Origin of the sequence: Staphylococcus sp. HMSC063A07 (assembly GCF_001836955.1) — a bacterium.
Taxonomy (GTDB): Bacteria; Bacillota; Bacilli; order Staphylococcales; family Staphylococcaceae; genus Staphylococcus; species Staphylococcus lugdunensis.
Genome location: NZ_KV830924.1, coordinates 67,651 through 125,321 on the forward strand (window position 1 = coordinate 67,651; position 57,671 = coordinate 125,321).

A 57,671-nucleotide genomic window follows, 5' to 3' on the forward strand; every position below is an offset into this window, starting at 1 on the left:
TTCCACTAGAAGAAGTTGATTTAAGACAAGATGTTCACATGAATGAAATAAAACACCATTAATTTATAAAAGTAATTGACTTAATCATATAATGTTGTTATGATTGTATACGTTGAATACGAAACGTACCAAGTAGAAACACCCGTTTCTCACCTGTAGCGACGCATCAAGCTGTTGGCAGGTTAACATGACAGGCATTATTATGTCAGATTAAAGAGCGGGTATGCTATACCTGCTCTTTTTTGCTTGGAAAATTTCGTAAAATTTTGGGAGGTGTCAATCATAGCAAAAGATCAAACTCAAATTAATGAGAAAATTCGTGCTAAAGAATTACGTTTAATCGGACAAGATGGTGAGCAAATTGGAGTGAAATCTAAACGTGAAGCGTTAGAAATGGCTGAACGCGTAGAATTAGATTTGGTTGTAGTAGCTCCAAATGCTAAACCGCCTGTTGCAAGAATAATGGATTATGGTAAGTATAAATTCGAGCAACAGAAGAAAGAAAAAGAAATGAAGAAAAAACAAAAAGTCATCAATGTTAAAGAAATTCGTCTAAGTCCAACTATTGAGGAACATGATTTCCAAACGAAGTTGAAAAATGGACGTAAGTTCTTAACCAAAGGTGACAAATGTAAGGTTTCAATTCGCTTCAGAGGCCGTGCAATTACACATAAAGAAATTGGTCAACGTGTTCTTGAAAAATTTGCTGACGAGTGTAAAGATATTGCCACTGTTGAACAAAAACCTAAAATGGATGGGCGTCAAATGTTTATCATGTTAGCGCCAGTCAACGAAAAATAATTTAACGATTAGTAGGAGGAAATGGATCATGCCTAAAATGAAAACTCACCGTGGAGCAGCTAAACGTGTTAAAAGAACTGGTTCAGGACAATTAAAACGTTCTAGAGCGTTTACTTCACATTTATTTGCAAATAAAAATACAAAACAAAAACGTCACTTACGTAAAGCAAGATTAGTTTCTAAAAGCGACTTAAAACGCGTAAAACAATTACTTGCATACAAAAAGTAACAACCAATAATGAACATATAGAGTGATTTACTAAGGAGGAATTTAATATGCCACGAGTTAAAGGTGGAACAGTAACAAGAGCGCGTCGTAAAAAAACGATTAAATTAGCTAAAGGTTACTTTGGTTCAAAACATACATTATATAAAGTAGCAAAACAACAAGTTATGAAATCAGGTCAATATGCATTCCGTGACCGTCGTCAACGTAAACGTGATTTCCGTAAATTATGGATCACACGTATCAATGCTGCAGCACGTCAACATGACATGAGTTATTCTCGTTTGATGAACGGCTTAAAAAAAGCTGACATCGATATTAACCGAAAAATGCTTTCTGAAATCGCAATTTCAGACGAAAAAGCTTTTGGCGAATTAGTTTCTAAAGCAAAAGAAGCTTTAAAATAATATTTCAAAAATCCGGGACATAGAGGTATCGGATTAAAACAAAAACGCTAAATTCTATCATGTTTCAATAGAATTTAGCGTTTTTGTAGTTTTTTATAACTTATAGCATGCAGTATTGATTTCAAGAGAAGGATAGAGAGAATTTTAAATCATCTTTATATTATTATTATGAGACTTATGTCCAAGACTCTACACCATTATTCACTTTTCATTACATTGTCAATCATTTTAATAGTTTGCTAAAATGTGAGATAAGAAATATTTAATAAGGAGAAAAACATGTCTAAATTTGATGAACAAATTATTGTAGTTCCTAGATCAATATTATTTGATAATAATAAAAATGCATTTAATGGTTTTTTAACCAAACATGGTAATCAGGGTGAAGAGATATTTAATAAGTTAGACGCTTATGAAGTAAAACGACGTGGTGATATGGAAGAAGATCCAAGTTATAAACAATTAATATCTTACTGCTTACTCGAAAATGAAAATGGTGAAATATTAGTTTATGAACGTTTATCAGGTGGTGGCGAGCAAAGGTTACACGGACAGAGTTCAATTGGCGTAGGTGGTCATATGAATGACGTCGTAGGCGCCGATAATGTCAATGAAGTACTTCGTGTCAATGCACAAAGAGAATTAGAGGAAGAAGTTGGTTTATCATCAGACAAATCGCAGAATATGCAATATATTGGTTTTATTAATGATGATAATAATGAAGTTGGTCGTGTACACATTGGTGTTGTCTTTAAAATTACAGTCAATTCCAATGATGTTGAGGCTAAGGAGACAGACACGTTAAGAATTAAATGGATGGAACAAGGTAAAATAGATAATTATGACGATTTTGAAACTTGGAGTGCTTTAATTCTACAAGATTTGTATTAATTGAGGTGTAAATAAGATGTCCGATGTTATACCTTTTCCTAGATCACAACTAAAGCTAACAAACGAAATTATTGATGCTCATAAAAATAAAAATCATACGTTAGTTTATGATTTATTTGAAACATACGAAGCACATTTTGAACTTGATGAAACGCTGTCTTTGATTAAATGTGAGACATTACTACAGCTAAATGCTTTTTTAGAGCTCAGAGAAGAAACGATTATTTTATTAAAGAAGGGCTTACAAAAGTATGATGAATTAATGATATATTACATTCAAAGTTTAAATGGCTTGGGACAATACTTTGAAGCAGTGGAAGTTATTGATCAAATTATTGATGAAGTAAAACTTCATGAAACAAGGATGGCACTTCATCCTATGCGTGAATTTGCTAAAGCACAATTATTAGAAGATAAACAACGTGTGACGGATATGCTTGGTCGCTTTGAATCATTATCGCGACGTGAGCAATCTCAACTGATATTACAACTTATTGATAATGGCCATTATGAATTTAAAGATTCAATTGCTAACATTATTCATTATTATCAAATACCACCACATGTGCTTAGTGTAATGATCGAGTATCTAAGATTTGCGCAATATTCAAAAGAAATTTCTATTCGAAAATATAGTCAAACATTTACAGTCCAACCTAATTTATTACTAGGTTTTGAGCATACATCTATGAAGACACAAGTGATTCCTGAAGTAATGAAAAAACTGGAAGACAATGAATTTAATCTTTTAAATGAAGCAAGACATATTATGAATAATCACACCATTTTACTTTATCCACTTGATATATATGATTTGTATAATAAGCAACAGTGGATAGATGGCTATGTTACTTATTTTAAATCTATGTTTGATTTAAGCCACAACGAAGACAATATGAGTATATTGTGTTTTATTCAGCAATTAGATAAAGATGTGTAGGCTAATCGCTTTTAAATTGAAGATGTATCAGTTAATATAAATTTGTTGTGAAACTACACAAATATGGCTAAACACCAGAATATCAATGTTTGTCTCCATAATTGTCGTATGATATAATGATGGAGTTGAAAAATTAAAAAAGTAAGCATGGAGGTATTTATACATGACAGCAACTTGGGAAAAAAAGGAAGGTAACGAAGGATTATTGACAGTTACAGTTCCTGCAGAAAAAGTAAACAAAGCGTTAGATAAAGCTTTTAAAAAAGTAGTTAAACAAATTAATGTACCTGGTTTCCGTAAAGGAAAAGTACCACGTCCAATCTTTGAACAACGTTTTGGTGTGGAAGCATTATATCAAGATGCAGTAGATATTTTATTACCAGAAGCATATGGTGAAGCCATTGAAGAAACAGGTATCAAACCAGTTGATCAACCTGAAGTAAACGTAACTCAAATTGAAAAAGGCAAAGACTTTGAATTTGAAGCAACTGTTACAGTTGAACCAGAAGTTGAATTAGGTGACTATAAAGGTTTAGAAATTGAAAAGCAAGAAACAGAATTAACAGATGAAGAATTACAAGAGTCTATTGACCATAGTTTGAGTCATTTAGCTGATATGGTAGTTAAAGAAGACGGCGTAGTTGAAAATGGCGATACTGTAAATATTGACTTCTCTGGTTCAGTAGATGGTGAAGCATTTGAAGGTGGACAAGCTGAAAAATACGATCTAGAAATCGGTTCAGGGTCATTTATTCCAGGATTTGAAGAACAATTAGAAGGCTTAAAAACTGGAGAAGAAAAAGACGTTGTTGTTACTTTCCCAGAAGAATATCATGCTGAAGAATTAGCTGGTAAAGAAGCTACATTCAAAACTAAAATCAATGAAATCAAATTTAAAGAAGTTCCAGAATTGGATGATGAAATTGCGAACGAATTAGATTCTGAGGCAAATTCAGTTGATGAGTATAAAGAAAATCTACGCAAGCGTTTAGCTGAACAAAAAGAGACTAACGCTGAAAACGTAGAAAAAGAAGAAGCAATCAACAAAGCAACAGAAAATGCTAAAATTGATATTCCTCAAGCAATGATTAATACTGAATTAGATCGTATGGTTCAAGAATTTGCACAAAGAATTCAGCAACAAGGATTAGATTTACAAACGTACTTCCAAATTTCTGGTCAAGATGAATCTCAAATGAGAGAACAGATGAAAGGCGATGCAGAACAACGTGTTAAAACAAACTTAACACTTACAGCAATTGCCGATGCTGAAAACATTGAGGTATCTGAAAAAGATATTGATAAAGAATTAGAAAAAATGAGTTCACAATTTAACCTTTCAGTTGAAGATATTAAAAATACATTAGGAAATACAGATATCATCAAAAATGACGTTCGTATTCAAAAAGTGATCGACTTATTACGCGACAACGCAAAATTAGTAGAAGCAAAATCTGAAGACAAAGAATAAACAGCGTCAATGTAACAAATCAAATTGAGATATTTATGTACTCATTATTTCTCAAATTATTATTTTAATAGATAATTGAAGGTAGCAGGTGCATCATTTATGTATCTGCTACTCTACATTTAAGCAGAAGAGTTGTAGAAGTATTAAGTTGCATTGTAAAATGCATTCTAGTATAGTCGTTAGGGAATAGAGGTGTAAAAGGAATGTTTAAATTTAATGAAGACGAAGAAAATTTAAAATGTTCTTTCTGCGGTAAGGATCAAGATCAAGTAAAGAAATTAGTAGCAGGAAGTGGCGTTTATATATGCAATGAGTGTATTGAGTTATGTTCAGAAATTGTTGAAGAAGAGTTAGCACAAACATCTTCGGAAGAATTTACTGAAGTACCTACACCTAAAGAAATCATGGCACATTTAAATGAATATGTTATCGGACAAGAAAAAGCAAAAAAATCATTAGCAGTTGCTGTGTATAATCACTATAAACGTATACAGCAATTAGGTCCAAATGAAGATGAAGTTGAGCTTCAAAAAAGTAACATCGCGTTAATTGGACCAACTGGTAGTGGTAAAACATTGCTCGCACAAACGTTAGCGAAAACATTAAATGTACCATTTGCTATTGCGGATGCAACAAGCTTAACAGAAGCTGGTTATGTGGGCGACGATGTTGAAAATATTTTATTACGCCTTATTCAAGCAGCTGATTTTGATATAGATAAAGCGGAAAAAGGTATTATATATGTCGATGAAATTGATAAGATTGCTCGCAAATCTGAAAACACATCTATCACACGTGATGTCTCAGGTGAAGGAGTACAACAGGCATTGCTAAAAATTTTAGAAGGTACGACTGCAAGTGTACCGCCACAAGGTGGAAGAAAGCATCCAAATCAAGAACTAATTCAAATTGATACGACTAACATACTATTTATTCTTGGTGGTGCTTTTGATGGTATTGAAGAAGTGATTAAACGTCGCCTTGGTGAAAAAGTAATTGGCTTTGCTAGTAATGAAGCTGATAAATATGATGAAGAAGCACTACTTGCACAAATTAGACCAGAAGATTTACAAGCATATGGCTTAATTCCTGAGTTTATTGGGCGTGTGCCAGTTGTAGCAAATTTAGAAACATTAGATGTTAAAGCATTAAAAAATATTTTAACACAACCTAAGAATGCGCTTGTAAAACAATACACTAAAATGCTTGAACTAGATAATGTCGATCTTGAGTTTACGGATGATGCATTGTCTGCAATTAGTGAAAAAGCGATAGAACGGAAAACAGGTGCACGTGGCTTGCGTTCAATTATTGAAGAAGCATTAATCAATATTATGTATGATGTGCCATCAACAGAGAATGTCTTTAAAGTTGTTATTACGTCAGATACAATAAACAATGAAATAGAACCAGAATTATATGACTCAGAAGGACAATTAATTAATAAAAATAAAACTTCAGCTTAAATTAGAAATGAAAGCGAAATGAGAATTTAATTACAATTCCATTTCGCTTTTTATATTATTTCATAATGACAATTTGAGTATGAAAATGATAAAGTAATTTAGGAAAGATTTTTAAATGATAAAGCGAGGATACAATATGAAGATAAATCCCAACAATATTGAGTTATTAATCAGTGCCGTAAAGGAAGAGCAATATCCAGATACTAATCTTTCAGAAATAGCTTTAAGTGGTCGTTCTAATGTTGGAAAATCTACGTTTATCAATAGTATGATTGGTAGAAAAAACATGGCACGCACATCTCAGCAGCCCGGGAAGACTCAAACATTAAACTTTTATAATATTGATCAACAACTCATATTTGTAGATGTACCCGGATATGGCTATGCAAAAGTGAGCAAATCTCAAAGAGAAAAGTTTGGCAAAATGATTGAAGAATATATCACAACTCGTGAAAATTTAAGGCTTGTTATTCAATTGGTTGACTTACGCCATAATCCGACACAAGATGACATATTAATGTACAATTATTTAAAGCATTTTGATATTCCAACGTTAGTTATTTGCACCAAAGAAGATAAAATTCCTAAAGGGAAAGTGCAAAAGCATTTGAAGAATATAAAAGAAAAATTAGATTTAGAAGATGAAGATAATATCATTAGTTATTCTTCAATTAAAAACAGTAGACAACAACAAATATGGAATTTACTTGAACCTTATCTATAAAGATTCACTATATGTTCATCATAAACTATGACAATTTTTTGAAACTAAATTAGAATGTTTCTAAATTATTTAAGCAAGGTACTTAAACACATTATAATATATGTTATACTATGGTTATTGTAAGTATATGGAGGGCGTTAAAATGCATTTTATTGCTATAAGTATAAATCATCGCACTGCCGATGTTGCACTTAGAGAGCAAGTTGCTTTTAGAAATGATGCCTTACGTATTGCACATTTAGATTTATTTGAAACGAAGTCTATTTTGGAAAACGTTATTCTTTCTACGTGCAATCGTACTGAAGTATACGCTATTGTTGATCAAATTCATACGGGTCGCTATTATATTCAACGATTTTTAGCACGTTCATTTGGATTTGAAGTAGATGATATTAAAGCGATGTCAGAAGTTAAAGTGGGGGACGAAGCAGTAGAACATTTATTGCGAGTCACTTCTGGCTTAGATTCAATTGTATTAGGTGAAACACAAATCTTAGGTCAAATTAGAGATGCATTTTTCTTAGCCCAAGATAATCAAACAACTGGTACAATTTTTAATCATTTATTTAAACAGGCGATTACTTTTGCTAAAAAAGCACATAATGAAACAGATATTGCAGATAATGCGGTAAGTGTTTCTTATGCTGCTGTTGAATTAGCTAAAAAGGTATTTGGTAAACTGAAAAGTAAACAAGCAATCATTATTGGTGCAGGGGAAATGAGTGAACTATCTTTACTTAATTTATTAGGTGCTGGATTAACAAATATTACAGTAGTTAATAGAACACATTCAAAAGCACAAGAATTAGCTGAAAAACACAATGTAAGTTATGCAACTTTGAACGAGCTTCCAGAATTATTAATTCAAGCTGACATGGTAATTAGTTCAACAAGTTCGCCTGATTATGTTATTACTAAACAAATGATGGAGTATGTTGTACAATATCGTTCAGTGGCTTCTTTATTGTTACTTGATATCGCAGTACCTAGAGACATAGATCCTCAAGTGTCTGTAACAGATAATATTTTTAGTTATGATGTGGATGACTTAAACGGATTAGTTGATGCTAATTTAAGAGAGCGTCAATTGGCTGCAGATATTATTGCACAGCAGATTCCTTCAGCAATTGATGCCCATAATGATTGGGTTAATATGTTAGGAGTAGTTCCGGTTATTCGAGCGCTTAGAGAAAAAGCTATGGCGATTCAGGCTGAAACGATGGAAAGCATAGATCGCAAATTGCCTGATCTAAGTGAAAGGGAACGTAAAGTTATCTCTAAACACACTAAAAGTATCATCAATCAAATGCTAAAGGATCCTATTAAACAAGCTAAAGAATTAAGTAATGATAAAAACAGTTATGAAAAATTAGAGCTATTTCAAAACATTTTTGATATAGATGAAGAAGATCCATATCAGCAAGTAAAAGAACGCAAGGCACATCAAGAAAGTGAATTAGCAGTGCGTCGTATTTTTAGTTTTGAATAAGCATATTAATATGGTGATGATATGCAAGAAACCCTGTTTATTAGATTTCACGAAGTTATTTTAATCATATATGTTTTAAGTTTATTATGTTATTTTTGGGATTTTGTTAGAAAAACACATAAAGTGAGAACTTTTGGAAATTACACACTAGGGATTGTTTGGATGTTACAAACAATCTCTTTGTCTGTATATATCACTTCGCAACATGAAGTGCCATTAGGTTCTATATTCGATGTTTTTTTCTTTTTGGCTTGGATATTAATCACAATTTCATTAATATTAAATTTAATAAAGAGTATGAGTTTCTCAGTATTTTTCTTGAATTTAATAGGATTAGTGCTGTTAACAATGAGTACATTCCAACCTGATAACTACTCAACCCACGTAGAAAAAAGCGCTGTAATTAATGAGCTTCTTTTAATCCATATTGGGCTTGCGGTACTTAGTTATGCATTTTATGCATTAGCATTTGTCAATGCACTACTTTTTATTATTCAATATCGCAACCTTAAAGAGAAAAATTTTGATCAAAAATATTTTCGCATTGGCAGTGTTGCTTCATTAGAAAATATTGTTTTTTATTCATCATTAGCCGGCTTTGTCCTAATGATAATGAGCATTATTTTAGGAGCACAATGGGGTGTATTTTCAGTTGGTAAAAGTATTTTTATAGATCCTAAAGTGATTTTATCATCAATTATTACTTCACTTTATGCTATTTATTTATTATGCCATGTTAAACGATGGCTAAGTGCGAAGCATCTCATTTATTTTAATATTATTTTGTTTTGCCTATGTATGATAAATCTTTTCTGTACAACACATTTTTCATAGGTTTATATTATGGCTTATGATGCTATTTACTTTGCAGATGTATTTTTAGGAGGATAGTCTATGCGCAAACTGGTTGTGGGATCACGAAGAAGTAAATTAGCTTTGACACAAAGCAAGCAATTTATTGATAAATTAAAAGAAATTAATCCGGATTTAGAAATAGAAATTAAAGAAATTGTGACAAAAGGTGACCAGATTTTAGATAAACAATTATCTAAAGTTGGGGGCAAAGGCTTGTTTGTTAAAGAAATCCAACACGAACTTTTTAATAAAGAAATTGACTTTGCGATACATTCTTTAAAAGATGTTCCAAGTATTCTGCCTGAAGGTTTAACTTTAGGTTGCATTCCCGATAGAGAAAATCCATTTGATGCGTACATTGCAAAAAATCATACGCCACTTGATCAGTTGCCAGATGGTAGTATTATTGGCACTAGTTCTTTACGACGCGGCGCACAAATTTTAGCAAAATATCCTAATCTTGAGATTAAATGGATAAGAGGTAACATAGATACGCGTCTCCATAAATTAGAAACTGAAAATTATGATGCTATTATTTTAGCTGCAGCAGGACTAAAGCGTATGGGTTGGTCAGATGATATTGTCACAACTTATTTAGATAAAGATGTTTTATTACCCGCAATTGGACAAGGTGCATTGGGGATAGAATGTCGTAGTGATGATGTTGAGTTGTTAGCTTTACTTAAGCAAGTGCACAATCAACAAGTAGCTGACTGTGTAACAGCAGAGAGAACATTTCTTGCAGCAATGGACGGCAGTTGTCAAGTTCCAATAGGGGGTTATGCAATGAATAAACCTAATGGAGATATTGAATTTACTGGATTGATTATGACTCCTGATGGAAAAGAACGATATGAGCATACTGAAAGCGGCAATAATCCTATAGAATTAGGTAATAAAGTTAGCGATGTTTTAATTGAACAAGGTGCTTATGAAATAATTAGAAAATTAAACGACCAACAATTGCATTAATACCATAAATATTGAGGTGTAATGAAAAATGAAGCCAGTTGTAGTAATGACGCAAACGAGTAATGTAAAAAGTGATTTGATTGAGATTGTGCATAAACCGTTTATTAAAATCCAATCGCTTGAATTTAACACTCAGCTATTGCACGATAACTATGACTGGATTATTTTTTCTTCTAAAAATGCTGTACAATTATTTTATCCTTTTTTTAATAGCGTTAATATAAAGTATGTAGCAGCGATAGGGGATAAAACAGCACAACTATGCCAAGAACTAGGTATAAAAGTTGATTTTATACCTGATGATTATTCCCAAGAAGGACTTATTTCTAAGTTGAAGTTGCAAAATCAAAAGCTTCTAATACCTAGTAGCGCACAAGCGCGACCTTATTTGCAACGGAAACTATCACAAAATAATAAGGTAGTAAAGATTGACTTGTATACACCTATTGCACATAGGGATAATATCCATGAAGTAATTAAGTTGATATCAAATAACAAAATCGATGCACTTACATTTTCAAGTTCTTCAGCTGTGCATTACTTTTTTGAAGAAGCTAACCTTCCAAACTTTTATGCTTACTACGCAATTGGCCGTCAGACTGCTAACACGATTAGATATTATGGGTACGAACCTAAGATTGCTGATAATCAAACCTTAGAATCATTGATAAATAAAATTATAGAAAGTAGGAATTACAATGAAATTTGATAGACACAGAAGATTGCGTATTTCAGAAACGATGCGCAATTTAGTAAGAGAAAATCACGTAAGAAAAGAAGACTTAATTTATCCTATATTCGTAGTTGAAAAGGACAATGTAAAAAGTGAGATTACTTCTCTACCTGGAGTATATCAAATAAGCTTAAATTTATTAGATGATGAAATTAATGAAGCATATGATTTAGGAATTAGAGCAATTATGTTCTTTGGTGTTCCGAATGCTAAAGATGAAGTTGGTTCAGGTGCTTATGATCTTAATGGTGTTGTTCAACAGGCAACTCGTAAAGCGAAATCATTGCACGAAGATTTATTAATTGTTGCAGATACTTGTTTGTGTGAATACACTGACCATGGTCATTGTGGTGTCATTGATGAACATACACATGATATTGATAATGACAAATCATTGCCATTACTTGTTAAAACAGCTGTTTCTCAAGTTGAAGCTGGTGCAGATATTATTGCACCTAGCAATATGATGGATGGGTTTGTGGCTGAAATACGCCAAGGTTTGGATGACGCAGGCTACTATAATGTACCAATTATGAGTTATGGTATTAAATATGCTTCTAGTTTCTTTGGACCATTTAGAGACGCTGCTGATTCTGCACCATCATTTGGTAATAGAAAGACTTACCAAATGGACCCAGCAAATCGTTTAGAAGCATTAAGAGAATTAGAAAGTGATTTAAAAGAAGGCGCAGATATGATGATTGTTAAACCCGCTTTAAGTTATTTGGATATTGTGCGGGACGTTAAAAATAATACGAATATCCCTGTAGTGGCATACAACGTCAGTGGTGAGTATGCAATGACAAAAGCTGCAGCAATAAATGGTTGGATTGATGAAGAACGTGTTGTAATGGAACAAATGGTATCAATGAAACGTGCCGGTGTAGATATGATTATTACTTATTTTGCAAAAGATATATGTCGTTATTTAGATAAATAGAGGGAGGTAGACTATGAGTTACGAAAAATCAATAGAAGCAATGGCTATAGCTGAAAATTTAATGCCTGGTGGTGTAAATAGTCCTGTTAGAGCTTTTAAATCAGTAGATACGCCTGCAATATTTATGGATCATGCTGAAGGATCCAAAATTTACGATATAGATGGCAATGAATATATTGATTACGTATTGAGTTGGGGGCCGCTGATCTTAGGGCATAAGAACCCACAAGTTATTGAAAAGTTGCATGAAGCTGTTGATAAAGGGACGAGTTTTGGTGCATCAACGCTAAAAGAGAATCAACTTGCTAAACTTGTTATTGAACGGGTACCATCAATTGAGAAGATACGTATGGTATCGTCAGGTACCGAGGCAACATTAGATACTTTACGATTAGCTCGTGGTTATACAGGACGCAATAAAATTGTCAAATTTGAAGGCTGTTATCACGGTCATAGTGACTCTTTACTAATTAAAGCAGGTTCAGGTGTTGCTACATTAGGATTACCTGATTCACCAGGTGTTCCAGAAGGCACAGCGAAAAATACAATTACAGTGCCGTATAATGATTTAGATGCAGTCAAATTGGCATTTGAAAACTATGGTGATGATATTGCTGGTATAATCGTTGAACCAGTAGCTGGAAATATGGGAGTCGTTCCACCAGTTGATGGCTTTTTACAAGGTTTAAGAGATATTACGACTCAATATGGAGCGTTGCTTATTTTTGATGAAGTAATGACTGGTTTTCGTGTTGGATACCATTGTGCTCAAGGTTATTTTAATGTAATTCCTGATTTAACATGTTTAGGAAAAGTCATCGGCGGCGGTTTGCCAGTAGGAGCCTTCGGTGGTAAAAAAGAAATCATGGACCATATTGCTCCTGAAGGCGATATTTATCAAGCGGGAACCTTATCAGGTAATCCGTTGGCAATGACAAGCGGCTATGAAACGCTAAGTCAGCTAACCCCAGCATCTTATGATTACTTCCAAGAATTAGGGGATTTATTAGAACAAGGATTGAAAGAGATCTTTGCTAAACATAATGTACCTATCACTGTTAACAGAGCTGGATCAATGATTGGCTATTTCTTAAACGATGGTCCTGTAACTAACTTTGAACAAGCAAATAGCAGTGATTTAGAACTCTTTAGCCAAATGTATCGTGAAATGGCAAAAGAAGGGGTATTCTTGCCGCCATCACAATTTGAAGGTACATTTTTATCTACGGCACATACTAAAGACGACATAAAAACAACAATTCAAGCATTTGATACTGCTTTAAGTCGTATTGTATAATGAATTTAATAATATGAGGTTAGGACTTTCATACTGAGGATGTCTTAACCTCTTTTTAATGAAAGAAGGGTCATGATGAGAAGAATATGGCTTAATAATTTAATTCTTTTAACAACAGCAATCATCGTGAGCTTAATATTATATTTTGCACATGTACTGTTACCATTTATGTTTGGTCCTATTATTGCTGCTATAATTGTTGTTAAATTTTTAAAATTAAATATAAAGTGGCCATTCTGGTTTAGCCAAGTCGGGCTGATTTTATTGGGTGTTCAAATAGGATCGACATTCACAACAGAAGTTATTAATGATATTAAAGATGACTGGACAACAATTATCATTGTTACTGTATTACTCATCGCATTATCTTTAATTATCGCATACTTTTTTAAAAAGATAGCACGTGTGAATACTGAAACTGCAATATTAAGTGTAATTCCTGGAGCACTTAGTCAAATGCTCATTATGGCAGAAGAGAATAAGAGGGCTAATATACTTGTTGTGAGTTTGACACAAACTTCACGTGTTATTTTCGTTGTCATTCTTGTACCGCTTATTTCTTATTTATTTAGTAGCAATCAAACAGCTACGCAAAGTATTAGTCATGCAAAGCCATTAACGCAGGTACTCCATTTTCCAGAGATTATATTGATAATCATGGCAATTGCACTTGTTTATTTTATAATGGCAAAAATCAACTTTCCTACTAAACAGTTATTAGCACCTATCATGGTATTGATTAGTTGGAATTTAATTACGCATATCACATTTACCTTAGATAATTATATTTTAGCATCAGCTCAAGTTATATACATGATAAGAATCGGATTGCAAATAGCTCAATTACTTGGTGATTTGAAAGGTCGTATTGCGATTGCAATCATTTATCAGAATGTCTTATTAATTATCAGTGCTTTTATCATGGTTTATTTCGTTCATTTATTTACCAATGATTCTATAAATGAATTATTCTTAGGTGGTGCGCCTGGAGGTATGAGTCAAATTGTTATTGTGGCTATAGCTACAGGTGCTGATGTAGCAATGATTTCAAGTTTTCATATCTTTAGAATCTTCTTTATTTTATTCATAGTTGCACCGATTATTAGTTACTTATTGAAATTGAGTTTGAAAAGATATGACAAGAAATAAGAGTGGGGCATAAATTCCAAAATAATAGCACAGAGATGTTTTGACATAAATCATCTTTGTGCTTCTTTTATTATCAATACTTCGTATGGTATATCTGAGTTTTCATAGGTTGCTATCCAGTCAGCCCAAGTTGTCTTATGAATAAAATCTATAACATTATTGTACTAGATTGTTATCGTCATTTATGAACAGGTTTATGTGGACAATCTTTTAAATGAGCATCATACATCCCTGATGCTTCAAGGAATGAAAACACAGTAACAGGTCCCAAGAATTTGAAACCATATGACTTTAAATCTTTTGAAAGCTGTGTTGCTCGTTCATCTACAGTTATTCTGTCAGACGCATGCTTATAATGTAAGTCAATGGGGTGACCGCCAACGTATGACCATAGAAACTGACTAAAACTACCAAATTCTTTTTCAATGTCTAAATATCCTTTAGCCTGTGAAATGATTGCTTCTAATTTTTTGCGATTATGAACAATATTGGGAAAGCTCATTAGCTTATCAATATCGCTTTCAGTCATTTGTGCTACTCTTTGAGGCTCAAAATTATGAAATGCTTCACTGTATGCGTCTTTCTTTTTTAAAATAGTTAACCAGGAAAGTCCGGCATGTTGAGATTCTAGTGCCAGGAGCTTGAACAAGGCTTTACTATCATATAAAGGTTTTCCCCATACGTTATCATGATAATCTAAATAAATAGGATCTTTCGTGCTAAATGCGCACTCATTCATAAATATACCTCCAAGAGATTGACTTATAGCGATTTCCATTATACTATAATTAAGAAGCAAAATATATGTTTGGGAAGAGTAAGTATGAATGGTAATTCAGAGAGCATATGGTTGGTGAGAATATGCATAGCGTTCTTACTGAAGGTAGCCCACTAGATCTTTTATTGAACAGTAATATTAAGTAGATAAAAGCGTGTTTGAGCGTTAATCATAATTAAGTGCAAGAATTAAGTTTGATTTTATAGAACTTTTTTCTTGAATTTAGGTGGTACCACGGAAATTCCGTCCTATATATATTAGGACGGTTTTTTTATTTCAAGGAGGTCATTATTGATGAAAATGGAACCTAAATATAATCCGCGAGAAGTAGAATCAGGTAGATATGATGAATGGGTCAATAGCGGATATTTTAATACATCTACGGATAAGTCAAAAAAACCATATACGATTGTTATTCCACCACCAAATGTAACTGGGAAATTACACTTGGGACATGCTTGGGATACAACCTTACAAGATATCATTACACGTATGAAACGTATGCAAGGTTATGATACGTTATATCTACCTGGCATGGATCACGCTGGTATAGCTACACAAGCTAAAGTTGAAGCGAAACTTAATGAACAAGGCATCTCTAGACATGATATTGGAAGAGAAAAATTTTTAGAACAAGCTTGGGAATGGAAAGAAGAGTATGCCTCATTTATACGACAACAATGGGCTAAATTAGGACTAGGTTTAGATTATAGTCGTGAACGTTTTACCCTAGATGAAGGATTAAGTCAAGCTGTTAAAAAAGTTTTCGTTGATTTATATAATAAAGGTATCATATATCGTGGCGAACGTATTATAAATTGGGATCCTAAAGCACGTACAGCATTATCAGATATAGAGGTCATACATGAAGATGTTCAAGGGCATTTTTATCACTTTAAATATCCTTATGCTGATGGGGATGGTTACATTGAAATTGCTACAACCCGGCCGGAAACGATGTTAGGGGATACTGCGATTGTTGTAAACCCTAATGATGAACGTTATAAAGATGTTATAGGTAAAACTGTTATCTTGCCTATTGTTGGTCGAGAATTGCCAATTTTAGCAGATGAATATGTTGATACTGAATTTGGAAGTGGTGCTATGAAAGTTACTCCGGCTCACGATCCAAATGACTTTGAAATTGGTCAACGTCATCACTTAGATAGTATTATTGTGATGGATGAAACAGGTGCCATGAATGACCAAGCAGGAAAATACCAAGGATTAGATCGTTTTGAATGTCGTAAACAACTTGTAGAAGATTTAAAAGCATTAGATTTAGTAATTAAAATTGAAGATCATATGCATTCGGTAGGTCATTCAGAACGCTCCGGTGCAATTGTTGAACCATATTTATCCACACAATGGTTTGTAAAAATGAAACCATTAGCACAGCGCGCGTTAGACAATCAAAAAACAACAGATCGCATTGATTTCTATCCACCACGATTTGAGAATACATTTAATCGATGGATGGAAGAAATTAGAGATTGGACAATTTCTAGACAATTATGGTGGGGTCATCAAATCCCAGCTTGGTATCATAAGGAAACAGGTGAAATTTATGTTGCTGAACAAGCGCCAAAAGATATAGAAAACTGGGAACAAGATGAAGACGTTCTAGATACATGGTTTTCTAGTGCCTTATGGCCTTTCTCAACATTAGGCTGGCCTAACGAAAGTGCAGATGATTTTAAACGTTATTATCCAACTAATGCATTGATTACCGGATATGACATTATTTTCTTCTGGGTGGCTCGAATGATTTTCCAAGGTTTAGAGTTTACCGAACGACGACCTTTCCAAGATGTATTATTACATGGATTGGTGCGCGCCGAAGATGGTCGTAAAATGAGTAAATCACTTGGCAATGGTGTTGACCCGATGGATGTAATCGAAGAATATGGCGCAGATAGCTTACGTTATTTCTTAGCGACGGGTTCATCTCCAGGTCATGATTTAAGATATTCTACTGAAAAAGTTGAATCTGTATGGAACTTTATCAATAAAATTTGGAATGGTGCACGGTTTAGCTTAATGAATATTGGTGAAGATTTTGCTGTAGAAGATATTGATTTATCTGGCAACTTATCACTAGCTGATAAATGGATTTTAACGCGTTTAAATGAAACGATAGAAACGGTGACTGATTTAAGTGACAAATATGAATTCGGTGAAGTAGGTCGCGTATTATATAACTTTATTTGGGATGAATTCTGTGATTGGTATATAGAAATGAGTAAGATACCAATGAATGGTGCAGACGAAGCGCAAAAACAAACAACACGTTCTGTATTAAGTTATACGCTTGATCAAATGATGCGTATGTTACATCCGTTTATGCCATTTGTGACTGAAGAAATTTGGCAAAGTTTACCTCACGAAGGTGATACCATTGTCAAAGCTGCTTGGCCAACAGTTAAAGAAGAATTCAGCTTTAAAGATAGTAAACAAACGATGCAACAATTAGTGGAAATAATCAAATCAGTTAGACAATCTCGAGTTGAAGTTAATACACCTTTATCTAAAGCCATTCCAATTTTTATTCAAGCCAAAGATGAAGACGTTAAAGCGACATTAATTGAGAATGCGGACTATATTGATAAATTCTGCCACCCGAGCGAACTAATTATTGATACTGATATCACAATTCCTGAAAAAGCAATGACATCAGTTGTTGTAGCTGGTAAAGTTGTTTTACCATTAGAAGGGCTTATCGATATGGATAAAGAAATTGCTCGGTTAACTAAAGAGTTAGAAAAGCTTCAAAGCGAACTAGACCGCGTTGATAAAAAATTAGCAAATGACAACTTCGTTAAAAAAGCACCTGAAAAAGTAATTAATGAAGAACGAGATAAAAAGGAACGTTACCAAGAAAAATATGATGGTGTTAAAGCAAGAATTGAACAATTAAAAGCATAGGAGTATTAGATGATGAATTACCTAGACAGCTTGTATTGGATACATGAACGTACTAAATTTGGTATCAAACCTGGCGTCAAACGTATGGAATGGATGCTTGCACAATTTAATAATCCTCAGCATAATATAAGAGGTATTCATGTTGGTGGTACAAATGGCAAAGGTTCAACAGTAGCGTATATTCGTTCTGCCTTAGCCAGTAATGGTTATGAAGTCGGTACATTTACATCACCATTTATAGAATCATTTAATGAGCGTATCAGTCTAAATGGCGTACCAATTTCAGACGATGAAATTGTCGCTTTAGTAGAACGCGTTAAACCAATTAGTGAAGCAATGGATAGAGATACTGATTTAGGCGTTGCAACTGAGTTTGAAATAATTACGACGATGATGTTTCTATACTTTGGTGAAATACATCCTGTGGATTTTGTAGTTATTGAAGCAGGTTTGGGTATTAAAAATGATTCTACGAACGTCTTTAATCCCATTATATCGATATTAACTAGTATTGGATTAGATCATACCGATATTTTAGGTAATACGTATTTAGATATTGCCAAAGATAAAGGTGCTATTATTAAACCCAACATCCCAGTCATTTATGCTGTGAAAAATGATGAAGCATTAAAATATATACGTGACCTTGCAGTTAGTGAGAATGCAAAGCCCATTGAATTAGAACGTGAAATCATTATTGTGTCTGAAGATGATGAGTTTACGTATCGCTATAAATCGTATGAATTAGAGACGATTATCTTAAACATGCTTGGAGAACATCAAAAAGAAAATGCAGCACTAGCAATTACAGCGTTAATTGAGTTAAATGAAGCAGGTCTTATTGAGTTAGACTTCAACAAAATGATTGATGCGATTGAATCAGTGACTTGGACTGGAAGAATAGAACAGGTTAAAGAAGAACCATTGATGATTATTGATGGTGCACATAATAATGAGAGTATTGAGGCACTTATCGAAACTGTTAAAACTTATTATAATAAAGAAAAGATGGATATTTTGTTCTCGGCAATTAAGGGTAAACCAATTGCCAGTATGATGAATAAGTTAAAAGAAATTGCTGATGTCTTTTATTTTACTGAGTTTGATTTTCCAAAAGCAATAACAGCAGATGAGTTTAAAGATTTGATTCAAGATATAACTGTTGAGTATATTCAAGATTATCATTCATTTATAAACAATTATTCTGGAAAAGGATTATTAATCACCGGAAGTTTATATTTTATAAGCGAAGTAAAAGATAATGTAGAGTTTGTTGAAATTGACAAATAATGAATAGATGCAAAGTATGCTTGATATTTAAGCGGCAGATATTTTAAATCTGCTGCTTTTTTTATGTTTAATTTCATTAAATAAATAGTTGTAAAATATTTATCTTTTAATATTGCTTATAATATTTACAATTGGAACGGAGCTCCTTATAATTTTTGTAAGGAGGTTGATATGTGGTTATCATATGCTATTTATACAGTGTTCTTTTTAGTTATTTATATCAATTGAATGGTGTCGAACGTATATCATTTTGTATTTTAAAAGCACGTTCAACTTGTGATTATTGTCACCAAAAATTACCGTGGTATTCCTTATTACCAATAGTTAGTTTTTTATTTTTAAAAGGACGAGCGCTTTGTTGTCATCACAAATTAAATAAGTATTATCTTATAGGAGAGCTAATTGCTTTTATTATTCCTACTATGAGCTTAATTTGGGACATTGACATAAATCCAACGATTTTTTCGTTCGTCTTCTTGTTTCTCCTAGTTATGGCAATTTATGATATAGAAACTAAATACTTAAATTTACAATTTTTCGCTTTATTTGTTATATGTCTATTGTTTATTTCCCACTTTTATCTCATTAACTTTATTATTTATACTTTAGTAAGTCATGCAATTTATTTATTTGTTCATAACTCGCTTGGTTATGGCGATATAATTTTAATTTCATTTTTATCACTTATTTTCCCACAATCGTTTATGCTTTACTTTATATTTATCACAATATTATTAGCTACGCTATATAGTCTTTTTTTAATTGTTAAATATAAGACGAAAAGAATGCAAATACCGCTTATTCCATTTGTTTTTATCTCATTTATTTTAAATGCATTTTGTTTTAAAATGCTTAAGTTTTACGTTGAAGGAATGATGTTATGAAAATTAAAGATATGGTTACTTCTGAAAAACCTCGCGAACGTCTACTACATTATGGAGAGAAAAGCTTATCTAACACAGAATTATTAGCAATTTTAATTAACACAGGACGCAAAGGCAGTTCGAGTATTGAGATTGCCAATGAAATTATGTTTGGAAAACATCAACTAAAAGAATTAAAATGTATGACCATTCATCAATTAACTCAAATTAAAGGGATTGGCTTACATAAGGCAGTTATATTAAAAGCCGCATTTGAACTAGGAGAAAGGATGAATGCGACACATTTAAGTGAGAAGGTTAAGATTAAATCTCCTGAAGATGTGGCAAATCTAATGACATCTAAACTCAAAGACTTAGAACAGGAACACTTTGTAGCGTTATTTTTAGATACAAAGAATATCGTTATTAAAGAACATACAATTTTTGTTGGCACATTAAATTCAACCATTATACATCCACGTGAAATATTTGCGGCAGCGTTGCGTTATACATCTAATTCATTAATTGTCGTTCATAATCATCCATCTGGAGATGTAACACCATCATCGGAAGATATTGCAACTACAATACGTTTAAAAGAATGTGGAGATATTTTAGGAATATCTTTACTAGATCATATTATCATTGGTAATAATAAATTTACTAGTTTATGTGATGAAGGATATATAGAATAATATGTAAAGCATTTTCGCAATTGATTAATTGAAGAAAGTGATATGCATGATTTGTGCTCTAAAAACTAAAACAAGCATACTAACAATATGCTAGTATGCCATGCTAAATCGTGACTAAATGACAATCAAATTGAAGCGTGCAAACATAATATGACAACTTGTATGTTTACATTAAGAAATGTTGCTCAAAGTTAAATCTATCAAAACTTGTGAAATTATATAGTTAACAACTTGCAGGTGCGTTACCTCTAATTTTTATATTAAAAATGGAAATATCCAGTCAAGCCTTGATAATTTTCATAAACCCATAAAATGCCTTGGTATGCAAGGTAAAGGCAAAGAACTACAAGCGCCGCTGATATTAAAAATCTCAATATTGAAAATCCCACTCTAAATAATAAAATTGCTAATAAAACAATCAAGATAATAGTGAGAATACTCATTAGCGGTCATCCTTTCTAATATTCGTTTACTACGTCTTATTATATTCTTAAATTTAATAATACGCATCAGTCCTAAGATTAAAGCTTGACTCGTACTTAAGACTGATGCATCGATATCCTAATTCTATTATAATACTCTAAATGATCACTAGGAAGGGGAAACTGTATGCATTTCATTCTGAGTACTATAAAAAACATTATTGCCATAGTTATCATCATGATGATTGTATATATCGCCCTTAGATACGCACCTTTTTTACGAGATCAAGAATGGAACCCGGTTAGTTCAATATCTGAAACATCAGACATTAATAATTTAAATTCAGTTCCCGAGACACAATACAATCAACAAAACGAACCATATACAATTGAAGATAATGATTTAATTCAAAACATACCTAAAAGTCAGATAAAAAATGTTTTTAAAATCATAGATAAACAAGAATTTATGGCTGTATCTGGTTTAAGACGAATGGGTTATAACGATGATTATATAGCAGGCCAACGTGATGATCATTTCATAATTTATAAATTAGGGTCTGATAAGATAAAGGTATTTAATACTGAAATTGAGATGGAACAAGAATTGATAAGGCTTAAACAACATATTCCACTTAAAGAATTAAACGCATATTGACTTTATCACTCTCATTTGAAATCATACTGTAAATACGTTAGCCTTGAAGTATAGTAAATAAAAAGGATTGGTGATTTTATGACACAACAACAATCTAAAGCCAAACAAGCTAATGAACAAGCAAAGGCCCAGAATCTTTTTGCAAAGTGGCGAAAAGAAGAAACACTATATAAAGAAGATGAAAAGAACGCAACTAAAGAAGAAAAATAATCAATCAAAAGTATAGCAATTTCCAATGAAAATATTGATAGAAGTGCTGTTGGTGATTTAATCATCAGCAGTTTTTTTATTGATACTATTCATCTGAAGATCACTTTTATTATCTAATAAAAGTTAGTGCTTTATTTAAAGACTAGAGTAATATAAAATAGAAAAGGATAATGAAGTTTAATAGAGGTGTTCCTTTTGCTAAAGTTTTTTAAAAATAACAAGCTGATTGTTGTTTTTTGCGCTATCATTGTTTTTATTGCGCTTATAGGTTTATCTATTCGGTCTTCAACTCAATCGCCTCCTGAACAATTTATAGGGGATACAGTATCTACTGGTCAAAGAATCATTAGTTATCCTGTCAATTTTGTCGCTGGAGAGATCGGGAATTTTTTCAATTCTGGAGATTCAAAAGATAATAAAGCTAAAATAAAGCAATTAGAAGCTGAAAATGAACAGTTAAAAGCAGATAATAAGAAATACAAAAAAGAACTAGATATCAAAGATATTTCAAAGTATGAGCCAATTTCAAGCACTGTGATTGCGCGTAACCCAGATCAATGGATGAACACAGTCATCATAGATAAAGGTGCTAAATCTGGCATACAAAATAATATGGCAGTGATGACATCACAAGGTCTTGTTGGAAGAGTTACGAAGGTAAATCAATTTTCTGCACAGGTTGATTTAATCTCGACAAACGCACGAACTGGTAAACTTTCGGTTAATATTCAACATGGTGATAAGAAAGTGTTTGGATTAATTGATCGTTATGATAGTAAGAAACAAGAACTAATAATTAGTGAAGTCAATAATAAAAACAAAATTTCTGCAGGAGACAAGGTGGTTACAAGCGGATTAGGTGATCAACTACCAAGTAATTTATATGTCGGAGAAGTGACGCAAGTTGAAAATGACCAATATGGTCTAGCAAAAGAATTGAGAGTTAAAACAGCAGCAGATTTAGGAGATTTAAATCACGTTTATATTGCGAAAAGAGATCCAAAAACGCTTCCCGATGATGAAAGCAGGGATGAATAATGCGATCATTTTTATATCTGTTCTTTGGAATTGTGCTTTTTTATATCGACATTACAATTGGACTAATCATACCATTTAATATAGGCAATCACGCTGTTAAATTCGTGCCACAACTAACTTTAATGTATTTGCTAATGCTGACAGTCTATAGAAATTTTGGGATTTCTTTAATTTTAGGTACGTTTTTGGGAATAATGACCGATATTTATATTGGAAGTCTGTATGGTATTTATATGTTTGGGTATATTCTACTTATTTTTATTATTGATAAATTTTTCAAAGTATTTTATCGTGATTACATCATGATTTTCTTCGTCATCATATGTGCAACATTAGTATTTCAAATGTATGCAGCACTGATATATGGTGCAGTAGGTTTTATTGAGTTTGACATATGGGATTTTATCTTATTGAGATTATTACCTACATTTATTCTCAATTTAATACTATTAATTATTATGTTCCCAATTTGCTATAAATATCTCAAAAATTAATTTCAAAGATTGACAGTACAAGGTACTAATGGTAAGATGCAGTAGTTGAGTAGTTTTATAGCTACATACAACCGCTCAAATATGGGTTTAAGTACTATTCAATTTGCAATAGTCACCTATGTATGGCGTGACTTATAAATATAGGAGGTGCAAAGTATGTTTGCTATTATTGAAACAGGTGGAAAACAAATCAAAGTTGAAGAAGGTCAAGAAATCTACGTTGAAAAATTAGACGTAGCAGAAGGCGAAACTTTTACTTTTGATAAAGTATTATTTGTAGGTGGAGATTCTGTAAAAGTTGGTGCGCCAACAGTTGAAGGTGCAACAGTATCTGCTACAGTTAATAAACAAGGCCGTGGTAAAAAAATCACAGTATTCACTTATAAACGTCGTAAAGACTCAAAACGTAAAAAAGGCCATCGTCAACCATATACTAAATTAACTGTTGATAAAATCAACGCTTAATTAATATGATAACTGTTGATATTACAGTAAATGATGAAGGCAAGGTAACTGATGTTATCATGGATGGTCATGCTGATTATGGCGATTATGGTCATGATATCGTATGTGCTGGTGCCTCAGCAGTTCTGTTTGGCAGCGTAAATGCTATTATGGGTTTGACTTCAGAGAAGCCAGATATCGATTATGATGATGACGGTGGTCATTTCCATATTAGAAGTGTGAATCTTGATAATGATGACGCGCAACTGATTCTTCAAGCAATGTTAGTTTCTTTACAAACGATTGAAGACGAATATAATGAAAATATCAGATTAAATTATAAGTGAGGTGTATCCCGATGTTGAAATTAAACTTACAATTCTTCGCATCTAAAAAAGGGGTAAGTTCTACAAAAAACGGACGAGACTCTGAATCTAAAAGATTAGGTGCTAAACGTGCGGATGGTCAATTTGTAACAGGTGGCTCTATTCTATTCCGTCAACGTGGTACTAAAATCTATCCTGGTGAAAATGTAGGTCGTGGTGGCGATGATACATTATTCGCTAAAATCGACGGCGTTGTTCGTTTTGAACGTAAAGGTCGTGACAAAAAACAAGTTTCTGTTTATGCAGTTGCTGAATAATTGTCAAAGGAACACCAGAAGTACATACTTCTGGTGTTTTATTTTTGCGTAAATCATAATAAATCGCCTATTAAAGTAAACTTCTACTACAAAGAAGTTGATTGTAAATTATAACACTTATGATTTATTAGCAATATAGTTAATGATATAATTCAAGATAATGATTACATGTAAAAGAGGTGAGATATATGTTTGTCGATCAAGTAAAAATATCTCTTAAAGCAGGTGATGGCGGTAATGGAATCACTGCTTATCGTAGAGAGAAATATGTTCCATTTGGAGGACCAGCAGGTGGTGATGGTGGTAAAGGCGCTTCTGTTATTTTTGAAGTAGATGAAGGATTAAGAACTTTACTAGATTTTAGATACCAACGTCATTTTAAAGCTAAAAAAGGAGAAAATGGACAAAGCAGTAATATGCATGGGCGTAATGCTGAAGATTTAATTCTAAAAGTACCACCTGGAACGATTATCAAAAATGTAGAAACTGAAGAAGTGTTAGCCGACCTTGTGGAAGATGGTCAGCGTGCAGTAGTAGCTCATGGTGGACGCGGAGGTCGAGGAAATTCTAGATTCGCTACACCTAGAAACCCTGCACCTGATTTTAGTGAAAATGGTGAGCCAGGTGAAGAGTTAGATGTCACTCTAGAGTTAAAGTTATTAGCCGATGTGGGATTGGTTGGATTTCCAAGTGTGGGTAAATCAACATTATTATCGATCGTATCTAAAGCGAAGCCCAAAATTGGGGCATATCACTTTACAACTATCAAGCCAAACTTAGGTGTGGTATCAACGCCTGATCAACGAAGTTTTGTTATGGCAGATTTACCTGGTTTGATTGAAGGTGCATCCGATGGAGTAGGATTAGGACATCAATTTTTACGTCATGTTGAGCGAACGAAAGTTATTGTGCATATGATAGATATGAGTGGTTCAGAAGGTAGAGATCCTTTTAATGATTATCACGTCATCAATCAAGAATTAATTAATTATCAACAACGTTTAGAAGAACGGCCACAAATTATTGTTGCTAATAAAATGGATGTTCCAGGCGCGCAAGACAATTTACAGAAATTTGAGGGTAGTATAGCTGCTGATATCATGGTAATACCAGTGTCTACTATTACTAGAGATAATATTGATACTTTACTTTATGCTATTGCAGATAAATTAGAAGAAGTTAAAGATATAGACTTCTCAGTCGAAAAAGATGAAGAGATTGGTGTAAATCGAGTATTATATAAACATACGCCATCTCAAGATAAATTTACGATTTCTAGAGACGATGATGGCGCTTATGTTGTAAGTGGAAATGCTATTGAAAGAATGTTCAAAATGACAGATTTCAACAGTGATCCAGCTGTACGTCGTTTTGCTCGTCAAATGCGTTCAATGGGTATTGATGATGCATTAAGAGCACGTGGATGCGCTAATGGTGATATAGTAAGAATTCTAGGCGGAGAATTTGAATTTATAGAATAGGAGGCAGTTAAATGGACAAGAAAGAATACCATAAGTTTTATTTAATACGAGAGGATGTACTTCCTGAATCTGTCATTAAAACTTTGAAGATTAAAGATGCTTTAAAAGAAAATTCTAAGCTGTCCATTTATGATGCTGTACAACGTTTTGATTTGTCACGCAGTGCTTTTTATAAATACAGAGATACCATTTTTCCTGTTGATGAAAAAATGCTAGAACATAGAGAATTCACGTTAATACTCTATGTTAATGATGTGGTAGGTACTCTAGCAACGGTACTTCACACAATTTCTCAACTACAGTTATCTGTTTTAACAATCCATCAAAGCGTGCCTATTAATGAAGAAGCGACTATCACATTGTCACTTAATGCACAATATACAGAACTTACAATAGACGAAGTGATTCTAGCGTTGCGGTCAATTGACCATGTATTTAAAGTAGATTTAATCAGTATGAGCATGTAAGGATGGTAGATGATGTACGCATATATTAAAGGGCAATTAACTCAGCTATTCCCAACCCATGTAGTGGTTGAAACACAAGGTATCGGTTATGAAATACAAACACCAAATTCATATCGGTTCCAACAATTTTATAATCAAGCAGTAACGATTTACACATCACTGATTGTTAGAGAGGATGCTCAGTTACTTTATGGTTTTATTAATGAAGAAGAAAAGGAAATGTTTCTAAATCTGATTAAAGTTACAGGAATTGGACCTAAATCAGCATTAGCTATCTTGGCTACGAGCACACCTAATGAGGTTAAACGTGCAATTGAGGATGAAAATGACGCATATCTAACTAAATTTCCTGGTATTGGAAAGAAAACTGCGCGTCAAATCATACTTGATTTAAAAGGAAAAGTTAATTATACAGAAGCATCATCTAATGATTCAATCCATATAGATGATATATCTAGTACCTCTCAGAAAGATAATTATATTGCGGAAGCCTTATTAGCGTTAGAAGCTTTAGGTTATTCAAAGCGTGAAATTTCAAAAGTCGAAAAAACGCTACAACAGCAAGTAGTAACGTCAGTTGATGAAGCGGTTAAGATAGGTTTACAATCCTTAATTTCCTAATGTTTAATAATAATTTCTAAAAGAAAGGGGGGTCAAACTGTGGACGATAGAATGGTTGACCAATCATTTCACCAAGAAGATTCTGCATTTGAATATTCATTAAGACCAACATATTTAAAGCAATATATAGGTCAAACAACGATTAAAAGTAACTTAGAAGTATTTATTCAAGCCGCAAAATTAAGAGAAGAACCTTTAGACCATGTATTATTGTTCGGTCCCCCTGGTCTTGGTAAGACAACATTATCAAATATTATTGCAAATGAGATGGAAGTTAATATTAGAACTGTATCTGGTCCTTCTCTCGAGCGACCTGGAGATTTAGCTGCAATTTTATCTGGATTACAACCTGGGGATGTCTTATTTATAGATGAAATTCACCGTCTGAGTAGTGTAGTTGAAGAAGTTTTATATCCAGCAATGGAAGATTTTTTCCTAGATATCATCATTGGTAAAGGTGATGAAGCACGAAGCATTCGTATTGATTTACCTCCGTTTACATTAATAGGTGCAACGACAAGAGCCGGTAGTTTAACAGGACCTTTAAGAGACCGTTTTGGCGTGCATTTGCGTTTAGAATACTATAATGAACACGAATTAAAAGAAATAATTATTCGTACAGCAGATGTTTTAGGTACTTCTATTGATGATGAAAGTGCAGTTGAATTAGCTAAACGTTCTAGAGGTACACCAAGAGTAGCAAATCGTCTATTGAAGCGAGTTAGAGATTTTCAGCAAGTTAATGGTGATGATCAAATATATATAGAAACGACTAAGAAAGCTTTAAAGTTGCTACAAGTTGATGAGCAAGGTTTAGATTATATTGATCATAAAATGATGAATTGCATCATTAACCAGTATCAAGGTGGACCAGTTGGCTTAGATACTATTGCCGTATCTATTGGAGAAGAAAGAGTAACGATTGAAGACGTCTATGAACCTTTTTTAATTCAGAAAGGATTTATCGAACGTACCCCTAGAGGTCGTAAAGCAACTGCATTTGCTTATGAACACTTTATGAAATCGAAAGAGAAGAGGGAGTAAATTTGAATATTGAGGATTTTGACTATCATTTACCAGAATCTTTAATTGCACAAACACCTTTAAAAAATAGAGATCAAAGTCGCCTATTAGTATTAAATAAAGAAACAGGCGATATGAAACACCAACATTTTAAAGATGTCATTAATTATTTGAATCCTGGAGATACTTTAGTTCTGAATGATACACGCGTGATGCCTGCACGTTTATTCGGAGTTAAAGAAGAGACGGGTGCTAAAGTAGAAATGTTAATGCTAACTCAAATCGAAAATAACGATTGGGAAGTTTTACTTAAACCAGCCAAAAGAATCAAAGTAGGTAACCAACTGTCGTTTGGTGAAGGGAAAATAATAGCAGAATGTATTAAAGAATTAGACCAAGGTGGCAGAATCATGCGATTGCATTATGAAGGAATATTGCAGGAAAGGCTAGACGAGTTAGGTGAAATGCCTTTACCACCATATATAAAAGCGCGTTTAGACGATCCAGATCGATATCAAACTGTTTATGCTAAAGAGAATGGTTCAGCCGCTGCGCCCACTGCTGGACTACATTTCACTGATAATTTATTGAAAGATATTAAAGCTAAAGGTGTTAATATAGCTTTTATCACACTGCATGTTGGTTTAGGAACATTTAGGCCCGTGAGTGTAGAAAATATCAATGAACATGAGATGCATAGCGAATATTACCAAATGACCGAAAATACAGCAAAGTTATTGAACAATACAAAGTTACAAGGTCATCGAATCATTGCAGTAGGTACAACGTCGACACGAACTTTAGAAACGATTCGTCGAGATCATTCACAATTCATTGCTACGAGTGGATGGACAGATATATTTATTTATCCTGGTTTTGAGTTTAAAGCCATTGACGCACTTATTACTAACTTTCATCTGCCTAAGTCAACATTAGTCATGCTTGTGTCAGCATTTAGTAGTAGACAATTTATCTTAACGGCATACCGTAAAGCTGTAGAATTAGAATATCGATTCTTTAGTTTTGGTGATGCAATGTTAATTATTTAAGGAATGTGAGGTTTAATTATGCCAGCAGTAACATATGAACATATCAAGACTTGTAAACAATCTGGCGCGCGTTTAGGAATTGTTCACACGCCACATGGCTCGTTTGAAACACCAATGTTTATGCCTGTGGGGACAAAGGCGACAGTTAAAACTATGAGTCCTGAAGAATTAACAGATATAGAAGCTAAAATTATATTAGGTAATACCTATCATTTGTGGTTACAACCTGGAAATGATATTATCAAACAGGCTGGGGGCTTACATAAGTTCATGAATTGGAATGGTCCTATCTTAACTGATTCAGGTGGCTTTCAAGTTTTTAGTTTAAGTAATTTACGTAAGATTTCAGAAGAAGGTGTTGAGTTTCGACATCATACGAATGGCTCGAAACTCTTTTTAAGTCCGGAAAAATCCATGGAAATTCAAAATGATTTAGGGTCTGACATTATGATGGCCTTTGATGAATGTCCACCGATGCCTTCAGAATATAAATACGTAAAAGATTCAATTGAACGAACTTCTCGGTGGGCAGAACGTTGTTTAAAAGCACATAAACGACCTGATGATCAAGCATTATTTGGCATTATTCAAGGTGGAGAGTATAAAGATTTACGTGAACAAAGCGCTAAAGAACTTGTCGCATTAGATTTTCCTGGATATGCGATTGGTGGTTTATCTGTAGGCGAACCCAAACCTGTCATGTATAATATGGTGAAACACACAGAACAGTTTATGCCAAAAGATAAACCTAGATATTTGATGGGCGTAGGCTCACCAGATGCCTTGATTGAGTGTAGTATAAGAGGCATGGATATGTTCGACTGTGTACTACCTACACGTATTGCACGAAATGGCACTTGTATGACATCAATTGGACGTCTTGTAATTAAAAATGCACAATTTGCTAATGATTTCCGTCCACTAGATGAAAATTGTGATTGCTACACATGTAAAAATTATTCCAGAGCATATATCAGACATTTAATTAAAGCAGAGGAAACGTTTGGTATTCGTCTTACTACTATTCATAATCTTCATTTTCTGCTAAAATTAATGGAAGATATTAGACAGGCCATAAGAGAAGATAGACTTTTAGATTTTAAAGAAGCGTTCTTTGAACAATATGGACTTAATGTTGAAAACCCTAAAAATTTTTAAATAAGGAGTAAGTACAGAATGAATTTAACAGCAATTTTAATACCAGTACTTTTTTTACTTGTATTCTACTTTTTAATTATTCGTCCACAACAAAAACGTGCTAAAGAGCACCGTGAAATGGTTAATAGAGTTGAAGCAGGTCAAAAAATCACAACAATTGGCGGTTTGAAAGGAACAGTTAAAGCTGTTGATGAAACAACAGTTGTTATCACTGTTAATGGTCATGGCACTGAAATGACTTTTGAAAAACCTGCAATTAAACAAGTAGATCCATCTTAATCACTGTGAGCCAAGAAGCATTTGTGTTTCTTGGTTTTTTTATGAATGAAGAAGAAATTTTCACATTATAGTTGAATATGTTAATATATATAAGTCTATATATGTCTATAAGGTCCATTTTTAACTTGCGAGCTATCGTTTGTTTGGATTATTCTAGATACATAAGTAAATAATGAGGTGTTTATGTGAAAAAAGGTAGTAGAATAGTTGCATTTATATTACTTATTGTCCTCCTCTTTGCAGGAATGGGGCTTACATATAAGAATGTAATTAAAAATGTTAACCTTGGTTTAGATTTACAAGGTGGTTTCGAAGTCCTTTATCAAGTTAAGCCATTGCAAAAAGGCGATAAAATTGATAAAAAAGCGCTTCAATCAACGGCTCAAACTTTAGAAAATCGTGTCAATGTGCTGGGGGTATCAGAACCACGAATTCAAGTTGAAGATCCAGACAGAATTAGAGTTCAACTTGCAGGCGTTAAAAATCAAAACCAAGCTCGTGACGTATTATCTTCCCAAGCTAATTTAACAATTCGGGATGCGAATGATAATGTTAAACTGACAGGAAAAGATATCGTACAAGGTTCAGCAAAACAAGAATTTAAACAACAAACTAATGAACCTACCGTTACATTTAAATTAAAAGATCGTGATAAGTTTAAAAAGGTAACTGAAGAAATCTCTAAGAAAAAAGAAAATATGATGGTTGTATGGCTTGATTATGAAAAAGGAGATAGTTATCACAAAGAACTTCAGAAAAAGAATGAAAATGATAGAAAATATGTGTCAGCTGCTTCTGTAAATCAACCAATTAATTCTGATAGTGTTGAAATATCTGGTGGTTTCCATGGCCAAGAAGGGGTTAAAAAAGCTAAACAAATTTCAGAATTGCTCAATGCTGGTTCATTACCAGTTAAACTTGACGAGTTGACATCTACATCAGTTGGTGCACAATTCGGGCAAGATGCATTAGATAAAACTATTTTTGCCTCATTTATAGGTATTGCTGTTATTTATCTATTTATGGTTGGTTTCTATAGATTACCAGGTTTTGTAGCAATTATCGCATTAACGACATATATTTATTTAACACTTGTCGCATTTAATTTCATTTCTGGTGTATTAACATTACCTGGTCTAGCTGCGCTTGTTTTAGGCGTAGGTATGGCAGTGGATGCCAATATCATTATGTACGAGCGAATAAAAGATGAATTGCGAATTGGTCGAACGCTTAAGCAAGCTTATACTAAAGCAAATCGAAGTTCGTTCCTTACCATTTTTGATTCAAACTTAACAACAGTTATTGCAGCCGCTGTATTATTCTTCTTTGGTGAAAGTTCGGTTAAAGGTTTTGCGACAATGCTGTTATTAGGGATATTAATGATTTTTGTAACTGCAGTCTTCCTTTCTAGAGGGCTATTATCATTACTGGTATCATCTAATTACTTCAAGAAAAAATTCTGGTTATTTGGTGTTAAGAAAAAACAACGCCATGATATCAATGAAGGTAAAGATGTTCACGATTTGAAAACATCTTTCGAAAGATGGAACTTTGTAAAACTAGCCAAACCGTTAATTGGTTTGAGTATTCTTATCTTAATCGTTGGTATTGTTATTCTAAGTATTTTCAAACTGAATTTAGGTATTGACTTCTCAAGTGGTTCTCGTGTTGATGTTGAATCGAATCATTCACTATCACAAGCTAAAGTTGAGAAGACAATGAAAGATGTTGGCTTAAAAGCCGATGAAATACAAATTAATGGTGATGGTAAAAAGCAAGCAACTATTATGTTTAAACATGATTTAGCTAAAAAAGACATTGCCAAATTAAATGATAAATTTAAAAATGAATTTGGACATAGTCCTTCTGTAAATACAGTGTCACCTGTCATAGGTCAAGAGTTAGCTAAAAATGCTTTGAAGGCTTTAATATATGCTTCAATCGGTATTATCATTTATGTATCATTGCGTTTTGAATGGCGAATGGGATTGTCCTCAGTACTCGCATTATTGCATGATGCATTTATGATTGTGGCAGTCTTTAGTTTATTCCGTATTGAAGTAGATATCACGTTTATAGCTGCCGTATTAACAATCATTGGTTATTCCATCAACGATACGATTGTAACGTTTGACCGCGTACGTGAAAACTTGCATAAGCTAAAAGTAATTACGTCGCCAGAACAAATTGACGATATCGTTAACCGATCAATTCGACAAACAATGACACGCTCAATCAATACTGTGCTTACCGTCATAGTTGTTGTAGTTGCCATATTACTATTCGGTGCACCAAGTATCTTTAATTTCTCGTTAGCTTTACTTGTAGGATTAATTTCTGGTGTATTCTCTTCAATCTTTATTGCTGTGCCGCTTTGGGGTATTATGAAAAAACGACAATTGAAAAAATCTGATAAAGGTAAGTTGGTTGTCTATAAAGAGAAAAAATCAAATGACGAAAAAATTCTAGTTTAATCAACTGAAACATCATCGAATCATCTAATTAGTGGTTCGAGGATGTTTTTTATTGCTATATTACTTAAGAACAACAGATTTTTTAAAATGCTTGGCAAAATTATGATTTTCTTTACGCTTTCTACTAACTTTATAAAAAAACGATAGTACTTCTACAAAGAAGATTTTTACAAACATCATAAAACTTAAAAAAATATATGTTGAAGCTTTTTATTTAAGCAGATTTTCGATATAATGGCTTTTGGAAATGAGGAAGGCTTATGATTAAATCAAAATATACTTGGAATCACAATGAACCAACTCAATATATAGATGAACAAATAGCAAAGAAATATAAACTTTCTCCAATTATAAAAAAAGTGTTAGAAAGTAAACATATCGTAAATGAAAAAGATATTGAAGGATTATTGAATGGGCAACAACAATTGCATGAGCCATGGCTATTAAGTGATATGACCAAAGCCATAGAACGCATTAATTTGGCAATTGATAAACACGAGCGCATTTTAATCTATGGTGATTATGACGCAGATGGTGTGACATCAACAACGATTATGGTAAAAACGCTTCAATCTTTAGGAGCAGAAGTAGGTTGGTATATTCCAAATCGTTTTTCTGAAGGTTACGGTCCGAATGAGTTAGCGTTTAAAAATGCTTATGATGAAGGTGTTTCACTTATCATTACAGTTGATAATGGTATTCAAGGATATCGTGAAATTGAAATGATTCAAGAATTAGGCGTAGATGTTATTGTTACAGATCATCACGAAATGGGAAGCACTTTACCAGATGCTTTTGCGATTGTTCACCCTATGCACCCAGAATTCGACTATCCATGTCCGAACCTTTGTGGTGCAGGGGTCGCTTATAAGGTTTCGCAAGCGCTACTAAAAAATAATGTACCGCCATATTATATTGCTCTTGCTTCAATAGGAACCATTGCCGATTTAGTATCGTTAACAGATGAGAATAGAACCATTGTAAAAACGGGGTTATCTATATTAAATGATTATCAGCCTATTCAAATTGCAGCACTATTAAATGAAGCAAACTATAACGATCCCATTGATGAAGAAACAATTGGCTTTATCATCGGCCCGAGATTAAATGCTGTTGGACGATTAGAAGACGCATCATTAGCTGCTGAATTACTTATGACAGAAGATGCTGAAGAAGCAGCATTTTTAGCAGAACAAGTTAATCATTTTAATAACGAACGAAAAGATATTGTATCAAAAATTACAGAAGAGGCTTTGTTACTTGCCAAAGAAGAAGTGGCTAAAGGGCGTCAATTTCTGCTGTTAGCAAAAGAAAATTGGCACGAAGGTGTGTTGGGAATTGTAGCGTCTAGAATTGTAGAAACATATGGATTGCCAACGCTCATTCTTAATATTGATGATGAACAACATTATGCAAAAGGATCAGCTCGTAGCATTGAACAAGTTTCAATGTTTGAAATCTTAAGTGACCATCAAAATTTAATATCTAAATTTGGTGGCCATCATATGGCTGCTGGGATGACAATGCCTATCGAAAACATATCTGAATTGCGAGAAGGCCTAAATGCATGGATGGCAAATTTGGCTCAGACGACATCGTTTGATCAGAAAAAACAAATAGATGTGAAAATTACAGAAGACGAGATTACCGTTAATAACATTTACGATATAGAGCGATTAAAACCATTTGGAATCGACTTTAATAAACCATTATTTGAATTAGATGATGTCAATGTTAATTCATTGAAAGCGATTGGAAAAGATAAGAATCATTTAAAAATGACAATTGGTAACTCTAATTTGGCTACACTTTATTGGAATAGCGGAAGTTTAGTCGATGAGTTAGAGCTGAACCAACCAATTAACATGATAGGTCAGTTACAAATCAATGAATGGAATGGCAATCAATCACCACAATTTATCATTCAGGATATTGCTATCAATCAACAGCAAATTTTGGATTATAGAAGTAAACGGAAACAGCTATCAATCGATTTTCATGACGAGCAATTAGCCATATTAATTCATCCACAAAAAGAAAAATTAGATCATAATTATTATCATTATGGCGAAACTATTGATGAACATGTAAATCGTGTCGTATTACGTGATTTACCCCTTTCATTAGCACATTTATCAGAAAGTATGAATGGTCATCAATTTTCTCAAATATATGTTGTTTTACAACATCAACATTCAATTTATTTCGAAGGTATGCCTGATAAAAAAACATTCAAAGCTTGCTTTAAAATACTGATGTCAAAACAAAAAGTAAATTTAGTCAACGATGGGATGGCATTATCGAAATTTTTGGGGATTCAGCCTAATACATTAAAATTTATGTTAAAAGTTTTTCTTGAACTGGGCTTTATTATAGATAGCAATGGTATAATATCAGTAAATCAAAATCCTAATAAACAGGATATAGAAGCAAGTCAAGTTTATCAAACGAGAAAAGCAAGAATAGAAGTTGAAAAATTAATGCTGTATGATGATTTTCAGCATTTGAAACATTGGATTATCGAGCAAATGGGTTAACTATTAGGAGGAAACAAAGATGGATTTAAAGCAATATGTATCAGAAGTACAAGATTGGCCTAAGGCAGGGGTTAGTTTTAAAGATATTACAACAATCATGGATAATGGAGAAGCATACGGTTATGCAACTGACCAAATTGTTACTTATGCCAAAGAAAGAGAAGTAGATATTGTTGTAGGTCCTGAGGCAAGAGGATTTATTATTGGTTGCCCTGTTGCCTATTCAATGGGTATAGGTTTTGCACCAGTGAGAAAAGAAGGTAAATTACCACGTGAAGTTATTCGTTATGAATATGATTTAGAATATGGCACAAATGTATTGACTATGCATAAAGATGCTATTAAACCAGGACAGCGTGTTCTAATTACAGATGATTTGCTAGCTACAGGTGGAACTATTGAAGCCGCAATAAAGCTTGTCGAAGCGTTAGGCGGAATTGTTGTTGGCATCGCTTTTATTATTGAATTAAAATATTTAAATGGTATAGAGAAAATCAAAGACTATGACGTGATGAGTCTAATTTCATATGATGAATAAGCATAGAAGTTTATTATGAGCATTCTTTGCTCAACCATATTTTAATGGGAGTAGAATACAAAGTACAAATTTGACTTTGTTTCTCTACTCCCATTTATTTATCTTTTATGATGTAGTAAAATAGAGCTATTATTTATAAAAATTCAAACCACTTTATCACAATCTACTAATTTTGGTAGAATGGAAATGTATATACATAAATTTAGAAACAGTTGGGCGAAACGACATATTATATTTTTTAAAAGTAGGGGTGCTTATCGTGAATAACGAATATCCATATAGTGCAGATGAAGTTCTATTTAAAGCCAAATCATATTTATCACCAGATGATTATCAGTATGTACTGAAAAGTTATCACCTTGCATATGAAGCACACCAAGGGCAATTTCGTAAAAATGGGTTACCATATATTATGCACCCAATTCAAGTAGCTGGTATTTTAACTGAAATGCGCCTAGATGGACCAACCATTGTTGCTGGTTTTTTACATGATGTCATAGAGGATACCGCTTATACGTTTGATGATGTCAAAGAGATGTTCAACGAAGAAATTGCACGTATTGTTGATGGTGTAACTAAACTTAAAAAGGTCAAATACCGTTCTAAAGAAGAACAACAAGCTGAAAATCACCGTAAACTATTTATAGCCATAGCTAAAGACGTACGAGTTATTTTAGTAAAATTAGCTGACAGATTACATAATATGCGTACATTAAAAGCGATGCCAAGAGACAAACAAATCAGAATATCTAAAGAAACACTTGAAATTTACGCGCCTCTTGCAGATCGTTTAGGGATTAATACGATAAAATGGGAGCTTGAAGATACGGCCTTAAGATATATTGATAGTGTTCAGTATTTCCGCATTGTCAATCTCATGAAAAAGAAACGCAGTGAACGAGAGGCTTATATTAAAAATGCTATTGATATGATTGATGCTGAAATGATAAAAATGAAAATTAAGGGCGAAATTAACGGTAGACCAAAGCACATATATAGTATTTATCGTAAAATGATGAAGCAAAAAAAACAATTTGATCAAATCTTTGATTTATTAGCAATACGTGTAATTGTTAATTCAATTAATGATTGCTATGCAATTCTAGGTCTCGTTCATACTTTATGGAAACCAATGCCAGGGCGTTTCAAAGACTATATTGCAATGCCTAAACAAAACATGTATCAATCTCTACATACTACTGTAGTTGGTCCTAACGGAGATCCACTAGAAATACAAATTCGAACCTATGAAATGCATGAAATTGCAGAACACGGTGTTGCTGCACACTGGGCATATAAAGAAGGAAAGACTGTTGACGAGAAAACACAGGATTTTCAAAATAAATTAAATTGGTTAAAAGAGCTTGCTGAAGCGGATCATACCTCTAATGATGCACAAGAATTTATGGAATCACTTAAGTACGACTTACAAAGTGACAAAGTCTATGCATTTACACCTGCCAGCGATGTTATCGAATTGCCATATGGCGCCGTACCAATTGATTTTGCTTATGCAATTCATAGTGAAGTTGGAAATAAAATGATAGGTGCCAAAGCCAATGGCAAAATCGTTCCCATCGATTATGTAATACAAACCGGCGATATCATTGAAATAAGAACAAGTAAACATTCATATGGTCCTAGTCGTGATTGGCTTAAAATCGTTAAATCTTCAAGTGCTAAAAGTAAAATCAAAAGTTTCTTTAAAAAACAAGATCGCTCTTCAAACATTGAAAAAGGTAAGTTTATGGTAGAAGCTGAAATTAAAGAACAAGGATTTCGAACAGAAGATATTTTAACAGAAAAAAATATTGCAATTGTTAATGAAAAATATAATTTTGCAAATGAAGAAGATTTATATGCGGCTGTGGGTTTTGGTGGCGTGACTGCCCTTCAAATCGTCAATAAATTGACTGAAAAACAACGTATTTTGGATAAGCAAAAGGCATTAAATCAAGCGCAAGAAGTCACTAAGACATTACCAATTAAAGAAGACATTATTACTGATAGTGGCGTTTATGTCGAAGGAATTGAAAATGTACTTATAAAGTTATCAAAATGCTGTAATCCAATCCCAGGAGATGATATTGTAGGTTATATCACAAAAGGCCACGGTATCAAAGTCCACCGTACAGACTGTCCAAACATCAAAAATGAACATGAGCGTCTGATTCACGTAGAATGGGTGAAATCAAAAGATGCTACACAGCGTTACCAAGTTGATTTAGAAGTAAATGCCTATGATAGAAATGGCTTGCTAAATGAAGTGCTACAAGCCGTAAATTCAACAAATGGTAGCTTGATAAAGGTAGCGGGACGTTCTGATGTGGATAAAAATGCCATTATTAATTTAAGCGTTATGGTAAAAAATGTAAATGAAGTATATCGAGTAGTCGATAAAATCAAATCCCTTGGTGATGTATATACTGTAACTAGAGTATGGAATTAATGGAGGCGCATATCTATGAGAATTGTGTTACAACGTGTAAAACGTGCAAGTGTCAAAAATAATAATATTCACCATTCTATAAAACAAGGCTACTGTTTGTTAGTAGGCTTTGGTAAATCATCTACAGAACAAGAGATTGAAACTTTGGCAAAGAAAATCGTTAATGCAAGATTATTTGAAGATGATGCAGGAAAATTAAATTTAAATCTTCAACAAGTTGAAGGTGAAATTTTGTCGATTTCACAATTTACCTTATTCGCCGATGTTAAAAAAGGAAATCGTCCTGGCTTTTCAAACTCGATGCCTCCGGATGAAGCAAATCAACTTTATGAAAAATTTAATAAAGCGTTAAATGATTATGGTATTAATGTTCAAACTGGAGAATTTGGTACTGATATGGAAGTAGAAATTATTAATGATGGACCTGTAACAATTATATATGAAAGTCAGGATGGCAAAATTTTATGAATAAAATACAATCCTGGCTATCAAAATATAAAATAAAAAATAAGCCCACTATGATTGCATTGATTTCCTTTATATTATTTTTAATCTTGTTATTTTTATTTTTGAATCATAACGACCAAAAAAGTGATCGTATTACTGTAGTTGAAAACTCAGAATTAAGAACCGGTCCTAACGCAGCATATCCCGTTATCGAAAAGGTAGATAAGGGAGAAGGTTTTACAAAGATTAATCAAACAGGCAAATGGATTGAAGTTCAGAATCGGCAAGAAACTAAAAAAGGATGGATTGCAGGCTGGCATACGAGCTTAAATATCAAGAAAGATGTTAGTCAAAGTCAAGAACCATTAAAAGGGAAAACAATTGTACTTGACCCTGGTCATGGTGGTAGTGATCAGGGAGCTTCAAGTAGAACAAACAAAAAAAGCTTAGAAAAAAATTATACACTTAAAAGCGCCTTAGAACTAAAGACCTTACTAGAAAAAGAAGGCGCACATGTTAAAATGACCAGAAGTGATGATGAATACGTAAAACTTGAGGACCGTAAAGCATCAGGTGATATATTTATGAGCATACATAACGATTCTCTTGAAAGTTCTGTGGCAAATGGCGCTACAGTTTATTGGTATAAAGATAGTCAAAGCAAGTTAGCCGAAACGCTGAATGCATCAATCCAAAAAAAGGCATTATTATCTAATAGAGGTGCCAAACAAGAAAATTATCAAGTGTTACGACAATCTAAAATACCGGCAGTGCTCTTAGAACTTGGCTATATTAGTAATCCTACAGATGAAACAATGATTAGAGACCAACATCATCGTCATATTGTACTTGAAGGTGTTGTCGATGGGCTAAAACAATATTTTGCTTCATAAACTTGCAATTTAAGCGAAAAATCGTTAATATTAAATATGAAATTTATAAACAAAACCGGTCATATTCTTGAAAGAATTAATGAAAAGGTAGCAATCATTGCGTAGAGATATAATCCTTGGCTGTAAGATTATACGGAGTAATTAATGTCTTTGAACACAAGAACAGGTGCTTTATGAAAGTAAAGCCGTCATGCGTACGTTACACGTAATGAGTGGATTGAACTGATATATTTCAATCAATTAGGGTGGCAACACGGATATTCGTCCCTTGTATAGTTTTTTACTGTACAAGGGGCGTTTAATTTTTGAAAAAATTAATAGTAGGAGTGGTGATATGATTAAGATTCCTCGTGGTACACAAGATATACTGCCAGAAGAAACTGCTAAATGGCGCTATATTGAAAATAAATTAGCTCAACTTATGAAATTATATAATTATCAAGAAATAAGAACCCCTATTTTTGAAAGTACAGATTTATTTGCACGTGGTGTAGGTGACTCTACTGATGTAGTACAAAAAGAGATGTACACATTTAAAGATAAAGGTAATAGAAGTATTACATTGCGCCCTGAAGGTACAGCAGCAGTTGTAAGATCTTATATCGAAAATAAAATGCAAGGCTTGCCTAATCAACCAGTTAAGTTATATTATAACGGACCAATGTTTAGATACGAACGTAAACAAAAGGGGCGTTATCGTCAATTTACACAATTTGGTGTTGAAGCAATAGGTGCTGAAGATCCAAGTATTGATGCTGAAGTTCTAGCAATGGTAATGCAAATATACCAATCTTTTGGTTTAAAGCATCTTAAATTAGTAATTAATAGCATTGGTGATGCAGAATCAAGAAAAGAATACAATGAAGCGCTAGTAAAACACTTTGAACCAGTTATTGATGATTTTTGTTCTGATTGTCAATCACGTTTACACACGAATCCAATGAGAATATTAGATTGTAAAGTAGACCGTGATAAAAAAGCCATTAAAACTGCACCAAAGATTACTGACTATTTAAATGATGAATCTAAGGCATATTATGAAGCTGTCAAACAATATTTAGATGATTTAAACATACCTTATGTTGAAGATTCAAACCTTGTGCGGGGCTTAGATTACTACACCCACACGGCATTTGAATTAATGATGGATAACCCTAATTATGACGGCGCGATAACAACTTTATGTGGTGGCGGTCGTTATAACGGTTTATTGCAATTATTGGACGGTCCTAATCAAACTGGTATAGGCTTTGCACTAAGTATCGAACGCTTATTATTGGCACTAGAAGAAGAAAATATCGACATCGTTGAAAATGAAACATTAGATTTATTTATTGTTACGATGGGAGAAGCAGCCAATCATTTTGCAGTAAAATTACTTAATGATTGTCGTAAAAATGGCATAAGTGCTGATAAAGATTATTTAAATCGTAAAATTAAGGGTCAAATGAAACAAGCTGATCGTTTGAATGCAACTTATACAATTGTTATTGGCGACCAAGAACTTGATAATCAAATTGTAGAAGTTAAACATATGGAATCAGGCAATTCAGAAACTGTTAAATTTGAGAATTTATTAAGTTATTTTAAATAAGTAAGAGAAAGGAACATGATACATGACTAAGAGAACAACATACTGTGGCCTTGTAACAGAAGAATTATTGGGAGAAAAAATAACGTTAAAAGGATGGGTGCATAATCGCCGTGATTTAGGTGGTTTAATTTTTATTGACTTAAGAGATAGAGAGGGTATTGTTCAAATCGTATTTAACCCTGCTTTCTCACAAGAAGCACTTAATATTGCAGAAACTGTTCGTTCAGAATATGTAGTTGAAGTACAGGGACAAGTAACAAAACGTGATCCAGAAACTATAAATCCTAAAATCAAAACAGGACAAGTTGAGGTTCAAGTTTCTCATATTGAAGTAATTAATAAATCTGAAACACCACCATTTTCAATCAACGAAGAAAATCAAAATGTAGATGAAAATATACGTTTAAAATATCGCTACCTAGATTTAAGACGCACCGAATTAGCACAAACATTTAAAATGAGACATCAAATTACGCAATCAATTCGTCACTATCTTGATAATAATGGCTTTTTCGACATTGAAACACCCGTTTTAACAAAATCGACTCCTGAAGGTGCCCGTGACTATTTAGTTCCTTCTCGTGTCCACGAAGGTGAATTTTACGCTTTACCACAATCTCCACAGCTATTTAAGCAATTATTAATGATTAGTGGTTTCGATAAATATTATCAAATTGTTAAATGTTTCCGCGATGAAGACTTACGTGCTGATCGCCAACCTGAATTTACTCAAGTCGATATTGAGATGAGCTTTGTAGACCAAGAAGATGTAATGGCTATGGGCGAAGAAATGCTACGAAAAGTTGTTAAAGAAGTAAAAGGTATTGATGTTGAAGGGCCATTCCCACGCATGACATACAACGAAGCTATGAGTCGTTATGGTTCTGATAAGCCTGACACTCGTTTTGATATGGAATTAATTGATGTGTCGAAACTTGGAACAGAAATGGACTTTAAGGTATTTAAAGATACAGTTAATCAAAACGGTCAAGTCAAAGCAATTGTTGCCAAAGGTGCAGCCGACAACTATACACGTAAAGATATGGATGGGTTAACTGAATTTGTTAATATATACGGTGCTAAAGGATTAGCTTGGGTCAAAGTAGTTGAGGAAGGGTTAAGTGGCCCTATTGCTCGATTCTTTGAAGATGCTAATGTAGCGACATTAACTGAGTTAACGGGGGCAGAGCCAGGAGATTTGGTTATGTTTGTGGCTGATAAACCTAATGTTGTGGCACAAAGCCTAGGTGCACTGCGTATCAAACTTGCAAAAGAGCTAGGTTTAATTGATGAAACAAAGCTAAACTTCTTATGGGTAACTGATTGGCCATTACTTGAATATGACGAAGATGCAAAAAGATATGTTGCAGCACACCATCCATTCACTTCACCAAAAGAAGAAGATATTAAAAAATTAGATTCTGAACCTGAAAATGCGCAAGCCAATGCATATGATATTGTATTAAATGGCTATGAATTAGGTGGTGGTTCTATTAGAATTCATCATGGTGTCTTACAAGAAAAAATGTTTGAAGTTTTAGGATTTACTAAAGAACAAGCCCAAGAACAGTTCGGCTTCTTATTAGATGCCTTTAAATATGGTGCACCGCCACATGGTGGAATAGCTCTAGGTTTGGACAGATTAGTTATGTTATTGACAAATCGAACTAACTTAAGAGATACAATTGCATTCCCTAAAACTGCATCAGCAACTTGTCTATTAACCGATGCACCTAGCGACGTGTCTGATAAACAATTACAAGAATTATCACTTAGAATTCGACATTAATAAAGAATGTTTATGTCAATCTTACAACTTTATTGCGCGTAACTTTTAACATATCGAATCGTTTTAGTTTCAAATTATCTATAATGGTGCTATGATGTAGTCATAAGATAGTCATCTGTGGTGTACGTAAGTTTGCTTTTTAATTTGGGCCTAACACTCTTTGATCAGGGAGCCTAATAGGTTTTCTTGCAGCGCACACGCCTCAATTGGAGGACTTGCAAAACAAGAAACAGGGCACCCACCTGTATATAGCAGGCCGAATGATCAAGCTATGATAACTACGGCACCTATGGACTCTATCGGTACGCAAGACTTTGTCTTGCGTATTTTATTTTGTCTTGCTTTTGGTAGAATACTGTTAAAAGTGATTTGAATAAGGAGTTAAATATGAAGCATCAATTTTCTAGAAATGAGTTAGCATATGGTAAAGAAGGTTTAGCCTTACTAAAAGAAAAAACTGTTGTCGTATTAGGTATAGGTGGTGTAGGTTCATTTGCGGCCGAAGCATTAGCTAGGACAAATATTGGTCACATTATTTTAATAGACAAAGATGATGTTGACATAACCAATGTTAATCGACAAATACATGCGCTTACTTCAACCATAGGCCAAAGTAAAGTAACGCTTATGGAAGAAAGAATTAAATTAATTAACCCTGACTGTAAAGTAACACCATTACATATGTTTTATACTGAAGAAACATATGAAGATTTATTTAACAACTATGAAATAGATTATTTTATCGATGCTAGTGATACAATTATTTATAAAGTTCATTTAATGAGAGAGTGCTTTGAGAGAGGAATCAAAGTCATATCGAGTATGGGAGCTGCAAATAAAACAGATCCAACGCGCTTTAAAATTGAAGATATATCTAAGACATACATGGATCCAATGGCTAAAATTATTAGAAATAAACTTAGAAGGCTAGGTATTAAAAAAGGCATTCCTGTTGTTTTCTCGGATGAAAGTCCAATTGTCATCCGTGAAGATGTAAAAGCAACAGTAGGTGATGCGAATGCAATTAACCGCAAAGGTCAAATGCCACCATCTTCAAATGCTTTTGTACCAAGTGTCGTTGGCCTAATTTGTGCAAGTTATGTAGTCAATGATATTTTAAAAGATGTTCCTATCACAAGAATTAAGGACAAAGGTACACAAAGTAATAATAAACATTAAACAAAAATGATGGCGTAGTGAATTAACGCCATCATTTTTGTTGTTTTAAATTATCGTAAACAGCCTTAAACTGTTGTTCAGTTTTTGAAGTTGCTTTAGGGGTATAATACTCTCTGTTTTTTAATTTATCGGGTAAATATTGTTGAGCAACATAACCATTGTCATAATTATGGGGATATTTATAGCCAATTGCTCTGCCTAATTTTTTGGCACCAGAATAATGTCCATCCTTTAAGTAATCAGGTATTTGGCCGATATTTCCAGCATTAATATCGCTTAAAGCGCTATCCACTGCCGTTATCGCTGAATTTGACTTAGGAGATAAACACAGTTCAATAACAGCTTGACTCAACGGAATACGTGCTTCTGGAAAGCCTAAGCGTTCTGCCGCTTGTATTGCTGCTAATGTCCGTTGTCCAGCACCCGGAGAAGCTAAACCAATATCTTCGTAACTAATTACAAGCAAGCGACGTACAATCGTAGGAAGATCACCAGCTGCAATAAGTCTTGCCAAATAATGTAACGCTGCATTAACATCGCTGCCTCTAATAGATTTTTGAAACGCGCTCATAACATCATAGTGCATATCCCCGTCTTTATCACTTACAAACGCACCTTTTTGGAGACAATCTTGAGCGTCGGTTAGCGTTACATGGCGCTCACCATTGTCTTCATCTGCACTTAAGACAGCGAGTTCTAACGCATTTAACGCACTTCTAACATCTCCTTGGCTTTGCGTAGAAAAATATTCAATTGCATCCTCATCAATATGAGGATGATAAGAGGCCAATCCTCTAGAATCATCTTCAATTGCTCGCATCAACGCAACTTTTATATCTTCTTCATTTAATGGATATAATTCGAAAATTTGTGCTCTAGAACGTATTGCTGGATTAATCGCATGATATGGATTTGAAGTTGTTGCACCAATAAGTACAATTTTGCCATTTTCTAAATGCGGTAATAAGAAATCTTGTTTAGCTTTATCTAATCGATGAATTTCGTCTAATAATAAGATAACTTGCCCTGACATCTTGGCTTCTTCAACAACGAGCTGCATATCCTTTTTGGTATTCGTGACAGCATTTAATTGTCTGAATTTATATGCAGTACTACCAGAAATAGCTTTAGCAATACTTGTTTTACCAATACCTGGAGGTCCATAGAAAATCATCGAAGATAAACGTTTGGTTTCTACCATACGGCGTATAATACCTCTTGGACCAACCAAGTGTTGTTGAGAAATAATTTCATCTATATTTTTAGGTCGCATTCGAGAAGCTAATGGTTCATTAGTCACAATTTTTCATCCTTTCTAATTCTATATTAACTTAAAAAATGATAGAATGGGAATATATATATCGAATTAAGTGAGGTAATGTTATGAAAATATCAACGAAAGGGAGATACGGTTTAACTTTAATGATATCTCTTGCAAAAAAAGAAGGGCAAGGCTGTGTATCATTGAAATCAATCGCTGCTGAAAACAGTTTAAGTGATTTATATCTTGAACAATTAGTAGGCCCTTTAAGAAATGCTGGTTTAATTCGAAGTGTGCGTGGTGCTAAAGGTGGCTATCAACTTAGAGTCCCAGCAGAAGAAATTACTGCTGGTGATATTATTCGCTTACTTGAAGGGCCCATCACATTTGTTGAAAGTATCGAATCCGAGCCACCTGCACAAAAACAATTGTGGTTGCGTATGCGTGATGCGGTACGAGATGTATTAGATAATACAACATTAAAATACTTAGCTGATTATGTTGAAACTGAAGCCGATTTAGATGGTTACATGTTTTACATTTAAATAGCTAAAAAATATGTTTATTTAGTTCTTAACCTGGGAAAATGTATCATAACAGCATCGAAATAACAGATATTAAAATTATTTAAAATCTGAAAGGAGCATATTATTTATGGGTTTCATGGATAAAGCAAAAGATGCAGCTAACAAATTTAAAGATAGTGATAATGAACAGGTACAAAAAGCAAAAGATAAAATTAATGAATTTACAGATGGTAATGACAACAAAGATAAAGAAGATAAAAAAGATTAATCTTTGTTGTGTCATGGTAAAGTAATCATATAGAAGAGAAATACAGCTCAAAGATGAATTTAAACAAATTCATTTTTGAGCTTATTTTTCGTATACTGCAATTTTATAACTTACTATTCTACTTATTAACTTTAAACGATAGTCCTTTCGTAGTTATTTAATTATCTATTTTCTAATGATTTGCTGCTATAAATCTTTTACTCATTTGTCAGCTTCAATAATTCGTTTTAAACGACGATATGAATCAAGTTGTTTGTCTTGATCATAAATATAACTTACCGCCATTAATTCATCAATTTCTCCATATTTCTGAATAAAATCTTCAAGTTGTTGCTTCACACTTAATTCTGAGCCAATAAGTGAATATTTTTGCCGTTGCTTAACCATTTCGTACTCACGAGGCGTTAGCAAACTTTGTAAATTATCTGTTGGCGGTTGGACTGGTTGCATACGTCCACGGGTAATACTAATCATCACTTGAGCTTGAGTTGTAGACAAGTATTGAGCTTCTTCATCACTATCAGCAATAATAGCATTTAAACAGACTATGACATAAGGTTCACTAAGTACATCAGAAGGTTCAAATAATTCCTTATATATGTCTATGGCATCTTTCATTTGTTGTGGTGCAAAATGACCTGCAAAAACATAAGGTAAGCCTTTGCGTGCTGCTAAATGAGCAGAATCAGTTGAAGACCCCAATATATACAATGGTACTTGCTTATTCACAGCGGGGTAGGCTCTAACATAGTCTTGTTGATTTTCTGGTCCAAAATATTTTTGTAATTGTTCTACCTCATCAGGAAATTGATATACACCATTATGTTGATCTCTTCTTAATGCACTAGCTGTCATCATATCTGTACCTGGTGCACGACCTAATCCTAAGTCAATGCGATTAGGATATAGCGTGGCTAACGTACCAAACTGTTCTGCAACAATAAGTGGTGCGTGATTAGGTAACATAATTCCACCTGAACCTATACGCATATATGACGTATGTTCTAAAGTATGTTGTATTAGCAATGCAGTAGCAGAACTCACTAAGTTTGGCGCATTATGGTGCTCCGCAATCCAATAACGTTCATAATTTAATTTTTCAAGTTGTTGTGCAAGTGTAACCATATCAGCAAGCGCATCATTTTCATTTTGTCCTTCTCTAATAGGTACTAAATTTAATGCAGAATATTTTATCTTTTTCATAACTTTATATACCCCTTATGATAATAGTGCATAAAGTATAACAATTGTGAGAATACTTTTATATTTAGATGCTCAATTTAACACGAATTCAGTAAGTATATTATCTGTATCATTACTATTAATTAAAATGTTAAACTAATAAGTGAAAGTCATAAACAGAACTATAGAAAAATAACAGCATTGGTGCTATTATAGGAACATTGATATTATCTCAAGGAGTGTAAATTACATGGAAGTATATGCAGATTACGCGGCGACGACCCCAGTTAGACCTGAAGTTATTGATGAAATGATGAATATATATAAACAGCATTATGGTAATCCATCATCTATACATTCTGTTGGACGTGATGCACGTAAATATTTAGATCAATCACGCCAAAAAGTAGCAGAACTATTAGGTGCTAAGCGAAATGAGATTATTTTTACTAGTGGTGCAACAGAAGCTAATAATACTGCTATTAAGGGGTTAGTATATGCAAATGAGCATATCGGTAATCATATTATAACTACAAAGATTGAACATCACTCTGTACTACATGTTTTTGAACAACTTGAGCGTGAAGGCTATGACGTCACATATTTAGATGTAGATGATACTGGTCAAGTTGATTTAGATCAGCTAGAAGAATCACTTACTGATGATACCATTCTTGTGTCTATTATGTTTGTAAACAATGAAGTAGGAACAGTTCAACCTATATATGAAATAGAAACAATTGTAGCGGAGAGTAATGCATTGTTACACGTTGATGCTGTCCAAGCAATTGGGCATTTAGAAATTAATTTTCATGATTTTAAAATCGACACAATGAGTATTACTGGCCATAAATTCGGCGGACCAAAAGGTGTGGGTGTGCTGCTTGTTAAAGAAAATACGCCAATACAATTTTCACAATTAGGCGGAGAACAAGAAATGAAACGTCGTGCCGGAACTGAAAACGTACCACAAATTGTTGGTTTTACAAAAGCATTAGAATTAGCAAATAATGCTTTAAATGAAAATAACGTCAAATTAATGCAATTAAAAGAATTATTTTTAGTTAGCTTACAGGAACGTGCTATTCCTTTTGAGTTAAATGGTTCAATGACAGAAACAACGGGTCATATTTTAAATTTATATTTTCCATTTATAGATGTTGAAACGATGCTAACTTTATTAGATTTAGCAAATATCTATGTTTCGTCAGGATCCGCTTGTACTGCAGGATCAACCGAACCATCTCACGTGTTATCTGCCATGTATGAGGATGAAGAACGTTCAAAACATTCAATAAGATTTAGTTTCAGTGAGTTAACTACAGAACATGAAATCAAATATATCGTAGCGGAAATTCATAAAATTTATCATAAGTTTAAGGAGGAATCATAGTGTCTAATAAAGATATTCGCGTTGTCGTTGGCATGTCAGGCGGTGTTGATAGCTCGGTTACCGCATATTTATTAAAAGAACAAGGTTATGACGTTATAGGTATTTTCATGAAAAATTGGGATGACACTGATGAAAATGGCGTATGTACAGCTACAGAAGATTATAATGATGTTATTGCTGTATGTAATCAAATTGGCATTCCTTATTATGCTGTAAATTTTGAAGAAGAATATTGGAATAAAGTATTTACTTATTTTTTAGATGAATATAAAAAAGGACGTACACCAAATCCTGATGTGATGTGTAATAAAGAAATAAAATTTAAGGCCTTTTTAGAACACGCACTTAAACTTGGTGCTGATTATGTAGCAACTGGTCATTATGCTCGCCTTAAACGTTATGACGACGGTCACGTTGAAATGCTACGTGGCGTTGACAATAATAAAGATCAAACATATTTTTTAAATCAATTATCACAGCAACAATTATCCAAAGTCATGTTTCCTATTGGAGATATAGAGAAAAAAGAAGTACGTCGAATAGCGGAAGAACAAGGGCTAGCTACAGCAAAGAAAAAAGATTCTACAGGCATTTGTTTTATTGGTGAAAGAAACTTCAAATCATTTCTATCACAATATTTACCTGCTCAAGCCGGCGATATGCGAACACTTGATGGTAAAAAAATGGGCGTGCACAGTGGTTTGATGTATTATACGATAGGACAACGTCATGGTTTAGGTATTGGTGGAGATGGTGATCCTTGGTTTGTTGTTGGCAAAAATTTAGTAGACAACGTATTATACGTTGAACAAGGTTTCCATCACGATGCATTATATAGTGATTATTTAATAGCATCAGATTATTCATTCGTCAATCCAGTAGATTTAGAACGCGGATTTAACTGCACTGCTAAATTTAGATATCGTCAACAAGATACGGAGGTATCTGTTGAACGCGTCGATGATCACTCGATAAAAGTGACTTTTAAAGAACCAGTTCGAGCGATTACTCCTGGTCAATCAGTTGTATTCTATGATGGTGAAATCTGTTTAGGTGGCGCAACGATTGATGATGTTTACAAAACTTCTGGGCAATTAAGCTATGTCGTTTAATTACTTTTAAATAAACTTTACTGTTGTTAATTAGAGTTGATATTCAACCGTTTATTCACAAGTGCTATTTAGAATAAGCGGTTGTTTTTATTTATTAAAAGTTTGTACATGATATAATGATGAATGAAATGAGGTATTCTAGTGACTGAACAAGAACAAATATATCAATACATACAAAAAGGGCAGAGAGATAAAGCCCTGAAAGCATTATTTAATAACATAGAAGAAAATCCAAACGTGATTGAAAATTACATTAATGCTGGCATTATTCTGGCTGATATTGGAGAAATCGTACAGGCTGAAAAGTTTTTTCAACGTGCATTAACAATTGATGATACAAACGGTGCAATTTATTATAATTTAGCAAATATTTATTATAATCAAGGTCGTTTCAATGAAGCCATCAAACTCTATCAAAAATCATTAAAATATCACATGGATATGGTTGATTGTAATTATATGATAGGTATGGCATTCAACCAATTAGAAGCATTTAAAGAAGCATTGCCATATTTAATGACTGCAGCTGAAAAAGATGAAAATAGGGATAGTGAAATTCAATTTCAATACGGACTTGTATTATGTCAATTAGAAATGTTTGAACAAGCTATTCAACAACTTAAATACGTCTTACAACTTGACTCATCACATACTGACGCATTATACAACTTAGGATTAGCGATATATATGGAGACTGAAGACATAGATACAGCTATTTCGTATTTTGAGCGGGCAATTGCCATTGATCCTAAACATTTATTAAGTCAGCACGCAAAAGCCACTTTTTTATCTATGAAGAACAAGGAGGATTAATATGGATAACCCTACACTATTTGAACCAACGATGTTAAAGGGCACCGTCGAAGTTATTTTGTTCCAAAATCAAGATAATTTCTATACTGTACTTAAAGTTGATACCATTGAATCTAATGAATCGTTCGATACGATGCCAACGGTTGTAGGGTTTTTCCCAAATATTGTTGAAGGCGACGTATACACCTTTAAAGGACAGGTTGTTGCGCATCCAAAATATGGCAAACAACTAAAAGCTGATACATTTGAAAAAGAATTACCACAAACGAAAGATGCTATTATTACCTACTTATCAAGTGATTTATTTAAAGGTATTGGTAAAAAGACAGCACAAAATATTGTTAATACTTTGGGAGAAAATGCAATAAATGATATTTTAGCTCATCCAGACATATTAACAAAAGTTTCAAATCTTTCTAAAAAGAAACAAGAGCAAATTGCACAACAAATAGCAGCCAATCAAGAATCAGAAAAAATCATGATACACTTACATGATTTAGGATTTGGCCCTAAACTATCAATGGCAATCTATCAGTTTTATCAAAGTGAAACAATAAACGTCGTTGATAATAACCCGTATAAACTTGTATATGATATTAAAGGAATTGGATTTAATAAAGCTGATACATTAGCACGTAATATCGGCATCGACTTTAATGACCCAGAACGATTAAAAGCTGGCATATTATTCACACTAGAGGAAGAATGTATTAAACAAGGGCATACTTATTTACCTGCTGAAACAATTCTTAAATCAGCACAAACAATGTTAAGTACGCAAGGGGATGAAATAATTGAAATACATCAACTTGAAGAAATGTTGCAAATTTTAATGGAAGAAGATAAGTTGATTCTTGATCAACAAAAAATTGCCATCCCCAGTCTTTACTACTCAGAATTAAAAAGCGTACAAAACTTATATCGTATATTAACTCATACCCATAAATTAAATGAACTTGAGCAATCTGATTTACAGTTGCATATTGGAGAGATAGAAGATAGCAATGAAGTACATTATGCTGCATCACAAAAAGAGGCTTTACAAACAGCTATAAACTCAAAAATCATGTTATTAACTGGCGGACCTGGAACTGGTAAGACAACTGTCATTAAAGGTATTGTAGAGTTATACGCTGAAATTCATGGACTTTCTTTAGATTATGCGGATTACACTGATGATGATTTCCCAGTAGTATTAGCAGCTCCTACAGGCAGAGCATCGAAACGTTTACAAGAAGCTACTGGCTTAGAGGCAATGACCATCCACCGACTTATAGGATGGAATCAAGATACACAACCAGAAGACATTTTAGATAATGAAATTAAAGCAAAATTAATTATCATAGATGAAATGTCTATGGTTGACACTTGGTTATTTCATCAGTTTTTAAATGCGGTACCTTTAGATGCCCAAATTGTATTTGTTGGAGATGAAGACCAACTGCCTTCTGTTGGGCCTGGACAAGTATTTAAGGACTTAATCCAGTCTAAAAAAATACCACGTGTCAATTTAACTGAAGTCTACCGACAACAAGATGGTTCAAGTATTATTGAATTAGCTCACCACATGAAACAAAACGAATCCATAGATATTACAAAACGTTATCATGATAGAAGCTTCATTAATTGTAGTGCAGAACAAATTCCTGACGTTGTTAAGAAAGTAGTATCCAGTGCAGTTAGTAAAGGATATGACATGAGTGATATTCAAGTACTTGCTCCCATGTATAAAGGAAGTGCAGGTATTAAACGTTTAAATCAAATTCTGCAAACAATTTTAAATCCTAAAGAACCAGACGCCCGTGAAATTGAATTTGGTGATGCTGCATTCCGCAAAGGCGATAAAGTATTACAGTTAGTAAATCGTCCTAATGACAATATTTTTAATGGAGATATTGGTATTATTGTTGGCATTTTTTGGGCAAAAGAAAATGCTTTAAATAAAGATGTTATTATCGTCGATTTTGACGGTAATGAAATTACATTTACACGACAAGACTTAATTGAATTAACGCATGCATATTGCACTTCGATTCACAAGTCCCAAGGTTCAGAATTCCCAATCGTTATTATGCCCGTAGTGAAACAATATTTTAGAATGTTACAAAAGCCTATTCTTTATACTGGTTTGACTAGAGCTAAACAATCTTTAGTATTACTAGGGGATCCACAAGCCTTTGACATTGGTCTTAAAACAAATGGTCAAGTTAGAATGACGCAATTATATGATTTATTAGAAGCATATTTTGGACACGAAACGCAGAATTCTACTGATGATAATATCATAGCTAAACATAAAAAAGATACATTATCAGCAGCGACAATTTATCAAATAGATCCGATGATTAACATGAATCAAATGACGCCATATGACTTTATTGAACGTTGACAATTTAGACAACACAACTTAAAATAAAATGTGAATAAACATGAAGATGAGTAAGCAAATGAGTATTCAAAGAGATGTGCTGGTTGGTGTAAAGTACAATACAGTTTGCTGAACGCTACTTTGTGCTAATATGGATAAGACAATGAAGTGATAAAGTGGAATCAATAGTGATTCGTATCTTTATAACTAGGGTGGTACCGCGAAAACGTTCGTCCCTTGTGGATGAACGTTTTTAATTGTGACTAAGAATTTGAGGAGTGAAACCCAATGAAAAATTTAAAAGCTAGTGAAATAAGACAAATGTATATTGATTTCTTTGTAGAAAAAGGACATATGGTTGAACCATCTGCACCTTTAGTTCCTATTGATGATAATTCATTACTATGGATAAATTCAGGTGTAGCAACATTAAAAAAATATTTTGATGGTCGAGAAACACCAAGAAAACCTAGAATCGTAAATTCGCAAAAAGCAATTAGAACGAATGATATTGAAAATGTAGGTTTTACAGCACGTCATCATACATTCTTTGAAATGCTAGGTAACTTTTCTATTGGGGACTATTTCAAAAAAGAAGCTATTGAATTTGCTTGGGAATTTTTAACAAGTGACAAATGGATGGCAATGGAACCAGACAAACTGTATGTAACCATTCATCCCGAAGATACAGAAGCATATCATTTATGGCATAACGATATCGGCTTAGAAGAAAGTCGCATTATACGTATTGAAGGCAATTTTTGGGATATTGGAGAAGGACCATCAGGACCAAACACAGAAATCTTTTATGACCGTGGTGAAGCATTTGGCAAGAACGACCCTGCTGAAGAAATGTATCCTGGTGGTGAAAATGAACGTTATTTAGAAGTATGGAACCTTGTGTTTAGTGAATTTAATCATAATAAAGATCATACTTATACGCCATTACCAAATAAAAACATTGATACTGGTATGGGCCTAGAACGCATGGCTTCTGTAGCACAAAATGTGCGTACAAATTATGAGACAGACTTGTTCATGCCTATCATTGAAGAAGTTGAAAAAGTTTCCGGCAAGAAATATCTTGAAATACCGGAACAAGATGTGGCGTTTAAAGTCATTGCTGATCACATTAGAACAATCGCATTTGCAATTTCAGATGGTGCTTTGCCGGCAAATGAAGGACGTGGCTATGTTTTACGTCGTTTGTTACGTAGAGCTGTACGTTTTAGCCAAACATTAGATATTCAAGAACCATTTATGTACAAGCTCGTTGATATTGTTGCAGATATCATGGAACCTTATTATCCAAATGTTAAAGAAAAAGCTGATTTCATTAAACGGGTCATTAAATCAGAAGAAGAACGATTCCACGAAACATTACAAGAAGGGCTATCAATTTTAGATCAACTGATTGCTAAAGCAAAACTGACGACAAAAGAAATTAATGGTTCAGATGCATTTAAATTATATGACACATATGGTTTCCCAATCGAATTAACTGAAGAAATAGCTACACAAGAAGGCATCACTGTTGATATGGAAACATTTGAAAATGAAATGCAACAACAACGTGACCGTGCTAGACAGGCACGCCAAAATTCACAATCAATGCAAATTCAAAGCGAAGTGCTTAAAAACATAACTACAAAAAGCAAATTTGTTGGATATGAAACGACTGATTATCAAACTGAGATTACAGATCTTATCTACAATGGCCAAGCTGTTAGTCATGCAGAAGCTGGAGACATCATTTATTTTGTTTTAAAAGAAACGCCATTTTATGCGGTCAGTGGTGGTCAAGTTGCAGATCATGGTACAGTTGGTAACGACAATTTTGAAATTGCTGTTGAAGAAGTAACGAAAGCACCAAATGGTCAAAACTTGCATAAAGGAACCGTTCAATTTGGTCATGTAACTGTTAATAGTCATGTTGATGCAAACGTTAATAAAGATGAACGACGAGATATTCAAAAGAACCATAGTGCAACACACTTACTGCATGCCGCTCTGAAAGAAGTATTAGGCGATCATGTTAACCAAGCAGGCTCTCTCGTTGAAAGTGAACGTTTACGCTTCGACTTCTCACACTTTGGTCCAATGACAAATGAAGAAATTGAACACGTTGAGCGACGTGTTAACGAAGAAATATGGCGTGGTATTTCCGTAAATATTCAAGAAATGCCAATTGCTGAAGCTAAAGAGATGGGTGCAATGGCTTTATTTGGTGAAAAATATGGCGATGTAGTTAGAGTTGTAAATATGGCACCATTTTCTTTGGAACTTTGTGGTGGTATTCATGTTCAAAACACATCTGAAATCGGCTTATTTAAAATTATTAGCGAATCAGGTACTGGTGCAGGCGTCAGACGAATTGAGGCCTTAACAGGTAGAGCAGCATTCTTGTATCTAGAAGGCATTCAGCATAAATTTAATCAAACTAAAACATATTTAAAAGTCAAATCCGATGATCAAGTTATGGAAAAAGTCGTTCAGCTTCAAGAAGAAGTGAAACATGTAAATAAACAATTAGAACAACGTAATAAAGAAATTACAACATTAAAAATGGGTAATATTGAAGACCAAGTTGAAGAAATCAATGGTTTTAAAGTATTAGCTACACAAGTAGATATTGCTAATCCAAAAGCAATCAGAGAAACAATGGATGATTTTAAATCTAAATTACAAGACACAATTATCATATTAATAAGTGAAGTTGAAGGCAAAGTTTCATTGATAGCTACAGTACCAAAAGCTGATACCAGCAAAATTAAAGCTGGCGATATCATTAAAAATATGGCTCCTATTGTTGGTGGCAAAGGTGGTGGCCGTCCGGATATGGCACAAGGTGGCGGTACACAACCTGAAAATATCACAGAATCTTTACGCTTTATTAAAGATTACATTAAAAAACTATAACTATATACCTTTCTAGTGTAATATAAAATATGTAAGTTAAATCGTAGATAGAGGAGTGTCAATCAATGGAAAATTTTGATAAAACAATGAAATTTGATTATGAAGAAATTCCTAAAGAGAATGTCAGATCTGTGTTAAGCAACGTGCATCGTACATTAGAAGAGCGTGGATATAATGCTGTAAACCAAATTGTTGGTTATTTATTATCTGGTGATCCTGCTTATATACCACGTCAAAATGAAGCTAGAAACCAAATACGACATGTGGATAGAGATGTCATTATGGAAGAACTTGTCTCATACTATCTTAAAGAGAAAAATAATTAATATATGCTCCAGCATAAAATATTAGGATTAGATGTAGGAAGCAAGACTGTAGGCATTGCAATTAGCGATTTAATGGGCTGGACAGCTCAGGGATTAGACACTCTATGCATCAATGAAGAACAAGAAGAATATGGTATTGAACAACTCACTAATATTATTAAGTCCAATAACGTTGACACAATTGTTATTGGTTTACCAAAAAATATGAATAATTCTATAGGGTTTCGTGGAGAAGCTTCCATACACTATAAAGAATTAATTCTTGAAGCGATGCCTGATATGAAAGTTATTATGTGGGATGAACGACTAAGCACAATGGCAGCAGAACGTTCATTGTTAGAGGCCGATGTTTCTAGACAAAAAAGAAAAAAAGTAATAGATAAGATGGCCGCAGTTTTTATACTTCAAGGCTATTTAGACTCTATCCAATAAAGGAGAATTTAAATGACTGAACATAATCACGACACTGAATTAGAACTTAATAACGAAGAAGAACTTTTAACATTATATGATGAAGATGGCAATGAAGTACTTTATCGCAAAATATTAGAATTTTATCATCCAGAATTCAAAAAAGAATATGTTATTTTGTCTGAAGAAGGTGCACAATCTGATGATGATGACATGATTGAATTAATCCCAATGATAAATCAACCAGACGAATCAGGAGATGGCGGTAAATTAATTCCTATCGAAACAGATG

57 protein-coding genes, 1 other RNA gene and 3 other annotated features (2 of these 61 only partly in view) are annotated in these 57,671 nt (G+C 33.5%); of the genes, 54 read left to right on the forward strand and 4 right to left on the reverse strand.

Annotated features, from left to right (window positions below):
- From HMPREF2597_RS06305 to HMPREF2597_RS06380, 16 genes are all read left to right on the forward strand, one after another.
- A protein-coding gene (locus HMPREF2597_RS06305; protein WP_002458892.1) for an amino acid permease crosses the window boundary here: on the forward strand, positions 1 to 62 show its 3' portion. 1,432 nt of this gene lie to the left of the window's left edge; only the last 62 of its 1,494 coding nucleotides appear in the window; its start codon lies off the left edge, out of view; the stop codon is at positions 60 to 62.
- A gap of 62 nt (positions 63 to 124) precedes the next feature.
- Positions 125 to 250, forward strand: a sequence feature (ribosomal protein L20 leader region).
- A gap of 23 nt (positions 251 to 273) precedes the next feature.
- Positions 274 to 801, forward strand: coding sequence for a translation initiation factor IF-3 (gene infC, locus HMPREF2597_RS06310; RefSeq protein ID WP_002478060.1), 528 nt, complete (start codon positions 274 to 276; stop codon positions 799 to 801).
- 28 nt (positions 802 to 829) lie between these two features.
- Positions 830 to 1,030 (forward strand): 50S ribosomal protein L35, encoded by a 201-nt coding sequence (rpmI, locus tag HMPREF2597_RS06315; protein ID WP_002458894.1) that lies wholly within the window; start codon positions 830 to 832, stop codon positions 1,028 to 1,030.
- A 47-nt stretch (positions 1,031 to 1,077) separates the two neighbouring features.
- Positions 1,078 to 1,434, forward strand: coding sequence for a 50S ribosomal protein L20 (rplT, locus tag HMPREF2597_RS06320; protein WP_002458895.1), 357 nt, complete (start codon positions 1,078 to 1,080; stop codon positions 1,432 to 1,434).
- A gap of 279 nt (positions 1,435 to 1,713) precedes the next feature.
- Positions 1,714 to 2,325: an NUDIX domain-containing protein gene (locus tag HMPREF2597_RS06325; protein WP_002478061.1), complete on the forward strand. Its 612-nt coding sequence runs from the start codon at positions 1,714 to 1,716 to the stop codon at positions 2,323 to 2,325.
- 16 nt (positions 2,326 to 2,341) lie between these two features.
- Positions 2,342 to 3,265, forward strand: coding sequence for a hypothetical protein (locus HMPREF2597_RS06330; RefSeq protein ID WP_002478062.1), 924 nt, complete (start codon positions 2,342 to 2,344; stop codon positions 3,263 to 3,265).
- A gap of 163 nt (positions 3,266 to 3,428) precedes the next feature.
- A complete protein-coding gene (gene tig, locus HMPREF2597_RS06335) occupies positions 3,429 to 4,736 on the forward strand; it encodes a trigger factor (RefSeq protein ID WP_002478063.1) in 1,308 nt (435 codons plus the stop codon).
- Between the two features lie 203 nt (positions 4,737 to 4,939).
- Complete coding sequence (clpX, locus tag HMPREF2597_RS06340; RefSeq protein ID WP_002458899.1) at positions 4,940 to 6,202, forward strand: ATP-dependent Clp protease ATP-binding subunit ClpX; 1,263 nt, start codon at positions 4,940 to 4,942, stop codon at positions 6,200 to 6,202.
- 136 nt (positions 6,203 to 6,338) lie between these two features.
- On the forward strand, positions 6,339 to 6,926 hold the full coding sequence (gene yihA / locus HMPREF2597_RS06345) for a ribosome biogenesis GTP-binding protein YihA/YsxC (RefSeq protein WP_002478064.1): 588 nt from the start codon (positions 6,339 to 6,341) through the stop codon (positions 6,924 to 6,926).
- Between the two features lie 142 nt (positions 6,927 to 7,068).
- Positions 7,069 to 8,415 (forward strand): glutamyl-tRNA reductase, encoded by a 1,347-nt coding sequence (gene hemA, locus HMPREF2597_RS06350; RefSeq protein ID WP_070817241.1) that lies wholly within the window; start codon positions 7,069 to 7,071, stop codon positions 8,413 to 8,415.
- A gap of 21 nt (positions 8,416 to 8,436) precedes the next feature.
- A complete protein-coding gene (locus HMPREF2597_RS06355) occupies positions 8,437 to 9,249 on the forward strand; it encodes a cytochrome C assembly family protein (RefSeq protein WP_014533292.1) in 813 nt (270 codons plus the stop codon).
- Between the two features lie 60 nt (positions 9,250 to 9,309).
- On the forward strand, positions 9,310 to 10,242 hold the full coding sequence (hemC, locus tag HMPREF2597_RS06360) for a hydroxymethylbilane synthase (protein WP_012990824.1): 933 nt from the start codon (positions 9,310 to 9,312) through the stop codon (positions 10,240 to 10,242).
- A gap of 28 nt (positions 10,243 to 10,270) precedes the next feature.
- On the forward strand, positions 10,271 to 10,951 hold the full coding sequence (locus HMPREF2597_RS06365) for a uroporphyrinogen-III synthase (RefSeq protein ID WP_002458904.1): 681 nt from the start codon (positions 10,271 to 10,273) through the stop codon (positions 10,949 to 10,951).
- Positions 10,941 to 11,915, forward strand: a complete 975-nt coding sequence (hemB, locus tag HMPREF2597_RS06370; RefSeq protein WP_070817242.1) for a porphobilinogen synthase — start codon at positions 10,941 to 10,943, stop codon at positions 11,913 to 11,915. Before HMPREF2597_RS06365 ends, hemB begins: the two co-directional genes overlap by 11 nt.
- A gap of 13 nt (positions 11,916 to 11,928) precedes the next feature.
- Entirely contained in the window at positions 11,929 to 13,212 is a 1,284-nt protein-coding gene (gene hemL, locus HMPREF2597_RS06375; protein ID WP_002458906.1) for a glutamate-1-semialdehyde 2,1-aminomutase, read from the forward strand.
- A gap of 75 nt (positions 13,213 to 13,287) precedes the next feature.
- A complete protein-coding gene (locus HMPREF2597_RS06380) occupies positions 13,288 to 14,361 on the forward strand; it encodes an AbrB family transcriptional regulator (RefSeq protein WP_002478069.1) in 1,074 nt (357 codons plus the stop codon).
- Between the two features lie 178 nt (positions 14,362 to 14,539).
- Here HMPREF2597_RS06380 and HMPREF2597_RS06385 read toward each other — a convergent pair whose 3' ends face one another.
- Positions 14,540 to 15,100, reverse strand: coding sequence for a DNA-3-methyladenine glycosylase I (locus HMPREF2597_RS06385; RefSeq protein WP_002478070.1), 561 nt, complete (start codon positions 15,098 to 15,100; stop codon positions 14,540 to 14,542).
- Positions 15,101 to 15,156: 56 nt separating this feature from the next.
- Positions 15,157 to 15,393 (forward strand) — a binding site (T-box leader).
- Between the two features lie 40 nt (positions 15,394 to 15,433).
- Between HMPREF2597_RS06385 and HMPREF2597_RS06390 the strand changes: the two genes are divergently transcribed.
- The 4 genes from HMPREF2597_RS06390 to radC all read left to right on the forward strand — a co-directional run bounded on the left by HMPREF2597_RS06390 (position 15,434) and on the right by radC (position 20,912).
- The gene (locus HMPREF2597_RS06390) at positions 15,434 to 18,064 is read left to right on the forward strand and encodes a valine--tRNA ligase (RefSeq protein ID WP_002478071.1); all 2,631 of its coding nucleotides are present in this window, start codon (positions 15,434 to 15,436) and stop codon (positions 18,062 to 18,064) included.
- 12 nt (positions 18,065 to 18,076) lie between these two features.
- The gene (locus HMPREF2597_RS06395; RefSeq protein WP_037553630.1) at positions 18,077 to 19,354 is read left to right on the forward strand and encodes a bifunctional folylpolyglutamate synthase/dihydrofolate synthase; all 1,278 of its coding nucleotides are present in this window, start codon (positions 18,077 to 18,079) and stop codon (positions 19,352 to 19,354) included.
- 173 nt (positions 19,355 to 19,527) lie between these two features.
- The gene (locus HMPREF2597_RS06400) at positions 19,528 to 20,238 is read left to right on the forward strand and encodes a prepilin peptidase (protein ID WP_002478073.1); all 711 of its coding nucleotides are present in this window, start codon (positions 19,528 to 19,530) and stop codon (positions 20,236 to 20,238) included.
- Positions 20,235 to 20,912: a RadC family protein gene (gene radC / locus HMPREF2597_RS06405; RefSeq protein WP_002458912.1), complete on the forward strand. Its 678-nt coding sequence runs from the start codon at positions 20,235 to 20,237 to the stop codon at positions 20,910 to 20,912. The genes HMPREF2597_RS06400 and radC overlap by 4 nt, the downstream gene beginning before the upstream one ends.
- A gap of 260 nt (positions 20,913 to 21,172) precedes the next feature.
- Here the strand turns inward: radC and HMPREF2597_RS12420 are convergent, their stop codons facing one another.
- Positions 21,173 to 21,355 (reverse strand): hypothetical protein, encoded by a 183-nt coding sequence (locus HMPREF2597_RS12420; RefSeq protein ID WP_002458913.1) that lies wholly within the window; start codon positions 21,353 to 21,355, stop codon positions 21,173 to 21,175.
- Positions 21,356 to 21,521: 166 nt separating this feature from the next.
- On the opposite strand from HMPREF2597_RS12420, the gene HMPREF2597_RS06410 reads away from it, so the two are divergent.
- The 24 genes from HMPREF2597_RS06410 to HMPREF2597_RS06520 all read left to right on the forward strand — a co-directional run bounded on the left by HMPREF2597_RS06410 (position 21,522) and on the right by HMPREF2597_RS06520 (position 44,799).
- The gene (locus HMPREF2597_RS06410; protein ID WP_002478074.1) at positions 21,522 to 21,992 is read left to right on the forward strand and encodes a DUF4930 family protein; all 471 of its coding nucleotides are present in this window, start codon (positions 21,522 to 21,524) and stop codon (positions 21,990 to 21,992) included.
- A gap of 78 nt (positions 21,993 to 22,070) precedes the next feature.
- The gene (locus HMPREF2597_RS12900; protein WP_002458915.1) at positions 22,071 to 22,202 is read left to right on the forward strand and encodes a hypothetical protein; all 132 of its coding nucleotides are present in this window, start codon (positions 22,071 to 22,073) and stop codon (positions 22,200 to 22,202) included.
- A gap of 195 nt (positions 22,203 to 22,397) precedes the next feature.
- Entirely contained in the window at positions 22,398 to 23,240 is an 843-nt protein-coding gene (gene mreC / locus HMPREF2597_RS06415; RefSeq protein ID WP_002478075.1) for a rod shape-determining protein MreC, read from the forward strand.
- Positions 23,240 to 23,734, forward strand: a complete 495-nt coding sequence (gene mreD / locus HMPREF2597_RS06420; protein WP_002458917.1) for a rod shape-determining protein MreD — start codon at positions 23,240 to 23,242, stop codon at positions 23,732 to 23,734. Before mreC ends, mreD begins: the two co-directional genes overlap by 1 nt.
- Positions 23,735 to 23,793: 59 nt before the next feature.
- Positions 23,794 to 23,877: a sequence feature (ribosomal protein L21 leader region), on the forward strand.
- 13 nt (positions 23,878 to 23,890) lie between these two features.
- Positions 23,891 to 24,199 carry a 50S ribosomal protein L21 gene (rplU, locus tag HMPREF2597_RS06425; protein WP_002458918.1) on the forward strand — a complete coding sequence of 103 codons (309 nt, stop codon included), beginning with the start codon at positions 23,891 to 23,893 and terminating at the stop codon, positions 24,197 to 24,199.
- A gap of 5 nt (positions 24,200 to 24,204) precedes the next feature.
- A complete protein-coding gene (locus tag HMPREF2597_RS06430) occupies positions 24,205 to 24,525 on the forward strand; it encodes a ribosomal-processing cysteine protease Prp (RefSeq protein ID WP_002458919.1) in 321 nt (106 codons plus the stop codon).
- Between the two features lie 11 nt (positions 24,526 to 24,536).
- The gene (gene rpmA, locus HMPREF2597_RS06435; protein WP_002458920.1) at positions 24,537 to 24,821 is read left to right on the forward strand and encodes a 50S ribosomal protein L27; all 285 of its coding nucleotides are present in this window, start codon (positions 24,537 to 24,539) and stop codon (positions 24,819 to 24,821) included.
- A gap of 188 nt (positions 24,822 to 25,009) precedes the next feature.
- Positions 25,010 to 26,302 (forward strand): GTPase ObgE, encoded by a 1,293-nt coding sequence (obgE, locus tag HMPREF2597_RS06440; RefSeq protein ID WP_070817243.1) that lies wholly within the window; start codon positions 25,010 to 25,012, stop codon positions 26,300 to 26,302.
- 11 nt (positions 26,303 to 26,313) lie between these two features.
- The gene (locus tag HMPREF2597_RS06445) at positions 26,314 to 26,769 is read left to right on the forward strand and encodes an ACT domain-containing protein (RefSeq protein ID WP_002458922.1); all 456 of its coding nucleotides are present in this window, start codon (positions 26,314 to 26,316) and stop codon (positions 26,767 to 26,769) included.
- A gap of 12 nt (positions 26,770 to 26,781) precedes the next feature.
- Positions 26,782 to 27,390 carry a Holliday junction branch migration protein RuvA gene (ruvA, locus tag HMPREF2597_RS06450; RefSeq protein ID WP_002492123.1) on the forward strand — a complete coding sequence of 203 codons (609 nt, stop codon included), beginning with the start codon at positions 26,782 to 26,784 and terminating at the stop codon, positions 27,388 to 27,390.
- A 39-nt stretch (positions 27,391 to 27,429) separates the two neighbouring features.
- Positions 27,430 to 28,434 carry a Holliday junction branch migration DNA helicase RuvB gene (gene ruvB, locus HMPREF2597_RS06455; protein WP_002478078.1) on the forward strand — a complete coding sequence of 335 codons (1,005 nt, stop codon included), beginning with the start codon at positions 27,430 to 27,432 and terminating at the stop codon, positions 28,432 to 28,434.
- 2 nt (positions 28,435 to 28,436) lie between these two features.
- Positions 28,437 to 29,462: a tRNA preQ1(34) S-adenosylmethionine ribosyltransferase-isomerase QueA gene (gene queA, locus HMPREF2597_RS06460; protein ID WP_002478079.1), complete on the forward strand. Its 1,026-nt coding sequence runs from the start codon at positions 28,437 to 28,439 to the stop codon at positions 29,460 to 29,462.
- Positions 29,463 to 29,480: 18 nt separating this feature from the next.
- A complete protein-coding gene (tgt, locus tag HMPREF2597_RS06465) occupies positions 29,481 to 30,620 on the forward strand; it encodes a tRNA guanosine(34) transglycosylase Tgt (RefSeq protein ID WP_002478080.1) in 1,140 nt (379 codons plus the stop codon).
- 18 nt (positions 30,621 to 30,638) lie between these two features.
- Positions 30,639 to 30,899: a preprotein translocase subunit YajC gene (gene yajC / locus HMPREF2597_RS06470; RefSeq protein ID WP_002458927.1), complete on the forward strand. Its 261-nt coding sequence runs from the start codon at positions 30,639 to 30,641 to the stop codon at positions 30,897 to 30,899.
- A 185-nt stretch (positions 30,900 to 31,084) separates the two neighbouring features.
- Entirely contained in the window at positions 31,085 to 33,373 is a 2,289-nt protein-coding gene (secDF, locus tag HMPREF2597_RS06475; protein ID WP_002478081.1) for a protein translocase subunit SecDF, read from the forward strand.
- A 260-nt stretch (positions 33,374 to 33,633) separates the two neighbouring features.
- Entirely contained in the window at positions 33,634 to 35,910 is a 2,277-nt protein-coding gene (gene recJ, locus HMPREF2597_RS06480; protein ID WP_002478082.1) for a single-stranded-DNA-specific exonuclease RecJ, read from the forward strand.
- Between the two features lie 19 nt (positions 35,911 to 35,929).
- Complete coding sequence (locus tag HMPREF2597_RS06485) at positions 35,930 to 36,448, forward strand: adenine phosphoribosyltransferase (protein ID WP_002458930.1); 519 nt, start codon at positions 35,930 to 35,932, stop codon at positions 36,446 to 36,448.
- 259 nt (positions 36,449 to 36,707) lie between these two features.
- Positions 36,708 to 38,897, forward strand: coding sequence for a RelA/SpoT family protein (locus HMPREF2597_RS06490; protein ID WP_002478083.1), 2,190 nt, complete (start codon positions 36,708 to 36,710; stop codon positions 38,895 to 38,897).
- A gap of 15 nt (positions 38,898 to 38,912) precedes the next feature.
- Positions 38,913 to 39,365 carry a D-aminoacyl-tRNA deacylase gene (gene dtd, locus HMPREF2597_RS06495; protein WP_002478084.1) on the forward strand — a complete coding sequence of 151 codons (453 nt, stop codon included), beginning with the start codon at positions 38,913 to 38,915 and terminating at the stop codon, positions 39,363 to 39,365.
- Positions 39,362 to 40,237, forward strand: a complete 876-nt coding sequence (locus tag HMPREF2597_RS06500) for an N-acetylmuramoyl-L-alanine amidase (RefSeq protein ID WP_002478085.1) — start codon at positions 39,362 to 39,364, stop codon at positions 40,235 to 40,237. The genes dtd and HMPREF2597_RS06500 overlap by 4 nt, the downstream gene beginning before the upstream one ends.
- 334 nt (positions 40,238 to 40,571) lie before the next feature.
- The gene (gene hisS, locus HMPREF2597_RS06505; RefSeq protein ID WP_002478086.1) at positions 40,572 to 41,831 is read left to right on the forward strand and encodes a histidine--tRNA ligase; all 1,260 of its coding nucleotides are present in this window, start codon (positions 40,572 to 40,574) and stop codon (positions 41,829 to 41,831) included.
- 22 nt (positions 41,832 to 41,853) lie between these two features.
- Entirely contained in the window at positions 41,854 to 43,620 is a 1,767-nt protein-coding gene (aspS, locus tag HMPREF2597_RS06510; protein ID WP_002478087.1) for an aspartate--tRNA ligase, read from the forward strand.
- Between the two features lie 109 nt (positions 43,621 to 43,729).
- A non-coding RNA gene (gene ssrS, locus HMPREF2597_RS06515) (6S RNA) lies at positions 43,730 to 43,920 on the forward strand.
- Between the two features lie 87 nt (positions 43,921 to 44,007).
- Entirely contained in the window at positions 44,008 to 44,799 is a 792-nt protein-coding gene (locus HMPREF2597_RS06520) for a tRNA threonylcarbamoyladenosine dehydratase (protein WP_002458936.1), read from the forward strand.
- Between the two features lie 31 nt (positions 44,800 to 44,830).
- On the opposite strand, the gene HMPREF2597_RS06525 is transcribed toward HMPREF2597_RS06520, so the two are convergent.
- Positions 44,831 to 46,099 carry a replication-associated recombination protein A gene (locus HMPREF2597_RS06525; RefSeq protein WP_002478088.1) on the reverse strand — a complete coding sequence of 423 codons (1,269 nt, stop codon included), beginning with the start codon at positions 46,097 to 46,099 and terminating at the stop codon, positions 44,831 to 44,833.
- Between the two features lie 83 nt (positions 46,100 to 46,182).
- On the opposite strand from HMPREF2597_RS06525, the gene cymR reads away from it, so the two are divergent.
- Both cymR and HMPREF2597_RS12600 read left to right on the forward strand, forming a co-directional pair.
- Positions 46,183 to 46,605 (forward strand): cysteine metabolism transcriptional regulator CymR, encoded by a 423-nt coding sequence (cymR, locus tag HMPREF2597_RS06530; RefSeq protein WP_002458938.1) that lies wholly within the window; start codon positions 46,183 to 46,185, stop codon positions 46,603 to 46,605.
- Between the two features lie 109 nt (positions 46,606 to 46,714).
- Entirely contained in the window at positions 46,715 to 46,855 is a 141-nt protein-coding gene (locus HMPREF2597_RS12600) for an SAS049 family protein (protein ID WP_002458939.1), read from the forward strand.
- A gap of 201 nt (positions 46,856 to 47,056) precedes the next feature.
- On the opposite strand, the gene HMPREF2597_RS06535 is transcribed toward HMPREF2597_RS12600, so the two are convergent.
- Positions 47,057 to 48,058, reverse strand: a complete 1,002-nt coding sequence (locus HMPREF2597_RS06535) for an LLM class flavin-dependent oxidoreductase (protein WP_002478089.1) — start codon at positions 48,056 to 48,058, stop codon at positions 47,057 to 47,059.
- Between the two features lie 229 nt (positions 48,059 to 48,287).
- On the opposite strand from HMPREF2597_RS06535, the gene HMPREF2597_RS06540 reads away from it, so the two are divergent.
- The 8 genes from HMPREF2597_RS06540 to HMPREF2597_RS06575 all read left to right on the forward strand — a co-directional run.
- Positions 48,288 to 49,430: a cysteine desulfurase family protein gene (locus HMPREF2597_RS06540; protein ID WP_002458941.1), complete on the forward strand. Its 1,143-nt coding sequence runs from the start codon at positions 48,288 to 48,290 to the stop codon at positions 49,428 to 49,430.
- Positions 49,430 to 50,542, forward strand: coding sequence for a tRNA 2-thiouridine(34) synthase MnmA (gene mnmA / locus HMPREF2597_RS06545; RefSeq protein WP_002458942.1), 1,113 nt, complete (start codon positions 49,430 to 49,432; stop codon positions 50,540 to 50,542). The genes HMPREF2597_RS06540 and mnmA overlap by 1 nt, the downstream gene beginning before the upstream one ends.
- Before the next feature lie 141 nt (positions 50,543 to 50,683).
- On the forward strand, positions 50,684 to 51,355 hold the full coding sequence (locus tag HMPREF2597_RS06550; RefSeq protein WP_002478090.1) for a tetratricopeptide repeat protein: 672 nt from the start codon (positions 50,684 to 50,686) through the stop codon (positions 51,353 to 51,355).
- Position 51,356: 1 nt separating this feature from the next.
- Entirely contained in the window at positions 51,357 to 53,744 is a 2,388-nt protein-coding gene (locus HMPREF2597_RS06555; RefSeq protein WP_002478091.1) for an SF1B family DNA helicase RecD2, read from the forward strand.
- A 267-nt stretch (positions 53,745 to 54,011) separates the two neighbouring features.
- Positions 54,012 to 56,642: an alanine--tRNA ligase gene (alaS, locus tag HMPREF2597_RS06560; RefSeq protein WP_002478092.1), complete on the forward strand. Its 2,631-nt coding sequence runs from the start codon at positions 54,012 to 54,014 to the stop codon at positions 56,640 to 56,642.
- A gap of 65 nt (positions 56,643 to 56,707) precedes the next feature.
- Positions 56,708 to 56,968, forward strand: coding sequence for an IreB family regulatory phosphoprotein (locus HMPREF2597_RS06565; RefSeq protein WP_002458946.1), 261 nt, complete (start codon positions 56,708 to 56,710; stop codon positions 56,966 to 56,968).
- A gap of 3 nt (positions 56,969 to 56,971) precedes the next feature.
- Entirely contained in the window at positions 56,972 to 57,400 is a 429-nt protein-coding gene (ruvX, locus tag HMPREF2597_RS06570; protein ID WP_070817244.1) for a Holliday junction resolvase RuvX, read from the forward strand.
- Positions 57,401 to 57,412: 12 nt separating this feature from the next.
- Positions 57,413 to 57,671, forward strand: partial view of a DUF1292 domain-containing protein gene (locus HMPREF2597_RS06575; protein WP_070817245.1) — the 5' portion only. 50 nt of this gene lie beyond the right edge of the window; 259 of the gene's 309 nt are visible here — the first part of the coding sequence; its start codon is at positions 57,413 to 57,415; its stop codon lies beyond the right edge, outside the window.

Bases quoted from the DNA above. Each gene is read 5' to 3' on its own strand.
- tig (WP_002478063.1), top strand. From the start codon at position 3,429: ATGACAGCAACTTGGGAAAAAAAGGAAGGTAACGAAGGATTATTGACA.
- HMPREF2597_RS06520 (WP_002458936.1), top strand. From the start codon at position 44,008: ATGAAGCATCAATTTTCTAGAAATGAGTTAGCATATGGTAAAGAAGGT.
- aspS (WP_002478087.1), top strand. From the start codon at position 41,854: ATGACTAAGAGAACAACATACTGTGGCCTTGTAACAGAAGAATTATTG.
- HMPREF2597_RS06325 (WP_002478061.1), top strand. From the start codon at position 1,714: ATGTCTAAATTTGATGAACAAATTATTGTAGTTCCTAGATCAATATTA.
- HMPREF2597_RS06385 (WP_002478070.1), bottom strand. From the start codon at position 15,100: ATGAATGAGTGCGCATTTAGCACGAAAGATCCTATTTATTTAGATTAT.
- hemL (WP_002458906.1), top strand. From the start codon at position 11,929: ATGAGTTACGAAAAATCAATAGAAGCAATGGCTATAGCTGAAAATTTA.
- HMPREF2597_RS12420 (WP_002458913.1), bottom strand. From the start codon at position 21,355: ATGAGTATTCTCACTATTATCTTGATTGTTTTATTAGCAATTTTATTA.
- obgE (WP_070817243.1), top strand. From the start codon at position 25,010: ATGTTTGTCGATCAAGTAAAAATATCTCTTAAAGCAGGTGATGGCGGT.
- rplT (WP_002458895.1), top strand. From the start codon at position 1,078: ATGCCACGAGTTAAAGGTGGAACAGTAACAAGAGCGCGTCGTAAAAAA.
- hisS (WP_002478086.1), top strand. From the start codon at position 40,572: ATGATTAAGATTCCTCGTGGTACACAAGATATACTGCCAGAAGAAACT.
- HMPREF2597_RS06500 (WP_002478085.1), top strand. From the start codon at position 39,362: ATGAATAAAATACAATCCTGGCTATCAAAATATAAAATAAAAAATAAG.
- HMPREF2597_RS06565 (WP_002458946.1), top strand. From the start codon at position 56,708: ATGGAAAATTTTGATAAAACAATGAAATTTGATTATGAAGAAATTCCT.
- rpmA (WP_002458920.1), top strand. From the start codon at position 24,537: ATGTTGAAATTAAACTTACAATTCTTCGCATCTAAAAAAGGGGTAAGT.
- mreD (WP_002458917.1), top strand. From the start codon at position 23,240: ATGCGATCATTTTTATATCTGTTCTTTGGAATTGTGCTTTTTTATATC.
- yajC (WP_002458927.1), top strand. From the start codon at position 30,639: ATGAATTTAACAGCAATTTTAATACCAGTACTTTTTTTACTTGTATTC.
- rpmI (WP_002458894.1), top strand. From the start codon at position 830: ATGCCTAAAATGAAAACTCACCGTGGAGCAGCTAAACGTGTTAAAAGA.
- HMPREF2597_RS06395 (WP_037553630.1), top strand. From the start codon at position 18,077: ATGAATTACCTAGACAGCTTGTATTGGATACATGAACGTACTAAATTT.
- tgt (WP_002478080.1), top strand. From the start codon at position 29,481: ATGCCAGCAGTAACATATGAACATATCAAGACTTGTAAACAATCTGGC.
- HMPREF2597_RS06555 (WP_002478091.1), top strand. From the start codon at position 51,357: ATGGATAACCCTACACTATTTGAACCAACGATGTTAAAGGGCACCGTC.
- HMPREF2597_RS06355 (WP_014533292.1), top strand. From the start codon at position 8,437: ATGCAAGAAACCCTGTTTATTAGATTTCACGAAGTTATTTTAATCATA.
- HMPREF2597_RS06540 (WP_002458941.1), top strand. From the start codon at position 48,288: ATGGAAGTATATGCAGATTACGCGGCGACGACCCCAGTTAGACCTGAA.
- yihA (WP_002478064.1), top strand. From the start codon at position 6,339: ATGAAGATAAATCCCAACAATATTGAGTTATTAATCAGTGCCGTAAAG.
- radC (WP_002458912.1), top strand. From the start codon at position 20,235: ATGAAAATTAAAGATATGGTTACTTCTGAAAAACCTCGCGAACGTCTA.
- ruvA (WP_002492123.1), top strand. From the start codon at position 26,782: ATGTACGCATATATTAAAGGGCAATTAACTCAGCTATTCCCAACCCAT.
- alaS (WP_002478092.1), top strand. From the start codon at position 54,012: ATGAAAAATTTAAAAGCTAGTGAAATAAGACAAATGTATATTGATTTC.
- HMPREF2597_RS06430 (WP_002458919.1), top strand. From the start codon at position 24,205: ATGATAACTGTTGATATTACAGTAAATGATGAAGGCAAGGTAACTGAT.
- HMPREF2597_RS06410 (WP_002478074.1), top strand. From the start codon at position 21,522: ATGCATTTCATTCTGAGTACTATAAAAAACATTATTGCCATAGTTATC.
- clpX (WP_002458899.1), top strand. From the start codon at position 4,940: ATGTTTAAATTTAATGAAGACGAAGAAAATTTAAAATGTTCTTTCTGC.
- HMPREF2597_RS06390 (WP_002478071.1), top strand. From the start codon at position 15,434: ATGAAAATGGAACCTAAATATAATCCGCGAGAAGTAGAATCAGGTAGA.
- HMPREF2597_RS06445 (WP_002458922.1), top strand. From the start codon at position 26,314: ATGGACAAGAAAGAATACCATAAGTTTTATTTAATACGAGAGGATGTA.
- HMPREF2597_RS06535 (WP_002478089.1), bottom strand. From the start codon at position 48,058: ATGAAAAAGATAAAATATTCTGCATTAAATTTAGTACCTATTAGAGAA.
- hemA (WP_070817241.1), top strand. From the start codon at position 7,069: ATGCATTTTATTGCTATAAGTATAAATCATCGCACTGCCGATGTTGCA.
- rplU (WP_002458918.1), top strand. From the start codon at position 23,891: ATGTTTGCTATTATTGAAACAGGTGGAAAACAAATCAAAGTTGAAGAA.
- HMPREF2597_RS06485 (WP_002458930.1), top strand. From the start codon at position 35,930: ATGGATTTAAAGCAATATGTATCAGAAGTACAAGATTGGCCTAAGGCA.
- hemB (WP_070817242.1), top strand. From the start codon at position 10,941: ATGAAATTTGATAGACACAGAAGATTGCGTATTTCAGAAACGATGCGC.
- HMPREF2597_RS06365 (WP_002458904.1), top strand. From the start codon at position 10,271: ATGAAGCCAGTTGTAGTAATGACGCAAACGAGTAATGTAAAAAGTGAT.
- cymR (WP_002458938.1), top strand. From the start codon at position 46,183: ATGAAAATATCAACGAAAGGGAGATACGGTTTAACTTTAATGATATCT.
- dtd (WP_002478084.1), top strand. From the start codon at position 38,913: ATGAGAATTGTGTTACAACGTGTAAAACGTGCAAGTGTCAAAAATAAT.
- recJ (WP_002478082.1), top strand. From the start codon at position 33,634: ATGATTAAATCAAAATATACTTGGAATCACAATGAACCAACTCAATAT.
- HMPREF2597_RS06380 (WP_002478069.1), top strand. From the start codon at position 13,288: ATGAGAAGAATATGGCTTAATAATTTAATTCTTTTAACAACAGCAATC.
- HMPREF2597_RS06330 (WP_002478062.1), top strand. From the start codon at position 2,342: ATGTCCGATGTTATACCTTTTCCTAGATCACAACTAAAGCTAACAAAC.
- hemC (WP_012990824.1), top strand. From the start codon at position 9,310: ATGCGCAAACTGGTTGTGGGATCACGAAGAAGTAAATTAGCTTTGACA.
- ruvX (WP_070817244.1), top strand. From the start codon at position 56,972: ATGCTCCAGCATAAAATATTAGGATTAGATGTAGGAAGCAAGACTGTA.
- HMPREF2597_RS12600 (WP_002458939.1), top strand. From the start codon at position 46,715: ATGGGTTTCATGGATAAAGCAAAAGATGCAGCTAACAAATTTAAAGAT.
- HMPREF2597_RS12900 (WP_002458915.1), top strand. From the start codon at position 22,071: ATGACACAACAACAATCTAAAGCCAAACAAGCTAATGAACAAGCAAAG.